Genomic DNA, 51,726 nt, shown 5'->3' on the forward strand with positions numbered 1-51,726 from the left:
AACGGCGGCGCGATCTCGGTCGGCCATCCCTACGGCATGTCGGGCGCGCGCCTCACCGGCCACGCCCTGATCGAAGGCCGCCGCCGCAAGGCGAAATATGCGGTCGTCACCATGTGCGTCGGCGGCGGCATGGGCGCGGCGGGACTGTTCGAGGTGTTGCAGTAGTTGCTGTCGTGTCCCGGCCCTGAGCGCAATCGCGCACAGGAGCCAGGACCCATGCTCCGCAGCAGGAGTGTGGAACGCAGACGATGATGGCCTTCGCGACAACGAAGGCCGGTGGTTATGGGGCCCGGCCTTCGCCGGGGCGACAAGAATTCACAGGAGGATCCGATGGATCTCGCATTCACTAGGGAAGAGCAGGCGTTTCGCGAGGAAGTGCGGTCATTCTTCCGCGACAACGTGCCGCCGGACACGCGGCGCAAGCTGGTCGAGGGCCGCCACCTCTCGAAGGACGAGATGGTGACGTGGTGGCGCATCCTCAACAAGAAGGGCTGGGGCGTCAGCCACTGGCCGAAGCAGTATGGCGGCACGGGATGGACCTCGGTGCAGCACTACATCTTCAACGAAGAGTTGCAGTCCTATCCGGCGCCGCAGCCGCTCGCCTTCGGCGTCAGCATGGTCGGCCCGGTGATCTACACCTTCGGCAACGAGGAGCAGAAGAAGCAGTATCTGCCGCGCATCGCCAACGTCGACGACTGGTGGTGCCAGGGCTTCTCGGAGCCGGGTTCGGGCTCGGACCTCGCCTCGCTCAAGACCAAGGCCGAGCGCAAGGGCGACAAGTGGATCATCAACGGCCAGAAGACCTGGACCACGCTGGCCCAGCACGCCGACATGATCTTCTGCCTCTGCCGCACCGATCCCTCCGCCAAGAAGCAGATGGGCATCTCCTTCATCGTCTTCCCGATGAAGTCGAAGGGCGTCACGGTGCGTCCGATCCAGACCATCGACGGCGGCCACGAGGTCAACGAGGTCTTCTTCGACGACGTCGAAGTGCCCTACGAGAACCTGATCGGCGAGGAAAACAAGGGCTGGGATTACGCGAAGTTCCTGCTCGGCAATGAGCGCACCGGCATCGCGCGCGTCGGCGTCTCAAAGGAGCGTCTGCGCCGCATCCGCGACCTCGCCGGCAAGGTCGAGTCCGGCGGCAAGCCGATCATCCAGGACGCCGCGTTCCGCGAGAAGCTGGCCGCCTGCGAGATCGAGCTGAAGGCGCTCGAGCTGACCCAGCTTCGCGTCGTCGCCGACGAGGGCAAGCACGGCAAGGGGAAGCCCAATCCGGCCTCCTCGGTGCTGAAGATCAAGGGCTCCGAGATCCAGCAGACCACCACCGAGCTGCTCATGGAAGTGATCGGCCCGTTCGCCGCGCCCTACGACGTGCACGGCGACGACGGCTCGAACGAAGCCATGGACTGGACCGCCCAGATCGCGCCGAGCTACTTCAACAATCGCAAGGTCTCGATCTACGGCGGCTCCAACGAGATCCAGCGCAACATCATCGCCAAGGCGGTGCTGGGACTGTGATCCCAGGTCGTCACAACGCATTCGCCGTCATGGCCGGGCTTGAACCGGCCATCCACGCCTGGCGGCACCCAGAACGTGGATGCCCGGCACAAGACCGGGCATGACGAAACCGATACCGGGAGAGTAGAGAACCATGGATTTTGATCTGTCCGAGGAGCAGCGGCTCCTCAAGGAAAGCATCGACGGCCTGCTGACCGATTCCTACGATTTCGAGCAGCGCAAGAAGTACATGAAGGAGAAGGGCGGCTGGAGCCAGGCCGTCTGGGGCAAGCTCGCCGAGCAGGGTCTTCTGGGCCTGCCCTTCGCGGAGGCCGATGGCGGCTTCGGCGGCGGCGGCGTCGAGACCATGATCGTGATGGAAGCGCTCGGCAAGGCGCTGGTGCTGGAACCCTATCTCGCGACGGTGGTGATCGGCGGCGGCTTCCTGCGCCACGGCGGCTCCGATGCGCAGAAGGCCGCGCATGTGCCGGGCATCATCGACGGCAGCAAGACGCTGGCTTTCGCCCAGGTCGAGAAGAATTCGCGCTACGATCTCTTCGACGTCTCGACGACCGCGAAGAAGAAGGGCGACGGCTGGGTCATCGACGGCGAGAAGTTCGTCGTGCTCAACGGCGAGAACGCCGACACGCTGGTCGTGACCGCCCGCACCAAGGGTGATCGCCGCGACAAGACCGGCATCGGCGTGTTCCTGGTGCCGTCGAACGCCAAGGGCGTCGGCCGCAAGGGCTATCCGACCCAGGACGGCCTGCACGCCGCCGACGTCACCTTCACCGGCGTCGAGGTCGGCAGCGATGCCGCGCTCGGAAATCCCGAGGACGGTCTCGCGCTGATCGAGCGTGTCGTGGACGAGGCCCGGGTCGCGCTCTGCGCCGAGGCGGTCGGCCTCATGGACGAGTCGCTCAAGACCACGGTCGAGTACATCAAGACGCGCAAGCAGTTCGGCGTCGCGATCGGCTCGTTCCAGTCGCTGCAGCATCGCGCCTCCGACATGTTCGTCGCCGCCGAGCAGGCGAGGTCGATGTCGATGTTCGCGACCATGGCCGGCGATTTCGAGAACGCCAAGGAGCGGGCGAACGCGATCGCCGCGGCCAAGGTGCAGATCGGCAAGTCGCTGAAGTTCGTCGGCCAGCAGTCGATCCAGCTCCACGGCGGCATCGGCATGACCATGGAGGCGAAGATCGGCCACTACTTCAAGCGCCTGACCATGATCGAGAACACCTTCGGCGACACCGATTACCACCAGCGCCGCGTGGCGGATGGCGGCGGGTTGATCTAGCGACACGAGGACTGTCATCCCCCGCGAAAGCGGGGGATCCAGTACGCCGCGGCTCTTCGCTTCCAGCCGCGCCGCTTCTGGAATACTGGATCGCCCGGTCAAGCCGGGCGATGACATCGAACAAGCGGACGCAGCGGAGCAACAACAATGAAAAACACCCCGTTCGATCTCACCGGCAAGGTCGCCGTCGTCACTGGCTCCAGCCGCGGCATCGGCCGCTCCTCCGCCGAACTCCTGGCGAAGCTCGGCGCCAAGGTCGTGGTCTCCTCGCGCAAGGCCGACGCCTGCAAGGAGGTCGCCGACGGGATCAACGCCGCCGGCGGGGATGCCATCGTCATTCCCTGCAACATCGCGCGCCGGAACGAGGTCGAGGCGCTGATCTCCGGCGCCACCAAACATTACGGCAAGATCGACATTCTCGTCTGCAACGCCGCCGTGAACCCGTATTACGGCCCGCTGCTCGACATCACCGACGAGGCGTTCGACAAGATCATGGGCTCGAACGTCAAGAGCAACATCTGGCTCTCGGCGCTGGCGATCCCGCAGATGGCCGAACGCGGCAACGGTTCGGTCGTCATCATCTCCTCGATCGGCGGCTTGCGCGGTTCGACCGTGATCGGCGCCTACGGCATCTCCAAGGCCGCCGACTTCGCGCTGTGCCGTTCGCTCGCCGGCGAGTGGGGCCCGAAGGGCGTCCGTGTCAACTGCATCGCGCCCGGTCTCGTCAAGACCGATTTCGCCCGCGCGCTGTGGGAGGATGAAGCCAATCTCAAGCGCCGCACCGCCACCACGCCGCTGCGCCGCATCGGCGAGCCCGACGAGATCGCAGGCGCCGTCGCCTACCTCGCCTCCGATGCCTCGAGCTTCATGACCGGACAGACCATCGTCATCGATGGCGGCGTCACCACGGCGGCGGTCTAGCCGGTCCTTCTCCTATGGCCGGTGCGCGTCGATGCGCGCGGCCATGGCGCTCTCGATGGCGCGGACGACGATCAGCGCCGACCGCTCGTCCAGATGCACGCCGTCGGCCCAGCGCAGCTCGCTCAGCGGCGGATCGATCGGCAGCCAGAGTGCGGGGTCCGGGAACGCCTCATGGGCGATCTCCTTGGTCGTCCGCACCCAGCTGGAGGCCTCGATCTCGGGCGCGAATGGAACGTGAATCAGGAAGACGCGCGTGCCCCGCCGCTGCAGCTGATCGATGAGCGCCCTGATGCGGGCCACATTCAAGCGCGCAGGCACGCTCGGGTCCCCCTCGCTCAGCTGTTCGAGCGCGCGATCCAGATGAGGCCTGTTGTTGAACGTGCTTGGCGGCCGGCTCAGCAGATTGTCCCGCTCGGCGCGCGCCTGGGCCGGATCGGGAGGCGCGTGATTCCAGTTTTCATAGGCCGCGATCGCCGTCCGCACCGGGCGCAGGAGCAGCGGCTCCGCGCGCGCCCCGCCGGAAAATCTCTCGATCAAGGAAGTGTCGCCGAGGCGCGACAGGACATTCGTCTCGATCAGGATGATCTTCGGCAGGCGCGGCTGGTTCGCGGCGATCTCGAGGCTCGTCAACGGCGAACCGGCCGCCACCGCGAGATTGCGGACGCGAGGCAGCGAGTAATATTGCTCCTTGAGGCGCCAGGTGACCGAGCTGCCGACCAGCACGATGTCCGGAATGGGCTCCCGCACATAGCGGTTGAGGGTGACGAGGCTGCCGTCTCGCGTCGTGACCGCGGGCTGCTGGAGCGTCGAGCCGAAGCGCGCCGTGGCGAGGCCGCATGCGAGCACCAGCACCGCCGCGACGGTTGCGCATCGGACCAGCCAAGAGATCGTTGAAGCCTGCTGCATCGTCAGAACTGGAAATAGATGAAAGCGCTGTCGGGCCCGGCTTCGAGACAGGCGAGTGCCGCGAGCGCGCCGTAGAGATACGGCTCCCATCGCCGCAACCGGCCCTCGACGAGGGCGCCGATGCCGATGTGCTGGATGATCACCGGCAGGGCGTAGAGCAGGGCGAGATTGTAGAACAGCTTGGGCGGGTTCGGCGCCTCCGTCGCCGTGAACATGCCGTTGAGATAGCCGAGCGCGTGCTCGAAGTTCGGCAGCTTGAAGAAGATCCAGAGCATCGTGACGCAGAAGAACACGACGCCCATCCTGATCACCCGCATCGCGGGGCCGGTATCGCCGAGAAGCTTCAGGAACGGCCGTTCGGCGACGAGCAGGAGCCCGTGGGCCATGCCCCACAGCGCATAGCTGAGGCTGGCGCCGTGCCACAGCCCGCCGAGCGTCATCACGATCATCAGGTTGAGGCAGGTTCGGGCGGGTCCATGCCGGTTGCCGCCGAGGGGAATGTACAGATAGGTCCTGAGCCAGCTCGACAGCGAAATGTGCCAGCGCGTCCAGAATTCCGAGAACGAGGCCGAGATGTAGGGCAGGTTGAAGTTCACGGGCAGGCGATAGCCGAACAGCAGCCCGAGCCCGAGCGCGATGGCGGAATAGCCGAAGAAATCGGCATAGATCTGGTAGCTGTAGAGAAACACCAGCAGCCAGCGGTCCTGCGTGCGCAGCGTCTCATGGAGCGGGAAGTCCATATAGGACGTCATCTCGTTGAGATTGTTCGCCACGTACAGCTTGAAGAAATAGCCGACCAGGATCCATTTCGCCGCCTCCACGAAGGCGATGTCGGCGATCCGCTTGGGAACGATCTGCGGCATGAATTGCGCCGCGCGCGTGATCGGCCCGGACACGAGCTGCGGGAAGAAGATGATGTAGAGGAACACGTCCCGCAGGCGTGCGGGGCGCTTCTCGCGCGTCAGGTCGACCAGCAGGCTGATGTTGTGGAATACGAAGAACGAGATGCCGATCGGCAGCGGCAGCCGCAGCAGGAAGTCGATCGGCGCCGCGTCCGTCAGGTGAGGCGCGGCGGCGTCGACGAACAGGAACTTGTACTTGAAGAACGCCAGCAGGCCGAGATTGAAGACGATGCCGGCCGGCATCCAGATGCGCCGGTTCTCGAACGCGAGCACCAGGCAGGCATAGGTGCCGAGCACCGCGACGAGCAGCAGCGGCAGCAGCTCCGGCTGGCCGTAGCCGTAGAAGAACACGCTCGCGAGGACCAGCAGCTGCACCTGGAAACGGCGCAGGGGAGGCAGGTAATAGGCGCCGAACACGACCGCGACGAAGACGCCGAACTGAAGAGAAGTGAAGGTCATGCCGCCCCATTTGCAGGTCCGGCGTGTACCATTTTCGTACTCGCCGTCCTAGCCTGTCGGTGCGCGTCGTCGCTTGTTCGCGAGGACGCGGTGCACTTGACCTTGCCGTGCTAATCCGCTCCCTTTGGCGCGACACAATGACGCCCCACCGGGAAACACCAAGGTAGCTTCCATGTCTTTCGTCCTCGCCATCGACCAGGGCACCACTTCCTCGCGCGCGATCGTGTTTCGCGGGGATATTTCCATCGCGGCGTCGGCGCAGCAGGAGTTTCCGCAGCATTTTCCCGCCTCGGGCTGGGTCGAGCACGAGCCGGAGGACATCTGGACCTCGACCGTGAAGGTCTGCCGGGCCGCGATCGAGAAGGCCGGCGTCACGGCAAAGGACATCGCCGCGATCGGCATCACCAACCAGCGCGAGACCACCGTGGTGTGGGACCGCGCCACCGGCCAGGCCGTGCACCGCGCCATCGTCTGGCAGGACCGCCGCACCGCCGACATCTGTGCCAGGCTGAAGGCCGACGGCCGCGAGCCGGTCATCTCCGAGAAGACCGGCCTGATCATCGATCCCTATTTCTCCGGCACCAAGGTCGCCTGGATCCTCGACCATGTGCCGGGCGCGCGCGCCCGGGCCGCGCGCGGCGAGCTGATGTTCGGCACCGTCGACTGCTACCTGCTCTGGCGTCTCACCGGCGGCAAGGTGCACGCCACCGATGCCACCAACGCCTCGCGCACGCTGCTTTTCAACATCCATACCGGCCAGTGGGACGACGAATTGCTGGAGATCATCGGCGTGCCGCGCTCGATGCTTCCCGAGGTGAAGGATTCGTCGGCGCGCTTCGGCGAAAGCGAGCCGGAATTGTTCGGCGGCGCGATCGCGATCTCCGGCATCGCCGGCGACCAGCAGGCCGCGACCATCGGCCAGGCCTGTTTCCGCCCGGGCATGATGAAGTCGACCTACGGCACCGGCTGTTTCGCCCTGCTCAACACCGGCACCACCCCCGTGGTGTCGAAGAACAAGCTGCTCACCACCATCGCCTATCAGCTCGACGGCAAGCGCACCTACGCGCTCGAAGGCTCGATCTTCGTCGCGGGCTCGGCGGTGCAGTGGCTGCGCGACGGTCTCGGCATCATCAAGCATGCGGCGGAGACCGGCCCGCTCGCCGACCAGTCCGACTCCATGCAGAGCGTCTACCTCGTGCCGGCCTTCGTCGGCATGGGCGCGCCCTACTGGAATCCACGCGTGCGCGGCGCGCTGTTCGGGCTCACCCGCAACACGGGGCCTGCCGAGCTCGCCCACGCCGCGCTCGAAAGCGTCTGCTACCAGACCTTCGATCTCTGGGCCGCGATGCGGGCCGACTGGCCGAGCTCCGAAATCGCGAGCGTCGTGCTGCGCGTCGACGGCGGCATGACCGCGTCCGACTGGACCATGCAGCGCCTCGCCGATCTCCTCGACGCGCCGGTCGACCGGCCCGTGATCCAGGAGACCACGGCGCTGGGCGCCGCCTATCTCGCGGGCCTTGCCGCCGGCGTCTATCCCGAACCCACGAAGTTCGCCGACAACTGGCGCCTGGAACACCGGTTCAAGCCGAACATGAGCGAGGCGACGCGGGAGCGGAAGCTCGCGGGCTGGGCGCGGGCGGTGAAGGGCGTGCTCGCGAGCGACGAGGGGGAGGCCTAATCGGATCCCTGGCCCGGATGGAGCGCAACGAAATCCGGGGCGACGGAGATCGAGGCAGCTCCCGCATCGCTCCGCTCGTGCGCGGGCAGACCGCGTTCGCCCCGAAACGTCCCGGATTGATCCAGGGGGGCAAGCCGGCTCCTTCCGCGGAGCCGGCCGGATGCGACAGGGCGGGGGAACTTGCCGGGGAAGGTCCCCACAGAAAATGTTTCGCTATGAAGCATGAACCTTGGCACGGATCATGCTGACTAATCATTGCCGGGGTTTTGCATCATCCCCCCGGGGCTGGAAGCCGCCGCCCGCGATACATTTAAGCGGGCGGCGTTTTTGCGTGCGGGAACTCCTTGCGACCGCCGACATTGCGTCTCGACGTTCAGCAGACACTGGGAGTCATGCATGGATGAAAAGTTCCGTCGCGAGACCGCACGCAGGATCATGAGAGAGGGTGCCGAATTGCGCCACCTGGCAGCACATGCGGAACTCGACACACTGACCCATCTGCTCAGCATGGTCATTCTGGAAGCCTCCAGCATGGCGGATACGCGCGACGGCGCAGGCTGAGCTTCCCTGCAATGTCCCGGTTTGCGCCAAGGCGTGTGCCAATTGGGACAGCACGCATAGGGCAGCGCTGCTGCCACGCCGCTCAGTTCGTCACGGCTTGTCCCAGCCGCTGTCGGCGCGCGTCTGCTCCTGAACCTCGAGCATCGCCCTCAGTGTATCGGAGCTAAGCTTGCCCGTCGCCGAGGGGACATGCTGCTCGGCGGCGTTGAGCGGCTGTTGTGACGGCCGGGCGGTCGCGCGGGCGAAGGTCGGCTGGGCAGAGGTGTTGTCTGTCTCGGTCTCGTCGGCCTCGTCTGCGGCGAAAAGGCCGTACGCGGATCCGATGGCGCGCCGCCGCCGGGTCTCCCGCGGCTTCGGGGGCGCTGGCGTATAGATGATCGGCGGCAGGGTATGGTGGCGCGACACGGCCCGTCTCCGCTGGCCTCGTCCCGCAATCAGCCGCTGATTCGAGGGCTTGCGCCACTTACAAATCCGTCATGCCGGGATTGGTCGAAAGCCCGCGCGACATGTTGCGGATTGCGACGATGAGCGGGCAGTGTCATCCGCGTGCCGGGGAGCATGACCGGCGCGATCCGCGATGATCGTCTGTTACAGGTGTTTTGCCCGACGGGTCAATCGTGTTTCGGAAAAATAGCAGGTCGTGGGAGCCGGACCTTCTACTGTGCATGGGTTGTTTTTCGGTTTTTTGCTGGAGACCTTCGTCGCCTCTCCCGCAGGCTCGCGGTCACCACCCCGGCGGTCAGGATGGTCCTCGCGCCGCCCGCTCCACCGTCGTCCCGGCAACGCCGGGGCCCATAGCCACGGAAGCAGTCAGGCGAACGCTGGCAGTCGGCCTCTCCATGACCACGCAGGCTGTCCGCCACCGCGAGACCTCGCGGTATGGGTCCCGGCCTTGCCGGGACGACAGCGGAGATGCGGGCCGGAGGCTAGCCTGCGCCTGCGCGCTTCTTCTGCCAGACCAGATGCACCGCGCAGTTGCAGCCCTGCGGATGCGAGGCGAGGTCCTTCGGCGTCTCGTCGTTGGCGGGGGTCGCCGCGAAGGCGTCGTTCGCGCCCTGCTGCGCCGGGATGTAGTTCAGGATCGGCGCGAGCCAGCGCTCGACCTCCGCGACCGTCATCTCCTTGCGCGCGGCGTAGTCCTCGACCTGGTCGCGCTCGATCTTGCCGACGCCGAAATAATAGCTCTCGGGGTTCGCCAGATAGAGTCCGGAGACGGACGAGCCGGGCCACATCGCGAAGCTTTCGGTCAGCTTCACGCCGGCGGTGTTCTCGGCGTCGAGCAGTTCGAACAGCGTCGCCTTCTCGGTGTGGTCGGGCTGCGCCGGATAACCCGGCGCGGGGCGGATGCCCTGGTACTTCTCCAGGATCATCTCGTCGTTGGTGAGAGCTTCATCGGGCGCGTAGGCCCAGAACTCGCGGCGCACGCGGGCATGCATGCGCTCGGCGAAGGCCTCCGCGAGGCGGTCGGCCAGCGCCTTGCACAGGATCGAGGAATAGTCGTCGTTGGCCATCTTGAAGCGATCGGCGACCGCGTCCTCGCCGATGCCGGCGGTGACGACGAAGCCGCCGACATAGTCGGGCACGCCGGTGTCCACCGGCGCGATGAAGTCGGACAGCGCGGCGTTGAAGCGCCCCTCGCGCTTTTCGAGCTGCTGGCGCAGCGTATGCAGCGTCGCGATCTTCTTCGTGCGGCGCTCATCGGCATAGAGCACGATGTCGTCGCCTTGCGCGTTCGCCGGCCAGAAGCCGACCGTCGCGCGGGCGCGGAACCATTTCTCCTTGACGATGGTGTCGAGCATCTTGCGCGCGTCGTCATAGAGCGAGCGTGCGACCTCGCCGACGACATTGTCGTCGAGGATGGCAGGGAAGCGGCCGGCCAGCTCCCAGGTCTGGAAGAACGGCGTCCAGTCGATATAGGGCACCAGCTCGGCGAGGTCGTATTCGTCGAAGCTCTTGATGCCGAGGAAGGTCGGCTTCACCGGCTTGTTCGCGTTGAAATCGACCGGGACGCGGTTGGCGCGTGCGACCGAGAGCTTGAGGCGCTTCTTGTCGGCCTGCGCGCGCAGATGGGCCGCGGAGATCTTGGCATATTCGGCGCGAACCTCGGCGGCATAGGCATCCCGCTTCTCCGGCGACAGCAGCGCGGAGGCGACGCCGACCGCGCGGCTGGCGTCGTTGACATGCACCACGGGGCCGGCCTGGTAGCTCGGGTCGATCTTGACGGCGGTGTGCACGCGGCTCGTGGTGGCGCCGCCGATCAAGAGCGGCAGCTTCAGGCCCTCGCGCTGCAATTCACCGGCGAAGAACGCCATCTCGTCGAGCGAGGGCGTGATCAGGCCCGAGAGGCCGACGATGTCGGCCTGCTCCGCCTTCACCGTCTCGACGATCTTGGCGGCCGGCACCATCACGCCGAGGTCGATGACCTCGAAATTGTTGCACTGGAGCACGATGCCGACGATGTTCTTGCCGATGTCGTGGACGTCGCCCTTCACGGTCGCGAGCACGATCTTGCCGGCGGAGGAATTCTTGCCGGAATCGACGCCGTTCGCGGCGTTGCGCGCCTTCTCCTCCTCCATGAACGGCATCAGCCAGGCGACCGCCTGCTTCATGACGCGGGCCGACTTGACCACCTGCGGCAGGAACATCTTGCCGTCGCCGAAGAGGTCGCCGACCACGTTCATGCCGGCCATCAGCGGTCCCTCGATCACGTCGAGCGGACGCGTCGAGGTCTTGCGGGCTTCCTCGGTGTCCGTGTCGATGAACTCGGTGATGCCGTGGACGAGTGCGTGGGACAGCCGCTTCTCGACAGGCCATTCGCGCCAGGCGAGATCGGCTTCCTTGGTCTGGGCCTTGCTGCCGCGGAACTTCTCCGCCAGCGCGAGCAGGCGCTCGGACGCGCCGGGATCGCGGTTGAGGACGACATCCTCGCACACCTGGCGCAGCTCGGGGTCGATGTCGTCGTAGACGACCATCTGTCCGGCGTTGACGATGCCCATGTCCATGCCGGCCTTGATGGCATGATAGAGGAACACCGAGTGCATGGCCTCGCGCACCGGCTCGTTGCCGCGGAACGAGAAGGACAGGTTGGAGACGCCGCCCGAGATGTGCGCGTGCGGCAGGTTCTGGCGGATCCAGCGCGTCGCCTCGATGAAGTCGACGCCGTAATTGTTGTGCTCCTCGATGCCGGTCGCGATCGCGAAGATGTTCGGATCGAAGATGATGTCTTCCGGCGGGAAGCCGACGCGGTCCACCAGGATGTCGTAGGCGCGCTTGCAGATCTCGGTCTTGCGCGCGAACGTGTCGGCTTGGCCGACCTCGTCGAACGCCATCACCACGACGGCCGCGCCGTGACGGCGGGCGATCTGCGCTTCGTGGATGAACTTCTCCTCGCCCTCCTTCATCGAGATCGAGTTGACGATCGGCTTGCCCTGCACGCATTTCAGGCCGGCCTCGATGACGGTGAATTTCGAGGAATCGACCATCACGGGCACGCGCGCGATGTCGGGCTCGGCGGCGACGAGATTGAGGAACGTCACCATGGCGGCCTCGGAATCGAGCAGGCCCTCGTCCATGTTGACGTCGATGATCTGCGCGCCGTTCTCGACCTGGTCCCGCGCGACCTGGAGGGCCGCCGTGTAGTCGCCGTTGGTGATCAGCTTGCGGAAGCGCGCCGAGCCGGTGACGTTGGTACGCTCGCCGACGTTGACGAAGGGAATGGCGGACGTCAGCTCGAACGGCTCGAGGCCCGAAAGCCGCAGTCGCGGCTCGATCTCCGGCACGGCACGCGGCTTGTGCGGGGCGACGGCGGCGGCAATCGCCGCGATATGGTCGGGCGTGGTGCCGCAGCAGCCGCCGACGATGTTGACGAGGCCGTCGCGGGCAAACTCGCCGATCAGGCGGGCCGTGTATTCGGGGCTCTCGTCGTACTGGCCGAACTCGTTGGGCAGGCCGGCATTGGGATAGGCGCAGACCAGCGTATCGGCGACGCGGCCGATGTCGGCGATGTGGGCGCGCATGTCTTCGGCGCCGAGCGCGCAGTTGAAGCCGATGGTGACGGGCTTGCTGTGCCGCACCGAATTCCAGAAAGCTTCCGGCATCTGGCCGGAGAGGAGGCGGCCGGACTTGTCGGTGATGGTGCCGGACACCATCACGGGCACATCGATGCCGCGTTGTTCCGTGATCTCGGCGATCGCGTAGAGCGCCGCCTTGGCGTTCAGGGTGTCGAAGATGGTTTCGACCAGCAGCAGGTCGACGCCGCCGTCGAGCAGGCCGTTGATCTGCTCGCCATAGGATTTGCGCAGATCGTCGAAGGTCACGGCGCGGTAGCCGGGATTGGCGACGTCGGGCGAGATCGAGGCGGTGCGGTTGGTCGGACCGATGGCGCCGGCCACGAAGCGCGGCTTGCCGTCCTCGGCCTCGACACGCCTCGCGGCGTTGCTGGCGAGGCGGGCGCCTTGCAGCGCCATCTCGTAGACGATGTCGGTGAGATCGTAGTCGGCCTGCGCGATCGAGGTGGTCGAGAACGTGTTGGTCGCGACGATATCGGCGCCGGCGCGCAGATAGTCGGCGTGGATGTCCTCGATCGCCTGGGGCTGGGTGAGGATCAGGAGATCGTTGTTGCCGCGCAGGTCGCGGTGAAAATCCTTGAAGCGTTCGCCGCGAAAGGCGGCTTCGTCGAACTGCAGCCCCTGGATCACCGTGCCCATGGCGCCGTCGAGCACCAGGATGCGCTCGCGCGCCGCGTCGAGGAGAGCCGTACGTTTTGGCGAGACGGGTGCAGTCATCTGATCTTACGCAGCCTTCTGGATGGTCTTGGCGCGAATGCCGAGCAGATGGCTGATCGCGAACACGAGATCGGCGCGGTTCATGGTGTAGAAATGGAAGGCGTCCACGCCGCGCTTCGCGAGCTTCTGCACCTGGCCGGCCGCGACGGTTGCGGCCACCAGCTTCCGCGTCTCGGCGTCGTCGTCGAGGTTCTCGAATTTCGAGGCGAACCAGTCCGGCACTGTCGTTCCCGCGCGGGTCACGAAATTGCGGGCCTGCTTGAAATTGTGCATGGGCATGATGCCGGGCACGATCGGAATCTCGATGCCGCGGCTACGCACGCGATCGAGGTAGCGGAAATAGAGGTCGTTGTCGAAGAAGACCTGGGTGATGGCGCGCGTCGCGCCGGCGTCGACCTTGGCCTTCAGCGTATCGATGTCGGCATCGAAGTCGCGCGACTCCGGGTGCTTCTCGGGATAGGCCGAGACCGAAACCTCGATGTCGGCGTGACGCTTCTTGATTCCGGCGATGAGTTCGGCCGAGGTTTGATAGCCGTCGGCACGGGTGGAGTAGGGCGTGCCGATGCCGCCGGGCGGGTCGCCGCGCAGGCCCACGATGTGGCGGACGCCCACCTGGTGATAGCGGTCGACGATCTCGTCGATCTCGCCGCGCGAGGCGCCGACGCAGGTGAGATGCGCGGCCGGCAGCAGCGAGGTCTCCCTCAGGATGCGGGCGATCGTGGAATGGGTGCGCTCGCGGGTCGAGCCACCGGCGCCGTAGGTCACCGAGACGAATTTCGGGTCAAGCGGGGCGAGGCGGTTGATCGTGTCCCAGAGATTGCGCTCCATCTCCTCGGTCTTGGGCGGAAAGAACTCGAAGGAAATGGCGGGCCGTTTCACCCCAAGGTGTCCGTCGGCCTGCGCAGGCGTCGTCAGATCGGTCATCGCACCCTCATTCCAAGTCCTGGCGGCCAGCGGTCGGTCCCGTCTGGAGGTGGCAAGATAAGGCAAAGCCGATTGGATCGACAGCCCACCAAGAATGGGAAATTGCCCACTATCGCTACTTCTATCGAAGCATATTGCTGAGTTCGCCTTTGAGTGGGAATTCGGCTTTAGAAATTATTCTATATATATCATATAATTAATTGTGTTCGATTGAAGTAAGGTCGCGTTAACAAGGGTGGGCTAGGAGATTTCATTGTTACAAAACTGTTTATTGTCCCAACTCCCATCCGGCGCGGTGAAGCTGGGCGCTCGGCACGGACACGCCAGACCTGCGCGGTTGGCCCATTGTGGCGGCCCAGCTCTCCACTAATTTAGCGGACCATGATTCCGCTCTCGGTCCTCGATCTCTCCGTCGTCACCACCGGCACGAAGCCGGCCGCGGCGCTGCGCAACAGCATCGATCTGGCTCGCCATGTCGATGGGCTCGGATATGTCCGCTACTGGCTCGCCGAGCATCACAATCTGGCGTCCGTCGCGAGCCCTGCACCCGACGTGATGATCGGGCAGATCGCGGCGGTCACTAAGCATATCCGCGTCGGCTCCGGCGGCGTGATGCTGCCCAATCACGCCCCGCTGGTCGTGGCCGAGCGCTTCAAGATGCTGGAAGCGTTGTTCCCGGGGCGTATCGACCTCGGCCTGGGCCGCGCCCCCGGCACCGACGGTGCCACGGCCTACGCACTTCGCAGCCGGCTCGACCGCCGCGAGGGTGACGATTTCCTGGAACGGCTGCACGAGCTGATCCTGTGGGAGACGCGCGAATTTCCCTCCGGGCATCCCTACAACAATGTCGTCGCGATGCCCGACGACACCAAGCTGCCGCCGATCTGGCTGCTCGGCTCCAGCGACTATTCATCGGAATTGGCCGCGCAGGTCGGCATGGGCTTCGCCTTCGCCCATCACTTCGCGTCCCACGATGCGATCGGCGCGATGGTGCATTACCGCAACCGTTTCCAGCCATCGGCCTGGCGCGCGAGCCCCTATGCGATCCTCGCTGTCGCCGTCATTGCCGCCGATACCGATGACGAGGCCGAACAGCTCGCTAGTTCGTTCGATCTCAACCGTCTGCGCCGCGACCGCGGCCAGTATCTGCCGCTGCCGAGCGTCGAGGAGGCGCTGGCCTATCCCTATACGGACTCCGAGCGCACCTCGATCCTCCGCAACCGTTCGCGCCTGTTCGTCGGCAGCCCCGCGACGGTGCAGAAAAGGCTGCAGCCGCTGATCGATGCGAGCAAGCCGGACGAACTGATGGTGATCACCGCGGTCTACGACCACGAGGCGCGGAAGAAGTCGTATTCGCTGCTGGCGGAGGCGTTCGGGCTTGCGAAAAGCGCGGCGGCATAGGGGCCGCATGCCCCGGAGGCCGTGACGCGCTGCTGGGCCGGCCCCGTTAGACCCCTGGAGTTGCGCAGCCTCCGTGTCCCGGGTCGCGCTCAGCGGGTCCGGGACACGGGATTAGTCCTGCTGCGTCTCGCTGAAGGTCGCCCGGAACGGGTGGCCCGGATACACGCCGACGATGCGGAATTCACGCGAGAAGAACTTCAGCTCCTCGATCGCGAAAGCGAGACCCTTGTCGTCGGGATGACCATCGACATCGGCATAGAACTGCGTGGCGAAGAAATTACCGTCGACCATATAGCTCTCGAGCTTGGTCATGTTGACGCCGTTGGTGGCGAAGCCGCCGAGCGCCTTGTAGAGCGCGGCGGGCAGGTTGCGCACCCGGAATACAAAAGTCGTGACCAGCGGGCCCGAGCCTTGGGCCGCCCATTTCGGCTCGCGCGCCAGCACCACGAAGCGCGTCGTATTGTGCGACTCGTCCTCGATGTCCTCGGCGAGGATGTCGAGGCCGTAGATCTGCGCGGCGAGACGCGAGGCGATCGCGGCGACGGTCTTGTCCTTGCGCTCGGAAATGTCGCGGGCGCTGCCGGCGGTGTCGGCGTGCACGATCGGCTTGATGCCGAGCTTGCGGATCACGCGCCTGCACTGGCCGAGCGCGTGCACGTGGCTCTCGACGCTCTTGATGTCGGACAGCTTGGTGTCCTTCACCGCCATCAACTGATGCCGGACCGGCAAGAACCATTCGCCGATGATGAAGAGGCCGGAGGCCGGCAGCAGGTGATGGATGTCGGCGACCCGGCCCGCGACCGAATTCTCGATCGGGATCATGCCCAGATCGGCCTCGCCCGACGAGATCGCCGAGAGAGCGTCCTCGAAGGTGGCGCAGGGCAGCGGCTCGGCGTCGGGAAACGCCTCCACGATGGCAATATGGGAATTGGCTCCGGGCTCGCCCTGGAATGCGATTTTCAGCTTGCTCATGTCTAGAAATGCTCCTGCGGCGCCTTGTAGCAGCCGCTCAGGATTTGGAAAGTATTCTGCGGGCGGTTTCGAGGTCCGCGGGGGTGTCGACCCCGCGCGGCACGCTGTCGACGATGGTGAAGTCGATCCGCATGCCGTCCTCCAGCGCCCGGAGCTGCTCGAGCTTCTCCTGCAGCTCCAGCGGCGAAGGCGGCAACGAGACGAACCGCTCCAGCGCGGCGCGGCGATAGGCATAGAGGCCGATGTGGTGGTAGCGCGGTCCGTCGCCGGTCGGCGCGGTGGCGCGGGTGAAATAAAGTGCGCGCATGCGCTTTCCACCGAGCGAGGTTCCCACAGCCTTCACGACGCTGGGGGCGAGGTCCTCTTCCTCGGTGTGGATCTGCGAGGCCAGGGTCGCGATGTCCACGGCGGGGTCGTCGAGCGGCGGCAGCACGTCGCGGATGTTGCCGGTCGTGATCGTCGGGAAGTCGCCCTGCAGATTGACCACAATCTCGGCCTTGCCGGCCGGATCGAGCTTCTGCATGGCCTCGTGGATGCGGTCCGAGCCGGACGGATGGTCCGGGCTGGTCATCACGGCCTCACCGCCATGGGCGATGACGGCGGCGGCGATCTCATCCGTGTCGGTCGCGACCGCGACCCGGCCGATGCCGGCGGCCTCGGCGCGCCTCAGCACGTGCACGATCATCGGAAGGCCCGCGATGTCGGCAAGCGGCTTGCCGGGCAGGCGGGTGGCGGCCATGCGGGCCGGGATCAGCACCAGGATGCGAGGGTCGGTCATCGGGTCAAGGGCCTGGAAACGGGGCGTTTTCCGCGCCGAGAAATGGGGTGGGGATGGGCCGAAAGGCGGGCCGTTTATACGGGTTGCCAGAGCACGGGCAAACCGATATCTCAATGGCAAAACTCGGGGGGATAGAAGGAATGTGTGATTCTCCCGAGGCTCGTCCTGGCGGCTGTTTGGGCCGCTTGATCCTTCTTGCGGTGTGGGGCCTGGCCGGAAATGGACTCGTTTGAACTCAACAAGATCATGGGTGCCGTGCTCGGTACCTGTCTCATTCTGCTGGTGACGAGCTTCGCCGCCCAGGCGCTGTTTTCGCCGAAGCTGCCGGAAAAGCCGGGCTTCGAGATCGCCGTGAAGGAAGAGGCCGGCGACAAGGGTGGCGCCGCCGCAGCCGCGCCGTCCGAACCGATCGAAAAGCTGCTCCAGACCGCTTCCATCGAGAAGGGTGCCACCGCCGCCAAGAAGTGCGGTGCCTGCCACACCTTCGAGAAGGGCGGCCCGAACCGCGTCGGCCCGAACCTCTATGGCATCGTCGGCGAGCCGAGGGGCGAGGGACGCGGCTTCAACTTCTCGGCTGCGATGAAGGGCAAGGGCGGGACCTGGACCTTCGACGACCTCAACAAGTTCATTGCCAACCCCAAGGGGTTCATCCCGGGCACCGCGATGGGCTTCGCCGGTATTCCGAAGGACTCCGAGCGCGCCGACGTCATCGCCTATCTGAACTCGCTGTCGGAGCATCCGCAGCCGTTGCCGACTGCATCGAAGTAAGCTCTTTCGACAATCGATCTTGGACGACGCGGCCAGGCTGAAAAGCCTGGCCGTTTCCGTATCCGGGCCTTGCGGCGTCGCTATCGGGGCGTTTCGCCGCAGCGAATGGCCGTTCCGGGCTTCCAAGATGAGGAAAAAGCAACATATTCGGTCGAAACCTCGCCTATATTGCGCACTTAAAGGGGTGACCCTCCTTCAAGACAGGGATGTTGATTTGGCCATTACCCGACGCGATCTCCTGCTCACCGGCACCGCTGCCGCTGCGCTTCCCGCCTTCGGTTCCGTAGCGGGCTTTCCCGTCGTCGATACGGCCGCTGCGCAGTCGGGGAGTGGTCCGGCTTCGAGTGAGTTGCCCTGGCGCCATGCTCTGTCGCTGTTCGGCGACATCAAATATCCCGCCGATTTCAAGCGCTTCGATTACGTCAATCCGGATGCGCCCAAGGGTGGCGTCGCGCGCCTGATCTCGCTCGGCACTTTCGACAATTTCAATCTCGCCGTCGCCGGCATCAAGGGCTCGCTCGCGCCGGCCGCGACGCTGATCTACGAAACCCTGATGACCCGCTCTCAGGACGAGGTCGCCACCGAATATGGCGAACTCGCCGAGTCCGCACAGCATCCGGACGACTTCTCCTGGGTGACCTATCGGCTGCGGAAGGAAGCGCGCTGGCACGACGGCAAGCCGGTGACGCCCGAGGACGTGGTCTTCTCACTGGAGACGCTGAAGAAGCTGAGCCCGATGTACGCCTCCTACTACCGCCATGTGACCAAGGTGGAGAAGATCGGCGAACGCGACGTCAAGTTCACCTTCGACGCGCCCGGCAATCGCGAATTGCCGACCATCGTGGGCGAGCTCACGGTGCTGCCGAAGCACTGGTGGGAGGGCACCGATGCACAGGGTCGCAAGCGCGACGTCAGCGCGACCACGCTGGAGCCGCCGCTCGGCTCCGGTCCCTACAAGATCAAGGAATTCGTGCCCGGACGCTCGATCAAGCTCGAACGGGTGAAGGATTACTGGGGCGCCAGCGTCCCGAGCCAGATCGGCACCAACAATTTCGACGAGCTGCGGTTCGAGTTCTTTCGCGACAACATCGTCGCGCTGGAGGCGTTCAAGGCGGACCAGGCCGACTGGATCGCGGAAAACTCAGCCAAGCAATGGGCAACGGCCTACGATTTCCCGGCGGTGACCGATAAGCGGGTCGTCAAGGAAGAATTTCCGATCAACGATTCCGGCCGCATGCAGGCCTTCGCCTTCAACATCCGCCGCGACCAGTTCAAGGATGTGCGGCTGCGCCGGGCCTTCAACTACGCCTTCGATTTCGAGGAGATGAACAAGCAGCTCTTCTACGGCCAGTACAGCCGCATCAAGAGCTACTTCGAGGGGACGGAGCTCGCCTCGTCCGGCTTGCCGGAGGGGCAGGAGCTGCAGATCCTGGAGACCGTGAAGGACAAGGTGCCTCCGGAGGTTTTCACGACGGTCTACCAGAATCCCGTCGGCGGCAGTCCGGAGGCCGTCCGCGCCAATCTGCGCGAGGCGGCCAAGCTGTTGAAGGAGGCCGGATTCGAGGTGCGCGATCACAAGCTGATCGGCGCCTCCGGCAAGCCGCTCTCGGTCGAAATCCTGGTGCAGGACCCGTCGTCGGAGCGCATCGCGCTGTTCTACAAGCCGTCGCTCGAGCGGATCGGTGTCAGCACCTCGATCCGTGTCGTCGACGACGCGCAATACCAGAACCGGCTGCGCAGCTTCGATTTCGACATGATCATCGATCAATGGGGCGAGTCGCTCTCGCCGGGCAATGAGCAGCGTGAGTTCTGGGGATCCCAGGCGGCGGAGACGCCGGGTGCGCGCAACACCATCGGCATCAAGAATCCCGCCGTCGATGCGCTGATCGAAAAGGTGATCTACGCGAAGGACCGCAGCGAGCTGGTCGCCGCGACGCACGCGCTGGATCGCGTGTTGCTGTGGAATTTCTATCTCGTGCCGCAATTCACCTACGGCTTCGCCCGCTACGCCCGCTGGGACCGCTTCAGCCATGCCGAGCCGCTGCCGAAATATGGCCGGTCCGGCCTGCCGACGCTGTGGTGGTATGACAGTGAGAAAGCAGCCCGCATCGGAAAACGCTCTTGAGGAAGCAATTGCGCATGGCGCAACTGTCACGCCGGCATGTGCTGGCCCTGGGTGTCGGCGGCATGCTCGGTACCGCCGCGTTCCGCGGCGCGTCGGCGTCCGAGGGAGCAGCCGAGGCCCACGGCATTTCGGCGTTCGGTGATCTCAAATACCCCGCCGACTTCCACCATTTCGACTATGTGAATCTGGATGCGCCGAAGGGCGGCACGTTTTCGCTGATTCCGTCGGTGCGCGCCTACAACCAGTCCTATCAGACCTTCAACTCGCTCAACGCCTACATCCTGAAGGGCGATGGCGCGCAGGGCATGGACATGACGTTTGCGGCGCTGATGGTGCGCGCCAATGACGAGCCGGATGCGATGTACGGGCTCGCCGCCAAGTCCGTGCAGGTATCGCCCGACAAGCTGGTCTATCGCTTCACGATGCGGTCTGAGGCGAAATTCCATGACGGTACGAAGCTCACCGCGCACGATGCCGTATTTTCGCTGACGGCGCTGAAGACCAAGGGCCATCCGCTGATCATCGTGCAGATGCGCGACATGGTGAGTGCCGAAGCGCTCGACGACACGACGCTGGTCGTCACCTTCGCCAAGGGGCGGGCGCGCGACGTGCCGCTCTATGTGGCGAGCCTGCCGATCTTCTCGAAGGCGTATTATGCGTCCCGTCCGTTCGACGAATCGTCCCTGGAGATTCCGTTGGGCTCGGGCCCCTACAAGGTCGGGAAGTTCGAGGTCAATCGCTACGTCGAATTCGAGCGGGTCAAGGACTGGTGGGCCGCCGATCTGCCGGTCTGCCGCGGCAGCTACAATTTCGACGTCGTGCGCTACGAATTCTACCGCGATCGCGACGTCGCCTTCGAAGGCTTCACCGGGAAGAACTATCTCTACCGCGAGGAGTTCACCGCGCGCATCTGGGCGACGCGTTATGATTTTCCGGCCGTGAAGGACGGCCGCGTCAAGCTCGAGGTCGTCCCCGACGACACGCCGTCCGGTGCGCAGGGATGGTTCATCAACACGCGGCGCGACAAGTTCAGGGATCCGCGCGTGCGCGAGGCGCTGATCGACGCGTTCGACTTCGAGTGGACCAACAAGAGCATCATGTACGGTGCCTATTCCCGTACGGTGTCACCGTTCCAGAACTCGGATCTCATGGCCGGCGAAGGGCCGCCTTCGGCGGAGGAGCTGAAGCTATTGGAGCCGTTCCGCGGCCAGGTCCCCGACGAGGTGTTCGGGGCGCCGTTCACGCCGCCGGTTTCGGACGGATCCGGGCAAGACCGCAGCCTGCTGCGCAAGGCCCAGCAATTGCTGAACGAAGCGGGCGTGCCGATCAAGGACGGCAAGCGGACGCTGCCGAACGGCGAGGTGTTCAGGATCGAGTTCCTGCTGGACGAGGCCTCCTTCCAGCCGCATCACGCGCCCTACGTCAAGAATCTGGCGACGCTCGGCATCGAGGCGAGCGTGCGCCTGGTCGACGCCGTGCAATTCCGGGCGCGCCAGGAGGATTTCGACTTCGACATGACGATCCAGCGCTTCAGCATGTCTGCCACACCGGGCGATGCGATGCGTGCGTTCTTCTCCTCGCAGGTCGCGGCGACCAAGGGCTCCTACAATCTCGCCGGCATCGCCAGCCCGGCGATCGACGCCATGATCGAGAAGATCATCGCGGCCGACAGCCGCGAGGAATTGACCATCGCCTGCCGTGCCTTCGATCGCCTGTTCCGCGTCGGCCGCTACTGGGTGCCGCAGTGGTATAACAAGACCCACCGGCTGGCCTATTGGGACCAGTTCGGTCATCCAGGGAAACTGCCGCGCTTCGCGAACGGCGTCGGAGCACCTGAGATCTGGTGGTCCGATGCCGCGAAAGCGTCCAAGCTCGAGCAGGCGAAATAGTCATGAGCGCCTATATCGCCCGCCGTATCCTCCTGATGATCCCGACGCTGCTCGGAATCCTGTTCGTCTCCTTCGTCGTAGTCCAGTTCGCGCCGGGCGGGCCGGTCGAACGCGTGATCGCGCAGCTCTCCGGCGCCGACACCGGCGGCAGCTCGCGCATTTCGGGCGGCGGCGACTTCGCCCAGCGCGCACCCGGACAACTCGGCGCCGGCGGTGACGCCATCAGCTCGAAATATCGCGGCGCGCAGGGCCTCGACCCCGACTTCATCAAGAAACTGGAAGTGCAGTTCGGCTTCGACAAGCCGGCACCGGAGCGCTTCGCGCTAATGGTGTGGAATTTCGCCCGCTTCGATTTCGGCAAGAGCTATTTTCGCGACGTCAGCGTGGTGCAGCTCATCAAGGAAAAGCTGCCTGTCTCGATCTCGCTCGGAATCTGGCTGACGCTGATCACCTATCTGATCTCGATCCCGCTCGGCATCCGCAAGGCGGTGAAGGACGGCTCGCGTTTCGACACCTGGACCTCGGCGGTGATCATCGTCGGCTTCGCGATCCCCGGCTTCCTGTTCGCGATCCTCCTGATCATCCTGTTCGCCGGCGGCTCCTTCTTCAACTGGTTCCCGTTGCGCGGGCTCACCTCCGACGGCTGGTCGCAATTCCCCTGGTACTGGAAGATCATCGACTATTTCTGGCACCTGGCGCTGCCGCTGATCTCGATGGGGCTGAGCGCGTTCGCGACCATGACGCTGCTGACGAAGAACTCGTTCCTGGACGAGATCCGCAAGCAATACGTCATGACGGCGCGGGCCAAGGGCTGCAGCGAGCGCCAGGTTCTCTACGGGCACATCTTCCGCAACGCGATGCTGATCGTGATCGCGGGCTTCCCCGGCGCCTTCATCCACGCCTTCTTCTCAGGGTCGCTGCTGATCGAGACCATCTTCTCGCTGGACGGGCTCGGCCTGCTCAGCTTCGAGAGCGTGCTCAATCGCGACTATCCCGTCGTCTTCGGCACGCTCTACATCTTTTCGCTCGTGGGCCTCGTGGTCAACCTGATCTCCGATCTGACCTATATGTGGATCGACCCACGGATCGATTTCGAGGCGCGGGAGGTCTGATGACGCTGACCGCTCCCACTCCGATCGAAACCACCGCGAAGACGCCGCTCGGCGAGGCCGTGCCGATCACGCGCAAGCCGTTCGTGCCCTCGCCGCTCAACAGGCGGCGCTGGGAGAATTTCAAGGCGAACCGGCGCGGCTACTGGTCGTTCTGGATCTTCATGGTCCTGTTCGTGGTGTCGCTGTTCGCCGAGCTGATCGCCAACGACCGCCCATTCCTGATCAAGTATGACGGCCATCTCTACTGGCCGGCCTTCGTCACCTATTCGGAGACGACGTTCGGCGGCGATTTCGAAACCGCGGCGGACTATCGCGACCCCTATCTGCAGAAGCTGATCAAGGACAAGGACGGCAGCATCGTCTGGCCGCTGATCCGCTACTCCTACGACACACACAATCTCGACCTGCCGACGCCCGCACCGTCGCCGCCGACCTGGATGCTGACGGAAGCGCAATGCAAGCCCGTGCTCGACAAGAAGGGCCTGAAGAGCTGCCGCGACCTCGAATACAATTGGCTGGGCACCGACGACCAGGGACGCGATGTGGTCGCGCGCCTGATCTACGGATTCCGGATCTCGGTTTTGTTCGGCCTCTGCCTCACCATCGTCTCCTCGATCGTCGGCGTCGCCGCCGGAGGCATTCAGGGATATTTCGGCGGCTGGATCGATCTCACCTTCCAGCGCTTCATCGAGATATGGACTGCGATCCCTTCGCTCTATCTGCTGCTGATCCTGTCGTCGGTGCTGGTGCCCGGCTTCTTCGTGCTGCTCGGCATCCTGCTGCTGTTCTCGTGGGTATCGCTGGTCGGTCTCGTGCGCGCCGAATTCCTGCGCGGCCGCAACTTCGAATACATCCAGGCGGCGCGTGCGCTCGGGGTGTCGAACTCCGTGATCATGTTCCGGCATCTGCTGCCGAACGCGATGGTCGCGACCATGACGTTCCTGCCCTTCATCGTGTCGTCCTCGGTGATGACGCTGACCGCGCTGGACTTCCTCGGTTTCGGCCTGCCGCCCGGCTCGCCCTCGCTCGGTGAGTTGCTGTCGCAAGCCAAGGCCAATGTGCAGGCGCCGTGGCTGGGCTTCACCGGCTTCTTCTCGGTGGCGATCATGCTCTCGCTCCTGATCTTCATCGGCGAAGCCGTGCGCGACGCCTTCGATCCGCGCAAGACGTTCAGGTAGACGATGGACGCGATCAACCAGCCTCTGCTCAGCGTGCGCGACCTTTCGGTGGCCTTCCATCAGGGCGGCGCCACGACGCTCGCGGTCGACAAGGTCTCGTTCCAGATCAAGCGCGGCGAATGCGTGGCGCTGGTCGGCGAATCCGGCTCCGGAAAATCCGTCAGCGCGCTGTCGATCCTCAAGCTGCTGCCCTATCCGAACGCCTCGCATCCCTCGGGAAGCATCCGCTTCAAGGGGCGGGAGTTGATCGACCAGTCCGAGCGGGAGATGCGCGAGATTCGCGGCAGCGATATCTCCATCATCTTCCAGGAGCCGATGACGTCGCTCAATCCGCTGCACACGATCGAGGCGCAGATCGGCGAGATCATCCAGCTCCACAATCCCACCAGCAACGCGCTGGCGCGCGAGCGGACGCTGGAATTGCTGACCCAGGTCGGCATTCCGGAGCCGGAGACGCGGCTGAAGAGCTATCCGCACCAGCTCTCCGGCGGGCAGCGCCAGCGGGTGATGATCGCGATGGCGCTCGCCAACGAGCCGGACCTCCTGATCGCGGACGAGCCGACCACGGCGCTCGACGTCACCGTGCAGGCGCAGATCCTGGCGCTGCTGGCCGAGATCCGTTCGCGGCTCGGGATGAGCCTTCTGTTCATCACCCACGACCTCGGCATCGTGCGGCGCATCGCCGATACCGTCTGCGTGATGAACGGCGGCAAGATCGTCGAACAGGGGCCGGTCGAGCAGGTCTTTCGAACCCCGAAGCACGCTTATACGCGCGACCTGCTCGCGGCCGAGCCGAAGCCGGATCCCGCGCCGCCGCAGCCGCACGCGCCGGTCGTGATATCCGCCGACGAGCTCAAGGTCTGGTTTCCGATCAAGCGCGGGTTGATGCGCAAGACGGTCGGCCACATCAAAGCGGTCGACGGCGTCAGCCTTGCCGTGCGCAAGGGCGAGACGCTCGGCGTCGTCGGCGAATCCGGCTCGGGCAAGACCACGCTGGGGCTGGCGCTGCTGCGGCTGATCTCGTCGAACGGGCGCATCGTGTTCCTGGGCAAGGACATCCAGGGGCTGCGCTTCAAGCAGATGCGTCCCTTCCGGCGCGACATGCAGATCGTGTTCCAGGATCCGTTCGGCTCGCTCAGCCCACGCATGTCGGTCGCCGACATCATCGGCGAAGGTCTCTCCGTACACCAGCCGAAATTGTCGCGCGAGGAGCGCGAGGCCCGCGTCGTCAAGGCGCTCGAGGACGTCGGCCTGAAGCCGGACACCCGCTATCGCTATCCGCACGAATTCTCCGGTGGCCAGCGCCAGCGCATCAGCATCGCGCGCGCGGTGGTGCTGGAGCCGGATTTCGTGGTGCTGGACGAGCCGACCAGCGCGCTGGACATGCTGTTCCAGGCGCAGATGGTCGATCTGCTGCGCGAGCTTCAGCGCAAGCGCGACCTCACCTACATGTTCATCTCGCACGATCTGCGGGTCGTCGCCTCGCTCGCCAGCCACCTCATCGTGATGCGCGGCGGCAAAGTGGTCGAGGAAGGCCAGGCCGCGGAGCTCTTCAAGACCCCGAAGAACGATTACACGCGCGCATTGTTCGCGGCGGCGTTCCGGCTGGAGACGGCAGGGAACGGGTCGGTGGCGACGTAGCCTTCGTCAGAGCCGCTTGATCGCGACGATCTCGCTGCCGGCCTGCTTGATCCGTGCGATCCCCGCTTCGGTCGGCTCGATCACCGTCGCCATGTGATGCGCGTTGGCGTGGACCATGGTGCCGTCGCCACGGGCGATGGCGACGTGGCCCTTCCAGAAGATCAGATCGCCGCGTTGCAGCTTGCTTCTCTCATGCGGTTCCAGCGCGCGGCCGAGACCGTCCCGCTGCATGTCGCTGTCGCGCGGACAGCCGATGCCGGCGGCCGTCAGCGACACCTGGACGAGGCCGGAGCAATCGATGCCGAGGCTGCTCTTGCCGCCCCAGAGATAGGGCGTGCCGACGAAGCGCTCGGCCACCGCGACGAAATCCGGCTCGCGATGATCGAGGGTCGCGAGATGCGCCTTCGGCAGGAGGGCCCCGTCACGCGTCACCGCGAAGCTATCGTCTTCACGCGTCACCGCGATCTTCGACCCCAGCACGAGGGCATCCGTGGGCGGCAGCTTGATCGACGGGCCGGGGAAGACGAAGGTGCGGAGCGCGCTCACCTTGTGCGTCGGGGATGCCGTCGATCTCGTCAGGGTCGCGTCGGGAAGCCAGCCGACATAGCCGTCGTCGGCGAGCTGGCCCCAGGACCAGCCTTCGCCGTTGCGATCGTAGATCGTGACGCGCTCGCCGCGCAGTGCCTGTGTCATCAGCATCGCGTTGGACGACGGCTGCTCGCGCAGCGGCGCGATCGCCTCCGTCACCTCGAATTCCTCGCCGGTGACGAAGCGGTCGGCCTGCACCTTGCCTTCGAGATATTTCGCGGCGAGGTCGCCTCGCGCCGGTGTCAGCCTTGGATCGTTTGTTGGATCATGCATAGCGCTCGCTCAGCAATGTGTAGAGGGCGCGCGCGGCCTGGCATTCGCCGCCTTCGGGGCGCGCCGGCTTGGCCGACGGTGTCCAGCCGTAGATGTCGACATGCAGCCAGCTCTTCGCCTGCTCAACGAAGCGTTGCAGGAACAGCGCGCAGGTGATCGAGCCGGCAAAGCCGCCGGAAGGCGCGTTGGTGATGGTGGCGGTCTTGGAATCCAGCCACGCGTCGTAGGCCGGCCATAGCGGCAGGCGCCACAACGGGTCGTTCTCCCTCGCCGCGCAACGTGCGACGTCGGCGGCCAGCGCTTCGTCATTGGTGTAGAACGGCGGAAGATCCGGCCCCAGCGCGACACGCGCGGCTCCGGTCAGCGTGCCCAGGTCGATCAACAGATCGGGCTTTTCCTCGTCGGCCAGCGCCAGCGCGTCGGCGAGCACGAGGCGGCCTTCCGCATCGGTGTTGCCGATCTCGACCGTGAGGCCCTTGCGCGAGGTGAAGATGTCCAGCGGCCGAAAGGCATTGCCGGCGACCGCATTCTCCACCGCCGGAATCAGAACGCGCAGCCGGATCTTCAGCTTCGCGTCCATCACCATCCGCGCGAGAGCCAGCACGTTGGCCGCGCCGCCCATGTCCTTCTTCATGATCAGCATGCCGCTCGACGGCTTCAGGTCGAGCCCGCCGGTGTCGAAGCAGACGCCCTTGCCGACCAGCGTCACCTTGGGATGGGCGGGATCGCCCCAGTTGATGTCGATCAGCCGCGGTGCGCGGTTGGAGGCCATGCCGACCGCGTGGACCAGCGGGAAATTCTTCGCCTTCAGGTCGTCCCCGACGATGCAGGAGAAGCTCGCATCGAATTCGGCGGCGAGCGCCTGTGCCGCCGCAGCCAGTTCCTCCGGGCCCATGTCGTTCGCCGGCGTGTTGATGAGATCGCGCGCGAACATGGCCGCATCCGCCACACGGTCGATCTCGATCGCGTCCACGCCATCCGGCGGAACCAACCGGACGTCGGGGCGGTCAGCCTTGCGGTAACGGACGAAGCGGTAGCTGCCGAGGGCGAAGGCGAGGGCGCCCAGCCGCGCATCGTGCGGAGCATTGGCAAAGCGATAGGTGCCCGGCGGCAATAAGCCGGGCAGCGCACCCGGCCGGAACGGATCACGTGATTTCGCGCCGTCATCCTCGAGGCCGAACAGGACCTTCGCGATCGTGCCGTCGGGCGCGGGCAGGGCGAGATAGCCGCCCGGCTTGCCTGCAAAGGCATTGGCGGTCGCGAATTGTCGCTGCGCGGGCGGCAATGCCTCGCGAACGGCTTCCCAGCTCGATCTGGTGACGAAGGTAATCGGAATGGCGGTGGAGGACGTCTCGAAGACGGAGGGCATTGGCGGGTCCGGTTCGTCAGATCAAACAGGTTGGCGCGGTGGCAAGCAGACTTCGCAGAGTTTTGCCGCGCCTGCAACGGCTTCGCGCTCACCGTTCGGCGAGCCGCTACTCGCGGCCGAGGCGCCATGCTAGGTTCCGGCAATGGTCGCCAACGACCTGGAAGGTGCCGACGATCAAGCGCACCGGGAGGAAATGCAATGGACGTTGTGTGGAGCGTGATCACATTCCTGGGCTACGCGATCGAGACGGTCTTCGCTTATGTCGAACATCACCACTGGGTCTTCGCGTTCCTCGCCGGCGGCTACGTCTTTTACCTCCACGACCGTTCCGTCCACGCGCGGTTCGACACGCTCGACAAGCGCTTGGACGAAATCCGCAAGCGCCTGGCCATGGAATATTGACCGGACCGGCGTGATCACGTTTGCGGCTGGTTTCGCATCGCGGTTGAGAACGGCCGTTCACGGACGCAAGGGACGGAGGGCTTTACTAACGCTGCGGTTGTGGCAATATTGCCAAACATTTTAGATTGTTCCGTGTGGTTCTGTACGATCGAACTCACGAAGGCGGCCGCGCGCAGTCGATTTATTGCTGTGTTGATTGCGGCTCGAATCTGTCCGTCGCTCGAACCTGCCCGTTGAATCCGTTCTTTACTGAACTTGTTCGTCACCTGAACCCGTTCGCCAAAGGCATTTTTCCTTATCGCTTGAGCAGCTCGGCATTCGCAATGAGCAGCGCAAAATGGATAGATCGTTCGTCATTGCGCAGATTTCCGACCTGCATCTGGACGGGTCAGGTCGGCTGCTTGGAACGATTGGAACCCTGAGCAGCGCGATCCGCGAAAAGATGGCGGATTTCGCGGACGTTCCCGATCGCATCCTGCTGATCACCGGCGATCTCGTGAACGATCCGACGCCGCGCGCCCTCGAGGAAGCGCTCGCGGTCGTCGCGTCCTTCCGACAGACAGGAGCGTTCACCGATATTCAGGCGATTGCCGGCAATCACGACGTCAAAAAGCCGAGCGACCGCTTCAGTCGCCACGATGCCTACGACTATCTGCATCTGCCGCGGACATCGAAGAGCGTCTATTACCGCCAGTCCGGCCTCGATCTGGTGCTGCTGGATTCCAACAGCGCCAGTCTCACGACGCTCGCCAACAGCACGATCGACGAAGCCGCCTACAACGCGATGGTCGCGGCTTCCGCCCGGCTGGGCGTCGAGCTCGCGGGCAGCTTCGGGTCTGTCGGACGCGCCGATCATGCCGAACCGGCGGAAGATCTGGTGCGCGTGCTGGCGCTGCATCATAACCCGCTGCCGCTGGCGACCGGCGAAGGAAAGCGGTTTCTCGGTATCCCTGACGAGCCGCTGATGTATCTGGCCGCGCCGGCGACTTTTCTCGAGGCGGCCACCTCGCTCAATGTGGATCTGGTCCTGCACGGTCACAGGCATGTCGAGGGGCTCGCGCGCTACTCGATCCCCGATCCGCGCGCGACCCGGAGCGAGGGTGGAGAGGCCTTTTGGCGCACGATCTACGTCCTCTCTTGTCCGTCCTCGACCGGTCAGGCCGGCGACGACGCCGGCTTCAACATCATCCATTTCGGCCCGTCGTCCCTTGCCGGCGGCGAGTACTGCTTCGCGGTCACCCGGTATTCGCGGACACGCAACGACGGGGACTTCAGTCCGCTCGACTCGAACCTGCCCGGCGGCATCATCAGGCTCCCGGCGGAACGGGATTTTTCCCGCGATCCCGCCTTCCAGTCGGTGATCGAGATCGCCTCGTGCACCACGTTGAAGCGGGATGAGGTGGCGATGCTGGCCCGCCGGCTGCTGAAGCGCCGCGCCTTCTATGCCGATGACGGGCAGAGCCTGGCGAATGCGCTGTACACTTACCTAGTCACCGCCCACGCCTGGGCCGATATCGATGCCAGGTTCGCAAAGTCGGAGCGCAAGCAGGATATCGAGGCGCTGGCCGCGGTTGGATCGCTGCTGAACCGATTGATCGACCAATCCGCCGCCGCGCTCGGAATAGATGGCGCCGCGCTGGGTGAGTTGCGCGCCAAACGTCTGGTCGATCGCCACCATCTGCTGCGCGAATTGCCGGAGGCGCCGGGCGCGGGCGTCGATGTTCAGGACCAGATCCGGCAACGGCTGCAATTGTTGAGGGATCTGAACGACCAACTGAAGGAGCTGGGCCCCGACCTGGGTCTTGGCGGGGAACTGCCGCCGGAAGTTCCGGCCTGAAGTGCACGGCGGCGTGCGTTAACCGGCCGTTAGGGTTAACAGTCTATTGCTGACGCGTTCGGCTCGATCAAGCGGCTCGAGAGTCAAAGCGTCATGCGTCAACGGTTCAATCTTGCCCGGCTTCTTGCATCCGCCTCGCTGGTCGCCGTGGTGGCCGCGGGCCTTGGCGGTTGCACGGCGATGTCCAAGCTCTCGGATGTGACCAGTTCGGTCGGGCCGCGTGCCGAAGCAGCCGCTCCGGCAGACCCTGCGCGCGCCGTCGAGGTCTATGGCGAACGCTATCGTGCCAATCCCAAGGATGCCGATGCCGCGTTGGGCTACGGTCAGGCGCTGCGCGCCAACGGTCAGCGTGCCCAGGCCGCGGCGGTGCTCGAGCAGGCGACCATCGCCCATCCCGGCAACAAGGCGCTGCTGGCCCAATACGGCCGCGCGCTCGCCGACAACGGTAATTTCCAGCAGGCCTTCGATGTGCTCTCGAAAGCGCATTCGCCGGACAATCCGGACTGGCGCCTGCTCTCGGTGCAGGGCACCGCGCTCGATCAGATGGGCCGTCACGATGAGGCCCGCGCGTACTACGCGAGCGCGCTGAAGATCGCACCGGGCGATCCCGGCGTGCTCTCCAATCTCGGCCTGTCCTACATGCTGTCGAGGGACCTGCCCAAGGCCGAGGAGGCGCTGCGGCAGGCCTATGCCTCGCCGCGTGCGAGCGCGCGGGTGCGTCAGAATCTCGGTCTGGTGGTCGGCCTCCAGGGGCGCTTTGCCGAGGCCGAGACCATCGTGAAGGCGGACCTGCCGCCGGACCAGGCCGCGGCCAACGTCGCCTATCTCAAGGAGATGTTGAACCGCAACGACGGCGGACGCAGCGCGTCGAAGCGGACGCCGGTCGCCGCTCTCAGTCAGCCTGAATAGATCAAGTCTCGACCTATGGACCGGCGCACACCGCGCGCGGTCCGCTCCGCGTCAGTGCAACTCTGCGACCTTGATGCCGGTCGGTCCGAGAATGACGACGAACAGCACCGGCAGGAAGAACAGGATCATCGGCACCGTCAGCTTCGGTGGCAGTGCCGCGGCCTTCTTCTCGGCTTCGTTCATGCGCATGTCCCGGTTTTCCTGCGCCATGACGCGCAAGGACTGGCCGAGCGGCGTGCCGTAGCGTTCGGCCTGCTGAAGCGCGAGACAGACGGATTTGACGCCCTCGAGACCGGTGCGGCGAGCCAGGTTCTCATAGGCCACCTTGCGATCCTGCAGATAGGACAGTTCGGCGGTCGTCAGCGTGAACTCCTCCGACAGCGCGATCGACTGGCCAACGATCTCGGTGGCGACCTTGCGGAACGCCATTTCGACTGACATGCCGGATTCGATACAGATCAGGAGAAGGTCGAGCGCATCCGGAAAGGCGCGCTTGATCGAGAGCTGGCGCTTGGAGATCGCATTCTTGAGGAACAGCATCGGCGCCTGGAGGCCGAGATAGGCGGCGCCGACGCAGATGCCGATCTTGATCGGCATCGACTGCTGCATATGGGCGATCAGGAACACGTACACGACCGAGCCGACGAACAGCACGAGCGGGGCGACCATGCGGGCAAACAGGAATGTGATGTAAGGCGCCTGCCCGCGGTAGCCCGCCATGATGAGCTTGTCGCGCGCGGCTTCCTGCGCCAGCCATTTGGTGAGGTTGAAGTCCTCGACGACCCTGGAGACGAGTTGCTTGGGGGTCTGGCGCAGCGAGACCTTCTCGCTCTTGTTGAGGCGGTCGCGCTCCCGTTGCCGGATGCGTTCGCGCTCGCTCGCCACCGCCTTCATGCGCTTGGCAAGACCCTCGCCGGCGAACAGGGGCATGACCAGCGTGTAGACCGTGGCGCTGGCAGCGATCGCCGCCAGCAGCATGGTCATGAAGCGCGGGTCATGCAGTTTCGAGACGAGGAATTCGATCATGAGGCACCGTCAGAAATCGAAGTTGATCATCTTCTTCATCACCATGATGCCGATCGACATCCAGACGACGCAGCCGACCAGCATCAGCTGGCCGGTGGGGTGAGTCCATAGAAGCGAGATGTATTGCGGGGTCGTGAGATAGACCAGGAACATGACGATCGGCGGCAGTGAGCCGATGATGCCGGCCGAAGCCTTGGCTTCCATCGACATCGCCTGGATCTTCTCCTTCATCTTCTTGCGGTCGCGCAGCACCTTCGAGAGGTTGCCGAGCGCTTCGGAGAGATTGCCGCCCGACTTCTGCTGGATCGACACCACGATGCCGAAGAAGTTGGCTTCCGGCAGGGGCATGCGCTCGTAGAGCCGCGTGCAGGCTTCGCCGAGCGGCATGCCGATCGCCTGCGTCTCGATGATCGACAGGAATTCGCTGCGCAGCGGTTCCGGCGCATCGGCCGCGACGACCCTGATCGATTCGAACAGCGGCAGGCCCGCCTTGATGCCGCGGACGATGACGTCGACCGCATCGGGCAGCGCGGCGAGGAACTTGGTTTCGCGACGCTTCTTCAGGAAGTTGAGCGCCCAGCGCGGCAGGCCGAAACCGCCGGCAAAGGCGAGACCCGCAGCTCCGAGCAGGCCGCCACCGACGAACAGGGCGACCACGAACAACACGCCGGCCACGACTGCGGATACGATCCAGAATTTCTGCGGCGTCCAGTCGAGCCCCGCCTGCGACAGGCGGACGTTGAGCGGAACGCTCTTCTCCTGCAGACGGCGGGCCTCGAGATCCTTGAGCGTGGTCTCGACCTGCTCGCGGCGCGAACGCTGGCTCTTCTCCGCCTGCCGGGCGGCGGGTGCCTCGGCACGGGCGATCGAGGCGCGGCGGCTCTCGGCCTGCCGTTCCCCGGAGAGAAGCGGATAGAGGAAGACCCAGGCGAGGCCGCCCGCGGCGGCGGTGGCGAGAAAGGCGAGGGCGATGGTCTGCATGTTCATGAGGGGCCTGGCCTGCTCACGCCTTTGCCGCGACTTCCGCCGCGTCGAGGGCGGCGGCAAGGCGTTTCTCGTCGCCGTAATAGCGGGCGCGCTCCCAGAACTTCGGCCGGCCGATGCCGGTCGAGCGGTGTCGCCCGATGATCTTGCCGTTGGCGTCCTCGCCGACCATGTCGTAGAGGAAGATGTCCTGGGTGATGATGGTGTCACCTTCCATGCCCATCACCTCGGTGATGTGGGTGATGCGGCGCGAACCGTCGCGCAGGCGCGCAGCCTGGACGATGACGTCGATCGAGGCGCAGATCATCTCGCGGATCGTGCGCGAGGGCAGCGAGAAGCCACCCATCGTGATCATGGATTCGCAGCGCGACAGGGCTTCGCGCGGGTTGTTGGCGTGCAGCGTGCCCATCGAGCCGTCGTGGCCGGTGTTCATGGCCTGCAGCAGGTCGAAAGCCTCGGGTCCGCGGACTTCGCCGACGATGATGCGTTCCGGGCGCATACGCAGGCAGTTGCGCACCAGCTCGCGCATGGTGACCTGGCCTTCGCCTTCGATGTTGGGCGGACGGGTTTCCAGCCGCACCACGTGAGGCTGTTGGAGCTGCAGCTCGGCGGCGTCCTCGCAGGTGATCACGCGCTCGTCGTGCTCGATGTAGTTGGTCAGGCAGTTCAGCAGCGTGGTCTTGCCCGAACCGGTGCCGCCCGAGATCAGCACGTTGCAGCGGACGCGGCCGATGATCTGCAAGATCTCCGCGCCTTCAGGCGAGATCGCGCCGAACTTGACGAGCTGATCGAGCGTCAGCTTGTCCTTCTTGAATTTTCGGATGGTGAGCGTCGGGCCGTCGATCGAGAGCGGCTGCACGATGGCGTTGACGCGCGAGCCGTCGGCGAGGCGCGCGTCGCAGATCGGCGAGGATTCGTCGACGCGCCGGCCGACCTGGCTGACGATGCGCTGGCAGATGTTGAGGAGCTGCTGGTTGTCGCGGAAGCGGATTCCGGTCCGCTGAATCTTGCCGCCGACTTCGATGTAGACGGTGTTGGCACCGTTGACCATGATGTCGGCGATGTCGTCGCGCGACAGCAGCGGTTCGAGCGGGCCGTAGCCGAGAACGTCGTTGCAGATGTCGTCGAGCAGTTCTTCCTGCTCGGCGATCGACATCACGATGTTCTTGATCGCGATGATCTCGTTGACGATGTCGCGAATTTCCTCGCGCGCCGATTCGGAATCGAGCTTGGCGAGCTGGGCGAGGTCGATGGCCTCGATCAGCGCGCCGAAGATGGTCGCCTTGACCTCGTAGTAATTGTCCGAGCGGCGCGTCTCCATGGCCGGCGCAGGCCGGGCCGGCGCGATCGGCGGCGAGGTGACGGTCGGTGGGGGCGGGGCGCGCGACACCGTCGGCGCCGGAGCCGGGGCAGGCTCTGGCGACACGGCGCTGGGCTTGGGAGCCCGAAAGTCGGTGTCTGTTCCGCTACGCTTACCGAACACTTAACAACTCCATGCGGCGGCTTATTTTCCCCGCAACTTCTCAATCAGGGGTGAAAGCAAAGACGACTTTTGTTTCTTCGTCTCACTTCGGCCGGTCAGGCGCTGGGCGATCTGAAGGAACATCTCGATCGACCGGTGATTGGCCGAAATCTCCGCGATCATCTGGCCATTGTTGGCCGCCGAGCCGAAAATCTGCGGTTCGAACGGGATCGAGACGACCGGCTGGCTCTCGATCGCCTTGGCGAATTCGGCCGCAGCAATCTCGGGGCGTTTCGGGATACCGACCTGGTTCAGGCAATAGAGCGGCGGACGGTCGTTGGGGCGCGAGGCCTTCAGCAGGTCGAACAGGTTCTTGGTGTTGCGCAGGTTGGCGAGGTCCGGCGCCGCCACGATCAGGATGTCGTCCGCCCCGATCAGGGCCCGCTTGGTCCAGCCCGACCATTGGTGGGGAATGTCCAGCACGATGCAGGGCATGGTCGCGCGCAGGGTGTCGAACACCGCATCGAAGGCGTCGGTGCCGAAATCGTAGACCCGGTCTAGCGTCGCTGGAGCGGCCAGCAGGCTCAGATGGTCCGTGCATTTCGACAGCAGGCGGTCGATGAAGGCGGTATCGACGCGGTCGGGCGAGAACACGGCATCGGCAATGCCCTGGGGCGGATCCTGATTGTAGTCCAGACCGGCGGTGCCGAAGGCGAGGTCGAGATCGGCGACGACCGCGTCCATCGCGAGGTCGCGCGCGATCGCCCAGGCGACGTTGTGGGAGATGGTGGAGGCGCCGACGCCGCCCTTTGCGCCGACCACTGCGATGATGCGGCCGACCGCCTTGGCTTCCGGCGCCGAGAACAGGTTGCAGATCGAGCGCACGACGTCGATCGCGCCGACCGGCGCGAGCACGTAGTCGCTGACGCCGCGGCGGACCAGCTCGCGGTAGAGCATGACGTCGTTGATGCGGCCGATCACGACCACGCGGGTGCCGGCGTCACAGACGGTGGCGAGCTGGTCGAGCCCGTTCAGGAGGTCGTTGCGGCCGTCGCTCTCGAGCACGATCACGTTCGGCGTGGGGGCCGAGCGATAGGCTTCGATCGCGGCCGCCATCCCGCCCATCTGGATCTTCAGATGGGCTTTGCCGAGCCGGCGATCCTCGCCGGCCGATTGCACGGCGGCGGCGGTCTCCACGCTTTCGCAGAAGGCCTGGACCGAGACGCGCGGAGCCGGCGCGATATGCTCCTCGATCGGCGGAAGAGAAGCCTCGGGCTGCGCTTCTGATGTCTGGCGAGCGTAACTGATCATTTGCCGGTGTCGCTGAGTTTGGCCCTGTCGGCCTCGGGGTAGGCGGTCGCCGACGTCGTGCCCTTGCGGTATTTCTCGTAAGCGGTGGTGCGCCGCATCGTATAGGAAGGCGTCTCAGGCCGCGGCTGCTCGAGGTCCGACGGATTGTCGACCATGGCCGCGAGGTTGCGCTGATAGGCGCAGCCGAAATTGTAGTAGGACTTGTTCTCGAACCAGCCCTTGTTCTTGATCGAGGGTCCGAGATCCTCCGGCCACAGTCCGCAGGGGCCCGCGACCGCGGCGATCCTGGAGTAGGTCAGACGGATCGGCGGCAGGAAGCGCTTGTCCTCCGGCTGGTAGGGTCGCTTGATGACGCCACGCGGCGGCACGCCGGCCGCGGCCAGCATCGCCTCGATTTCACGCATCGTATCCGCCACCGGCCGCGCATTGGGCGTGTCGGCCGGCACGTCGATGTGAATGGCGCCGGTACCCTCGCGCATCCAGGTCGAGGCCATGCCCATCACGTCGGCGCGCTGGGCGGCCGTCAGGCCGCCGCGGGCATGGCCGACGAACACGACGATCGAGCGGTTCTGCTCCTCGATCGCGATCGGGTGACGCTGCCTGTAGTCGTCGGGAATGGAGGCGGTCGCCACCTCGTCATGCTGGCAGCCGCCGAGTGCGAGGGCCATACCGACGAGCGCGCCACCGATATAGGCGGCGCGTTTGCGAGTCTGGGGTGGTCGTGTGGTCATAGCGAAGTCCCCGTTCCGCGTTAGTCGGTGATGAAGCCGTAGGTGCCGCGGTAGTTCCGGGCCGGTTCGGTCCGGCCGGGCACGCCGTAGATGCGGTTGATGTTGCCGATCAGCTCGGCCTGCGGGTCCGCGGGCGCGGCGAAGCCGTCGTCCGGACGCGACAGGTCCTTCTGCGCCACCGCGCGCACGACATAGGGCGTCACGATCACGACCAGTTCGGTCTGATTGTTGACGAAGTCGCGGCTGCGGAACAGCGTGCCGAGAACCGGAAGCTGCATCAGGCCCGGCAATCCGCTGATCGCCTGCTTGGTCTGTTCCTGGATCAGGCCGGCCATCGCCATCGCGCCGCCGGAGGGAATTTCCAGCGTGGTTTCCGCGCGGCGGGTCTTGATCGAGGGGACCGTCAAAGAGTTCACGGAGGTCGAGGTGACCGCCTGCGACAGCGTGATCGCGTTGTCGTTGGAGAGCTCGGAGACCTCGGTCATCACGCGCAGGCTGATCTTGCCCTCGGTCAAAACCACAGGCGTGAAGTTGAGCGAGATACCGAACTTCTTGAAGCTGATCTGGGTGGTACAGACATGGGTGGTGGGGTCGCACGCGTAGCCCGCGGGCACCGGGAATTCACCGCCGGCGATGAAGGTCGCCGACTCGCCCGAAATCGCTGTCAGGTTCGGCTCGGCCAGCGTGCGCACCACGCCCGCGGTCTCCATCGCGCGCAGGGTCGCCTGCACCGACGGCGTCGCGCCGAACTTGGTGGTCAGGTTGTTGCCGTCCACCAGGTTGCGGCCATAGGCCGTGAACGGGTTCGAATTGGTGAAGCTCACCACCGAAGTGCCGTAGTTGAGGTTGGCGGAGAGGTCGATGCCGAGCTGTTTGACGATGTTGCGCGCGATCTCGGCGACCGTCACCTTGAGCATGACTTGGTCGCGGCCGCGAACCACGATGGAGTTCAGCACCTTGTCGGCGCCGCCGGCGAGCCGCGAGGCGAGATCGTTGGCCTGCTGGGCCTCGATTGGATTCGCCGCCGTTCCGGTCAGCACGACGCCGTCGCCGAGGCCGTCGATCTGGATGTCGGAATTGGGCAGGATCTGCTTCAGCGCGGCGCGGGCGCCGTTGAGGTCGCGCTTGACCGCGATGTCATAGGCCGCGATCTGCTGACCGGCGGAATCGAAGAACACGATGTTGGTCTGGCCGACCGCGGCGCCGATGATGTAGGCGCGCTGCGCCGAGCGCACCACCGCATTGGCGATCTTGGGGTCGGCGACCAGCACATCCTTGATGTCGCGCGGCAGGTCGACGACGATCGACTTGCCGACGCCGAGCGACAGGACGCGCGCATTCATCTGGCCGTCAGCCGCGACCGGCGCCACGGGGCGGTAGTCGGCGGCGACCACCGGCGTCAGCACCGGGTTGAGCGTCAGCGCCGCCACTGCCGAAAACGACAGGGCGCGGACCACCGCGGTCCGCAGCTTCGCCGGATTGCTCCTGCATGTCATTTCGCAAGTCCCCATCGTCACTTCTGTGCCGCCATCTGGCTTGGAATGCCGTAGCGAATGATCGAAACGCTCTCGCCGCGGCGGCGCGCGGGCTCGTCCGGCGTGGTGTCCTTGGCGTTGGCGTCGACGATACTGCGCAGCGCCAGCGACAGGGTGCCGCTCTGGCGCGCACGAGCCAGCGTCTCGGTCTGCTCGGGCTTCAATTCGAGTGTCACCGTCTTGCCGACGACGGCGTTCTGGCCGTCCTTCTCCCTCGGCGCCTGGTCGATCGCCAGCACGCGGATGTTGGAGAGGATCACCTCGGCCTGGACGATGTCCGTGGCCGTGTTGCCGCGATCCGGATTCTTGTCGCGCCGGGTGAGCAGAACGTCGACACGGTCGTTGGGCAGGATGAAGCCGCCGGCGCCGGTCTCGGGCGAGATTTCGGTGGAAACGGCGCGCATGCCGCTCGGCAGGATCGCGGCCATGAAACCTGACCCTTCACCCTTGACCAGCTTCTGGTCGCGGATGGGTTCGCCCTGAATGAAGGGAGAGCGCGCGATCGAGCCGGTGACCTGGGTCGCGCCCTCGGGACGATCGCTGCGGCGGATGAAGGTGGCGCTGGCGGTCGCGGCCGGCCAAGTCTGCCACTGCACGTCTTCCGGCTTCAAGGTCTGGCCGAGGCCGATGTCAGACTTGGCCACCAGGACGTCGACGGTTGGAAGCTGCGCGACCGGAGCCGCAGGCGGCGGCGCCGAATTGTCCGAGCCGCTTGCCAGGTACGCGGCGATGCCGCCGGCGCAGATCGCGACCGTCAGGACGACAATGCGTGCCCTATTCATACGCTTCACTTTCCAACAAACGCCGCGACGCTGCCGCCGCCGTAATCGGCAGTTGACCAGCTATTCGTCAAAGCATGGTTAATGAGGCGTATCTAAATCGCCTTAACGCCGGGTTTACCGGTCGCGTTCAGCGCAATGCGAGGTGAGCGAGATCGATCGCTTTCACCCACTCGGTCTCCGGGTAGACCATCAGTGCGCTCAGCGCGAGCGCGATGCCGTAGGGAATGCCGGTCTCCTTGGCGTGCAGGCGTGCAAGCCAGGCCTGGCCAGCGAGACCGTAAGGCAGCGGCCATTGCCGGAACTGGAGCAGGAGCAGGGTCAGCGCTCCGCCGAACAGCGAGGCGTAGAGCAGGAAGTTCATCAGGGGCGCGAAGCCGAACCAGAGCGCGACGGAAGCCGCAACCTTGGCATCGCCGCCGCCGACCCAGCCCATCGCGAAGCAGGCAAAGGCGACGACCAGCACGAGCGCGCCTGCGCCGACATGGGTCAGCATGTCGTAGGGAACCATGCCGCCGGCAATGGCGAGCACGAAGAAGCCCGCGACCAGCACCAGCGAGACGCGGTTCGAGATGGTCATCGTGAAGAGATCGCTCGCGGCAGCGAACGCCATCAGGGCCGGGAACAGCAGAAGGCGCGCAAGGTCGAGGATCATGGGCTGCGTCTTTGAGGCCGTGGATCTGTGGCGGGATCGGAGCGTCGCCGCATGCTAGCCGGCAGTGCTAAACAAACCGACAACGTCGGCAGGGCCGGTCGGACCGGGCGCGCTCACCAGATGGCGGCAATGCGTGCGGCGAGCACGATCATCGCAAGCAGCAGCGCCATGCAGACCCAGTAGGCGGGAGCGTCGGCTCGCGCCGGTTCCACCTGGTTCGCCGCGACCGCGGCATCGGTTCTGTACTTACGCAACGCCACTGGAACCCGCCGTGCCCGAAAAGCAAAGGCCCCGGAGATCCGGGGCTTTTGCCGCTGTCGTCGGTCGCTTACTTCAGCGACGTGCTGATCGAGCCGAACTTGGTGTTCAGCGTGCTGCCGAGATTGTTGACGACGGTGATGATGGCCAGCGCGATGCCGGCGGCGATCAGACCGTATTCGATGGCAGTGGCGCCGGATTCATCCTTCGCGAAACGCGCAATCAGGTTCTTCATGAACAAACTCCCTCTGGGGTGAAATCGCCAAGATCGGCGCTGTCCTCGACGTCATGACCATGAGTGTCGAGCTCTTTCGGTTGAGTTAAATCGCTTAGGGAAAGCCCGGCGTTCCCCGATGCTTTTGCCCAGAGTGAATTTCATCTTAAGGCGATCATCGCAATTCGCTGCAGTTCCGAACACGCCGCCGACTTCACCCTCCCTTAAATTTCACGGAGTAGGCGTAGGGGAGACCGGAACTTCGAAAGAGAGACGATGATGTCGAGCCTGCCCATGCAAGTCGCCCTGATGCTCGGCGAGACCATCGAGAAGATCGTCCCCATCACCTTCGGGCTCGCCGTCGTCTTCACCGTGCTCGAGCATTTCTGGGCCTGCAATCCCGGCGAGCCGTGGTGGCGCAAGCGGGAGATCCTCACCGACATCTGCTATTGGTTCTTCGTCCCGGTGTTTGCCCGCACCATGCGGATCGGACTGTTGATCGTCGGCGCCGGCGTCGTCTTCAACATCCACGATGCGGACGACCTCATCGCCTTCTACGACAACGGCCACGGCCCGCTGTCGCAGCTGCCGCTGTGGGCGCAGGCCGTGCTGTTCCTGGTCATGTCCGATTTCATGCTGTACTGGCTGCACCGGCTGTTCCACGGCGGTGGATTCTGGAAGTACCACGCCATCCATCATTCCTCTGAAGAGCTGGGATGGATCTCCGCGGCGCGCTTTCACCCCGTCAATCTGGTGCTCGGCACCATCGGCGTCGACGTCTTGCTGCTGATGGCCGGCATTTCCCCGAACGTCATGATCTGGGTCGGCCCGTTCACCACCTTCCATTCGGCCTTCGTGCACGCCAACCTGAACTGGACCTTCGGGCCTTTCAGATACGTGCTGGCGACGCCGGTCTTCCATCGCTGGCACCACACTGCGCTCGAGCAGGGCGGTGACACCAATTTTGCCGGCACGTTTCCGATCTGGGACGTGCTGTTCGGTACCTTCCGCATGCCGGCCGGCGAACTGCCGCAGGAATACGGCAAGGACGAAGCCACCATGCCCAAGGAGATCGCGGGCCAGCTCGCCTACCCGTTCCGGCGCTAGCGCCGGCCCCGTGTCGCTCCGGGGACGTAAAATCGGCCGTCCGTTCAAACAATACGCGGCGAATTTGCGGAACGTTCACGAATTGAGGGCAGGTTAGCCAAGTCGGGCGCCGGCTCCGCTTTCTGAATCGTTTCTGCCGGTTTGTGACGTCCCGGGGGTAAGAGTATGCGTAAAGAATTGCTGCGCCGCCATGCGCGCGTCTGTCTTCTGGTTGCGGCCGCGGCGCTGGTTTCGCCGGCGGCGGGCCTTGCCGAGTCCACCGCAGATACCATCGCCGTCAATGTCGATCAGGCCAAGCTGGTCCGGTTGCCCGGCAAAGTCGCGACCATCGTGGTCGGCAATCCTCTGATCGCCGATGTCACGCTCCAGCCGGGCGGAATGATCGTCGTGACCGGCAAGGGTTACGGCGCCACCAACTTCATCGCGCTCGATCGCGGCGGCGAGATCCTGATCGACCGTCAGATCCAGGTCGAAGGTCCGAGCGACCGGCTCGTCACGGTCTATCGCGGGATCGAGCGAGAGTCCTACAGCTGCATGCCGATCTGCCAGCGCCGTGTGACCCTCGGCGACAGCGACAACTACTTCAACAACACGATGAGCCAGGCCGGTTCGTTGAGCAGCAACGCCAGCGGCAACGCCGGCACGGCCGCGAAGACCAATTAGCCGAATGGTCCGGCAGGATTGCCGCGCGGGACCGTCTGGTTCCGCGCAGGCGCTCTTGCGCGCAGAAGGAACTCCATCGATTTGCGCCACGGGCCTGCGTGGTTAAGGCGCCGTTAACGGTGCGGGCCGCCGGGTGCGGATCGCCTGAAACACTTAAACAATCAGTTTCCGCTATCGAACGGGGGCACATGATCGCCGCCGCTGGGGAATGTTACCCGATGCCATCGCCCGCACCTTCGAGGTTCACGCTGCGGACCGCGCTCCGCAGGTTTCGCGGCAGCCGACGCGGCTCCGCGGCGGTCGAGTTCGCGCTGGTCGCGCCGATCTTCTTCGCGCTGCTGTTCGCCATCATCGAGACGGCGATCATGTTCTTCGCGAGCCAGGTGCTCGAGACCATCACGCAGAATTCCGCGCGCGTCGTTCTGACCGGCCAGGCGCAATCGGGCTCGGTGACGGCCTGCCAGGTGTCGGGCGTGAGCGCGCCCTGCACGCAGGGAACGTTCAAGACCTATGTCTGCAGCCAGATCCCGGCGCTGTTCGACTGCAACAGCCTCTATGTCGACGTCCAGAGCTATTCCAGCTCCTTCGCATCGGTGACGCTCAACAGCCACATCACGTCGTCCGGCACGTTCGACACCAGCGGGATGCAATACAATCCCGGAACTGCCGGCCAGGTCGTCGTGGTCCGGCTGTTCTACCAGTGGCCGCTGTTCGTCACCGGGCTCGGCTACAACATCACGAACGTCACCGGCAGCAAGCGTCTTCTTGTCGGGACGGCCGCATTCCAGAACGAACCGTACTAGCAATCCGTTGGACCTGAGCAGAACGATGCAGGCAATTGCGAAAATCTTGCGGCGTAGCCGGACTCACCTCTGCGGGTTTGCCGCCGACAGCAGGGCGCTCGCTGCGACGGAATTCGCGGTGATCGTGCCGTTGATGCTCGTGATGTTCTTCGGCACCGTCGAGCTCTCGTCTGCGGTCGCGATCGATCGCAAGGTCACCCTGATCGCACGCACCCTGTCCGACCTGACCTCGCAGTCGTCGGGCACCGTGACCGATGCCAACCTGCAGAATACGTTCACGGCAAGCATCTCGATCATGACGCCCTACGACGCTTCTCTCGTGAACGCCACGATCACCGAGATCTATGTCGACGCCAACAAGGTCGCGACGGTGCAGTGGAGCAAGGCCGCGACCATCGCGAGCGGCGCGTCGCAGGCCACGCTGACGACCTCGGGCCGGAAAGCCGGCGACAAGGTCACGACGATGGTCCCGTCGGCGCTTCTGGTCGCCTCGACCTATCTCATCCTGAGCGAGGTCAACTATCTCTACACGCCGTCGGTCGGCTACGTGCTGAAGTCGGGAGTGACGCTCAGCGACTCCTCCTACACGCGGCCGCGCCAGGTGACCTGCGTCGCCTACAACAGCGTGCCTGCGTCGTGCTGAATCGCGCATTGCGATGATCGAAGCCGCACGTCGGCTGCAGTCATGAAAAAAGGCCGTGCGTCATGCACGGCCTTTTGCTTTGGCGGTCTGCTCGATCCGGGCCGAGGGCCCGGGTCGTTTAGCCGGCGGAGCGAAGGTTGTCCGCAGCCGACTTGCCGGAACGGCGATCGGCCACGATCTCGTAGGAGAGCTTCTGGCCTTCGCGCAGCGTGCCGAGACCGGCACGTTCCACGGCGCTGATGTGAACGAAGACGTCCTGGCCGCCATCGTCGGGCTGGATGAAGCCGAAGCCCTTGGTCGCGTTAAACCACTTCACGGTTCCCATGCTCACGGGGGTAGTCCCTTCTCAGATAACACAATGTCAGAGCCCGCTTGCGCAGGCAGGTTAGATCGAATTTTGGAAGGGTCGTCAGCGTGTCTGAACCGGCTGTACCGGTGGATGCTAATGTCGTCCGGCCGAAAATCGATTAATTCATTTTATTGGAAATGGGCCTTCGAAACAATCCTGACGTGCACGTTTTTTTGATCCGCCGTGAGGTCCACGGCGGATCAGCATACAGGCCGGAATTTTAGTTCCGCGGGTATGCGGGTTGGTCCGACTAGCGGCGGCGGAATTGACCGCCGCGCTGCGCACCACGCGGCGGGCCACCGGCCGTGCTCGGACGTTCGTCCTTGTGACGGAAAATCAGCCGGCCCTTCTCCAGGTCGTAGGGCGACATCTCCACCGTCACGCGGTCACCCGCCAGCGTCTTGATGCGGTTCTTCTTCATCTTGCCGGCGGTGTAGGCAACGATCTCATGCCCGGCGTCGAGCTGCACACGGTAGCGCGCGTCGGGGAGGATTTCGGTGACCAGTCCTTCGAACTGGATCAGCTCTTCCTTAGCCATGAATTTCTCCAGGTCGATGGTCGGCTAATTTGAATATGGGTTGCGGTTCGGTCGGCCGTTGGGGCGACTCTCGCGGCGCAAAAAGGCAACGCCTTGTATCCCATCAGGCTTGCCCGCGCCATGCGCTGGACGCTGTTCCGAACGATCAGTTGGTGAAGAATTCATCTTTGCACCGGGCCGACGACGGCGACGAGAACCTTTCGACGCCTTCTGGCCTTCACCAAACCGCCCTTCGGCGTGCCGGCCGTCGGCCTGACGTCCCTCGCCCTGGCGTCCGTCGCCATGCCGTGCGCCTTGCGGACGCTGGCCCGGCCGACCCGATCGATGCTGCGACGCAGCAGGAGACTTGGCGGGCTTGGTGTTGGTGGCCTCGCGGCCGGCGTCCGTGCGTTGATCCTCTCGCGGAAGCGCGACCCGGATCAGCCGCTCGATGTCGCGGAGATAGCTGAGCTCCTCGCCGCCTGCGACCAGCGAGATCGCGGTGCCGTCGGCGCCGGCGCGCGCGGTGCGGCCGATGCGATGGACGTAGGTCTCGGGCACGTTGGGCAGGTCGAAATTGATGACGTGGCTGATGCCGTCGACGTCGATGCCGCGCGCGGCGATGTCGGTGGCGACCAGGGTGCGGATCTCACCCGAGCGGAATTGGGCAAGCGTCCGTTCGCGGTGGTTCTGCGACTTGTTGCCGTGGATCGCGTTGGCGGCGATGCCGGCCCGCTCGAGCGTCTTCACTACCTTGTCGGCACCATGCTTGGTGCGGGTGAAAACCAGTGCGCGGTTGATGGTCTCGTCCTTCAGGAGCTTGGTCAGGAAGGCCGGCTTGGCGGAGAAGTCGACCTGGATGATGCGCTGGTTGATACGCTCCGCGGTCGAGGACACCGGGGTGACCGCAACGCGGGCCGGATCGCGCAGCATCGCGTCGGCGAGTTCTGCGATGTCCTTCGGCATGGTGGCCGAAAAGAACAGCGTCTGGCGCTTGATCGGCAGCTTGGCGACGATCTTGCGGATGTCGTTGATGAAGCCCATGTCGAGCATGCGGTCGGCCTCGTCGAGCACGAGGAATTCGACGCTGGAGAGCTTCAGTCCGTTGCTCTGCACGAGGTCGAGCAGGCGGCCGGGAGTGGCCACCAGGACATCGACGCCCTGCATCAGCGCGCGGACCTGGCGCCCCATCGGGACGCCGCCGATGGCGAGCGTCGACGACAGGCGGATGTGCCGGCCATAGGCGTTGAAGCTGTCGAGGATCTGCCCCGACAGTTCGCGGGTCGGCGAGAGCACCAGCACGCGAGCGGTCTTGGGCTGCGGCTTGATGCGGTTCTCGAGCAGACGATGCAGGATCGGCAGCGCGAAAGACGCGGTCTTGCCGGTGCCGGTCTGGGCGATGCCGACGACGTCGCGGCCGGTCAATGCCAGCGGGATCGTCTGCGCCTGGATGGGGGTTGGGGTGACGTAGTTCTCTTCGCGAAGAGCGCGCGCGATGGGTTCGGCGAGGCCGAAATCCTGAAACGAAGTCAAAAGATGGGTTCTTTCCATGTCAAAAGCGGGCGCCCGGCGCCGTCGGCGGGGCACGCGCAAAAGGGTGTCGAGAAGACACCTGCGTGTTTGGGGTGTCGGATGGCTTGATGGAGTGGGGCAAGCCAGAGGCCCGTAAGGGCTTAAGAACACGCGGCTCGCTACGACCTCTGATTCTCAGGAGGTCTCGCCCTTCATATGGAACATCGGCGGGGCGCTTTCAAGGCAAGATCCCCCTGGCTCGCCGTTGCGGTGCAAAAATAGTTATGCCGGAAATTTAGACACGGGCGCCATTTTGCTTAAAAAATAACCTGCATGCCGCATTGGCATACATTTCTTTAGCCCAAGTTTTGAGCAGCTAGATGGCGTCGAAATTCCTGTTCTTGTCGGATTGTACAGCAAAGACAATGCGTTAAGTCGTGCCCAATCCATGGCACGGTTCTTGCGATTCCCTTAAGCGCAGGCGGCCGTGGGGCCGTTTCGCAGCGTTTACACGTCTGCGTCAGGGAGATGACACCTCATGCTTAATTCCACTCACGATATAGCGGCTCCATTTAGCCGCCGCCGCGTGCTCGCGGCGACTGCCGGACTGATGCTCGGTCTGGCTTCATTGACCGGCGCAAAGGCCGCCGACGACACCATCAAGGTCGGCGTTCTCCATTCTCTCTCCGGCACCATGGCCATCAGCGAGACCACGCTGAAGGACACCATCCTCTTCCTGATCGACGAGCAGAACAAGAAGGGCGGCGTGCTCGGCAAGAAGCTCGAGGCCGTCGTCGTCGACCCCGCTTCGAACTGGCCGCTGTTCGCCGAGAAGGCGCGCGAGCTGATCACAAAGGACAAGGTCGCGGTCGTGTTCGGCTGCTGGACCTCGGTGTCGCGCAAGTCGGTGCTGCCGGTCTTCAAGGAGCTGAACAACATCCTGTTCTATCCGGTGCAGTACGAAGGCGAGGAGAGCGAGCGCAACGTGTTCTACACGGGTGCGGCGCCGAACCAGCAGGCGATCCCCGCCGTCGACTACCTGATGAAGGAAGAAAAGGTGAAGCGCTGGGTGCTGGCGGGCACCGACTACGTCTATCCGCGCACCACCAACAAGATCCTGGAAGCCTATCTGAAGTCCAAGGGCGTCGCCCAGGACGACATCATGATCAACTACACGCCGTTCGGTCACTCCGACTGGCAGACGATCGTGGCCGACATCAAGAAGTTCGGCTCGGCCGGCAAGAAGACCGCCGTGGTCTCGACCATCAACGGCGACGCCAACGTTCCCTTCTACAAGGAGCTCGGCAACCAGGGCATCAAGGCGAAGGACATCCCGGTGGTCGCGTTCTCGGTGGGTGAGGAAGAGCTCGCCGGCATCGACACCAAGCCGCTCGTCGGCCATCTCGCCGCCTGGAACTACTTCGAGTCCATCAAGACTCCCGCGAACGAGAAGTTCATCAAGGAGTGGCAGGCCTACACCAAGAATCCGAAGCGCGTGACCAACGATCCGATGGAAGCGCACTACATCGGGTTCAACATGTGGGTGAAGGCGGTCGAGAAGGCCAAGTCGACCGATCCGGACAAGGTGATCGATGCGCTTCCCGGCATCGAGGCGCCGAACCTGACCGGTGGCATGTCGAAGATGCTGCCGAACCACCACATCACCAAGCCGGTGTTCATCGGCGAGATCAAGGGCAACGGCCAGTTCGACGTGGTCTGGAAAACGCCGGGTCTCGTGGCTGGCGACGCCTGGTCGAAGGAGCTCGACGGCTCCAAGGACCTGGTCGGCGACTGGGTCGACAAGAAGTGCGGCAACTACAACGTCAAGACCAACAAGTGCCTCGGCTCCGGCTCCTGATCCGGACCTGACCGACGAATGCGCGACCGGAGAAGGCGGCGATCCCGCCGCCTTCTCCACTCATTTCTGCCGGGGTCGATCACAGTGCCAGCCAATTTGTCCGCCCGTCTTCGTTCGCTTGCGCTCTCGTTGCTCCTGATCGCGTTCGCGCTGCCGGCCTTCGCCGGCCCGTTCGAGGATGCGGTCGCCAAGTTCGCCAACGACGATTTTTCCGACACCGAGGAAGCCATCGGCGTGGTCGCCGGCAGCGGTAGTCCGCTGGCGTTTCCGATCATCAGCGCGCTCCAGGACGGCCGCCTGATGGCCGATCCGGACAGCAAGAAGGTCTATGTCACCGGCACCGACGGCAAGTCGATCGACGCCGTGACCGGTCAGCCCGTCGCCAGCGTTCCCGATAGCGCCAGCGCCGTCCGCCTCAACAACCGCCTGCGCCGCAGCGTCGACGCCGCGCTCGGCAGCCTGACATTGCAGTCGCCGGATCTGGCGACGCGCCTGCAGGCCGCGCAGTCCGTGTTCAAGTCGCATGAGGAGACCGCGCTCGATGCCGTCGAGGCTGCGCTCGCGAAGGAAACCAACAAATCGGTGAAAGCCGCGCTGGGTGACGCGCGCGCCGCGATCCTGCTTTTCAAGTCCGACGCCACCGAGGTGCAGAAGCTGGAGGCGGTCGCCACCATCAAGGCGCGCGGCGATCAGGACGCGCTCGCGCTTCTCACCGGCATGGGCGACCAGCCGGCATCGGTGACCAAGGCGGCCGCGAGCGCGATCGGCTCGATCCAGAGCTCGCTGGCGGTCTGGTCCATGGTGCAGAATGCCTGGTACGGCCTCTCGCTCGGATCGGTGCTGCTGCTTGCCGCGATCGGCCTCGCCATCACCTTCGGCGTGATGGGCGTCATCAACATGGCCCATGGCGAGATGGTGATGATCGGCGCCTACACCACCTTCGTGGTGCAGGAGGTGATCCGCACGCGCTTCCCCGGCCTGTTCGACTATTCGCTGCTGATCGCCGTGCCGCTCGCCTTTGTCGTGGCCGGCGCGATCGGCGTCCTGATCGAGCGCAGCATCATCCGCTTCCTCTACGGCCGACCGCTCGAAACCCTGCTTGCGACCTGGGGCCTCTCGCTCGTGCTGCAGCAGGCGGTGCGCACCATGTTCGGCCCGACCAACCGCGAGGTCGGCAATCCTTCCTGGATGAGCGGCGCGTTCGATCTCGGCCAGATCACCATCACCTACAACCGGCTCTGGATCCTCTGCTTCACGCTCGCCGTGTTCGCGATCCTGCTCGCGATGCTGCGCTACACGGCGCTCGGGCTGGAGATGCGCGCGGTGACGCAAAACCGCCGCATGGCGGCCTCGATGGGCATTGCGACCTCGCGCGTCGACGCGCTGACCTTCGGTCTCGGCTCCGGCATCGCCGGCATCGCCGGCGTCGCGCTGTCGCAGATCGACAATGTCAGTCCCAATCTCGGCCAGAGCTACATCATCGACAGCTTCATGGTCGTCGTGTTCGGCGGCGTCGGAAATCTCTGGGGCACGCTGGTCGGCGCCTTCACGCTCGGCATCGCCAACAAGTTCCTGGAGCCCGTCGCCGGCGCCGTGCTCGGCAAGATCGCCATTCTGGTGCTGATCATCCTGTTCATCCAGAAGCGGCCGCGCGGCCTGTTCGCGCTCAAGGGACGGGCGGTGGAAGCATGACGCCGCATATGCTGACGCGATCGCTGGACCGTGGTGCGGCGATCTTCCTGCTGGTCGTCGCCGGGCTGGGCGTGCTGATCCCGCTGTCAAACCTGTTGTTGCCGGCCGGTTCGTTCTTCCAGGTGCCGACCTACCTCGTCGCGCTCTGGGGCAAATATGTCTGCTACGCCATCCTGGCGCTGTCGATCGACCTGATCTGGGGCTATTGCGGCATTCTCTCGCTCGGCCACGGCGCGTTCTTCGCGCTCGGCGGCTACGCGATGGGGATGTACCTGATGCGGCAGATCGGCGCTCGCGGTGTCTACGGCAACCCGATCCTCCCCGATTTCATGGTGTTCCTGAACTATCCGAAGCTGCCATGGTACTGGTACGGCTTCGACATGTTCTGGTTCGCCGCGCTGATGGTGCTGGTAGTGCCGGGCCTGCTGGCGTTCTGCTTCGGCTGGCTCGCCTTCCGCTCGCGCGTCACCGGCGTCTATCTGTCGATCATCACGCAGGCGATGACCTATGCGCTGCTGCTCGCCTTCTTCCGCAATGATTTCGGCTTCGGCGGCAACAACGGCCTGACCGATTTCAAGGACATTCTCGGCTTCAACGTGCAGGCCGAAGGGACGCGGGCCGCCTTGTTCGCGCTGAGCTGTCTCGGGCTGATCGTCAGCTTCCTGATCTGCCGCGCCGTCGTCTCGTCCAAGCTCGGCAAGGTGCTGATCGCGATCCGCGATGCGGAATCGCGCAGCCGCTTCCTCGGCTACCGCGTCGAATCCTACAAGCTGTTCGTCTTCACGCTCTCGGCCTGCATGGCCGGGGTTGCAGGCGCGCTCTATGTGCCGCAGGTCGGCATCATCAATCCGTCGGAATTCGCGCCGGGCAATTCCATTGAGGCGGTGATCTGGGTCGCCGTCGGCGGGCGAGGTACGCTGATCGGGGCCGCGCTCGGCGCCGTCGTGGTCAACTACGCCAAGACGCTCTTCACCTCGGGCATGCTGGCACCGTACTGGCTGTTCATGCTGGGCGCGTTGTTTATCCTGGTGACGCTGCTGCTGCCCAAGGGCATCGTCGGCACCTTCAACTCGTGGTGGGAAGCGTCGAAGGAAAAACAGCCCGCCGAGGCCGTCGCGAGTGCCGCGGCCGAGGACGGCATCACCGAACCGAAGATGGCGGAGTAGGCGTCATGAACGTCATGGATACCCGCGCAACCTCCGCAATGCTCTATCTCGACGGCGTGCACGTCTCCTTCGACGGTTTTCATGCCATCAACAATCTGTCGCTGACGCTCGCGCCGGGCGAGATGCGCGCGATCATCGGCCCGAATGGTGCCGGCAAGACCACGATGATGGACATCATCACCGGCAAGACCAAGCCCGACGAGGGCGTGGTGCTGTTCGACGGCGTCACCGACCTGACGCGGCTGGACGAGACCCGCATCGCCGAGCTCGGCATCGGCCGCAAGTTCCAGAAGCCGACCGTGTTCGAGAGCCAGAGCGTGCAGGACAATCTGCTGCTCGCGCTCAATGTCGATCACAGCGTCAAGGGCACGCTGTTCTGGCGCGGCAGCCGGGCGGAGTCCGAGCGCATCGACAAGGTGCTGGAGACCATCCGCCTCACCGAGGCGCGCAACCGCCTGGCCGGCAGTCTCAGCCACGGCCAGAAGCAGTGGCTCGAGATCGGCATGCTGCTGGCCCAGGATCCGAAGCTCCTGCTGGTCGACGAGCCCGTCGCGGGAATGACGGATGTCGAGACCCACCTCACCGCCGAGTTGCTCAAGGAGATCAACAAGACCCACACCGTCATGGTGGTCGAGCACGACATGACTTTCGTGCGCGAGCTCGGCGTCAAGGTCACCTGCCTGCACGAAGGCACCGTGCTGGCGGAGGGGACCATCGACCAGGTCTCGTCCAACGAGCGGGTCATCGAAGTCTATCTGGGACGCTGAGCGATGCTTGAAGTCAAGGACATCAACCTGTTCTACGGCGCCGCCCAAGCGCTGCGCGGCGTCTCGATTGCGGCGGAGCCGGGCAAGGTGACATGTGTGCTCGGGCGCAACGGCGTCGGCAAGACCTCGCTGCTGCGCGCCATGGTCGGCCAATATCCGATCTCCTCCGGCGCGATCATGTTCGACGGCAGCGATATCTCCGCGCTGAGGCCGTATGAGCGGGCGCGCAAGGGCATCGGCTTCGTGCCGCAGGGCCGCGAGATATTTCCGCTGCTGACGGTCGAGGAAAACCTCAAGACCGGCTTCGGTCCGCTCAAGCGCGAGGACCGCAACATTCCGGACGACGTGTTTTCCCTGTTCCCGGTGCTGCAATCCATGCTCGGCCGGCGCGGAGGCGACCTCTCCGGCGGTCAGCAGCAGCAGCTCGCGATCGGTCGCGCGCTGGTGATGCGGCCAAAGCTGCTCCTGCTCGACGAGCCGACCGAGGGCATCCAGCCCTCGATCATCAAGGACATCGGCC

General features: G+C 64.8%; 46 protein-coding genes and 1 pseudogene. 25 read left to right on the top strand and 22 right to left on the bottom strand.

Annotated features, from left to right (window positions below; genetic code table 11):
• From QM712_RS26440 to QM712_RS26455, 4 genes and pseudogenes are all read left to right on the top strand, one after another.
• Nucleotides 1-165 (top strand): annotated as a pseudogene (locus QM712_RS26440) (acetyl-CoA C-acyltransferase); the annotation flags it as partial.
• Nucleotides 166-330: 165 nt separating this feature from the next.
• Nucleotides 331-1,521 carry a pimeloyl-CoA dehydrogenase large subunit gene (pimC, locus tag QM712_RS26445; RefSeq protein ID WP_415026094.1) on the top strand — a complete coding sequence of 397 codons (1,191 nt, stop codon included), beginning with the start codon at nucleotides 331-333 and terminating at the stop codon, nucleotides 1,519-1,521.
• 133 nt (nucleotides 1,522-1,654) lie between these two features.
• Complete coding sequence (gene pimD, locus QM712_RS26450) at nucleotides 1,655-2,797, top strand: pimeloyl-CoA dehydrogenase small subunit (protein WP_415026095.1); 1,143 nt, start codon at nucleotides 1,655-1,657, stop codon at nucleotides 2,795-2,797.
• Nucleotides 2,798-2,944: 147 nt separating this feature from the next.
• On the top strand, nucleotides 2,945-3,718 hold the full coding sequence (locus tag QM712_RS26455; protein WP_128960771.1) for an SDR family NAD(P)-dependent oxidoreductase: 774 nt from the start codon (nucleotides 2,945-2,947) through the stop codon (nucleotides 3,716-3,718).
• A gap of 12 nt (nucleotides 3,719-3,730) precedes the next feature.
• Here QM712_RS26455 and QM712_RS26460 read toward each other — a convergent pair whose 3' ends face one another.
• Both QM712_RS26460 and QM712_RS26465 read right to left on the bottom strand, forming a co-directional pair.
• Nucleotides 3,731-4,624 carry a hypothetical protein gene (locus QM712_RS26460; RefSeq protein WP_415026096.1) on the bottom strand — a complete coding sequence of 298 codons (894 nt, stop codon included), beginning with the start codon at nucleotides 4,622-4,624 and terminating at the stop codon, nucleotides 3,731-3,733.
• 2 nt (nucleotides 4,625-4,626) lie between these two features.
• Entirely contained in the window at nucleotides 4,627-5,985 is a 1,359-nt protein-coding gene (locus QM712_RS26465) for an MBOAT family O-acyltransferase (protein ID WP_415026097.1), read from the bottom strand.
• Nucleotides 5,986-6,157: 172 nt separating this feature from the next.
• Here QM712_RS26465 and glpK point away from each other — a divergent pair, with 172 nt between their 5' ends.
• Nucleotides 6,158-7,663 carry a glycerol kinase GlpK gene (glpK, locus tag QM712_RS26470; protein WP_415026098.1) on the top strand — a complete coding sequence of 502 codons (1,506 nt, stop codon included), beginning with the start codon at nucleotides 6,158-6,160 and terminating at the stop codon, nucleotides 7,661-7,663.
• Nucleotides 7,664-8,059: 396 nt separating this feature from the next.
• Nucleotides 8,060-8,224 carry a hypothetical protein gene (locus QM712_RS26475; RefSeq protein WP_415026099.1) on the top strand — a complete coding sequence of 55 codons (165 nt, stop codon included), beginning with the start codon at nucleotides 8,060-8,062 and terminating at the stop codon, nucleotides 8,222-8,224.
• Between the two features lie 90 nt (nucleotides 8,225-8,314).
• On the opposite strand, the gene QM712_RS26480 is transcribed toward QM712_RS26475, so the two are convergent.
• From QM712_RS26480 to metF, 3 genes are all read right to left on the bottom strand, one after another.
• Nucleotides 8,315-8,629 (bottom strand): hypothetical protein, encoded by a 315-nt coding sequence (locus tag QM712_RS26480; protein ID WP_415026100.1) that lies wholly within the window; start codon nucleotides 8,627-8,629, stop codon nucleotides 8,315-8,317.
• 521 nt (nucleotides 8,630-9,150) lie between these two features.
• A complete protein-coding gene (gene metH, locus QM712_RS26485) occupies nucleotides 9,151-13,008 on the bottom strand; it encodes a methionine synthase (protein WP_415026101.1) in 3,858 nt (1,285 codons plus the stop codon).
• Between the two features lie 6 nt (nucleotides 13,009-13,014).
• On the bottom strand, nucleotides 13,015-13,932 hold the full coding sequence (metF, locus tag QM712_RS26490; RefSeq protein ID WP_415026102.1) for a methylenetetrahydrofolate reductase [NAD(P)H]: 918 nt from the start codon (nucleotides 13,930-13,932) through the stop codon (nucleotides 13,015-13,017).
• Between the two features lie 381 nt (nucleotides 13,933-14,313).
• Between metF and QM712_RS26495 the strand changes: the two genes are divergently transcribed.
• Complete coding sequence (locus QM712_RS26495; protein ID WP_415026103.1) at nucleotides 14,314-15,333, top strand: LLM class flavin-dependent oxidoreductase; 1,020 nt, start codon at nucleotides 14,314-14,316, stop codon at nucleotides 15,331-15,333.
• 111 nt (nucleotides 15,334-15,444) lie between these two features.
• Here QM712_RS26495 and QM712_RS26500 read toward each other — a convergent pair whose 3' ends face one another.
• Together QM712_RS26500 and QM712_RS26505 are read right to left on the bottom strand one after the other, a co-directional pair.
• On the bottom strand, nucleotides 15,445-16,305 hold the full coding sequence (locus QM712_RS26500; protein WP_415026104.1) for a prephenate dehydratase: 861 nt from the start codon (nucleotides 16,303-16,305) through the stop codon (nucleotides 15,445-15,447).
• Nucleotides 16,306-16,342: 37 nt separating this feature from the next.
• A complete protein-coding gene (locus QM712_RS26505) occupies nucleotides 16,343-17,083 on the bottom strand; it encodes a 3-deoxy-manno-octulosonate cytidylyltransferase (protein WP_415026105.1) in 741 nt (246 codons plus the stop codon).
• A gap of 219 nt (nucleotides 17,084-17,302) precedes the next feature.
• Here QM712_RS26505 and QM712_RS26510 point away from each other — a divergent pair, with 219 nt between their 5' ends.
• The 6 genes from QM712_RS26510 (at nucleotide 17,303) to QM712_RS26535 (ending at nucleotide 25,796) form a co-directional block, all read left to right on the top strand.
• Complete coding sequence (locus QM712_RS26510) at nucleotides 17,303-17,851, top strand: c-type cytochrome (protein ID WP_415026106.1); 549 nt, start codon at nucleotides 17,303-17,305, stop codon at nucleotides 17,849-17,851.
• Nucleotides 17,852-18,065: 214 nt separating this feature from the next.
• Nucleotides 18,066-19,976 (top strand): extracellular solute-binding protein, encoded by a 1,911-nt coding sequence (locus QM712_RS26515; protein WP_415026107.1) that lies wholly within the window; start codon nucleotides 18,066-18,068, stop codon nucleotides 19,974-19,976.
• 14 nt (nucleotides 19,977-19,990) lie between these two features.
• Entirely contained in the window at nucleotides 19,991-21,865 is a 1,875-nt protein-coding gene (locus tag QM712_RS26520) for an extracellular solute-binding protein (protein ID WP_415026108.1), read from the top strand.
• A 2-nt stretch (nucleotides 21,866-21,867) separates the two neighbouring features.
• The gene (locus QM712_RS26525) at nucleotides 21,868-22,977 is read left to right on the top strand and encodes a microcin C ABC transporter permease YejB (protein WP_415026109.1); all 1,110 of its coding nucleotides are present in this window, start codon (nucleotides 21,868-21,870) and stop codon (nucleotides 22,975-22,977) included.
• Complete coding sequence (locus QM712_RS26530) at nucleotides 22,977-24,155, top strand: ABC transporter permease (protein ID WP_415026110.1); 1,179 nt, start codon at nucleotides 22,977-22,979, stop codon at nucleotides 24,153-24,155. The genes QM712_RS26525 and QM712_RS26530 overlap by 1 nt, the downstream gene beginning before the upstream one ends.
• 3 nt (nucleotides 24,156-24,158) lie before the next feature.
• On the top strand, nucleotides 24,159-25,796 hold the full coding sequence (locus tag QM712_RS26535) for an ABC transporter ATP-binding protein (RefSeq protein WP_415026111.1): 1,638 nt from the start codon (nucleotides 24,159-24,161) through the stop codon (nucleotides 25,794-25,796).
• A 6-nt stretch (nucleotides 25,797-25,802) separates the two neighbouring features.
• On the opposite strand, the gene QM712_RS26540 is transcribed toward QM712_RS26535, so the two are convergent.
• Both QM712_RS26540 and QM712_RS26545 read right to left on the bottom strand, forming a co-directional pair.
• On the bottom strand, nucleotides 25,803-26,657 hold the full coding sequence (locus tag QM712_RS26540; protein ID WP_415026112.1) for an NlpC/P60 family protein: 855 nt from the start codon (nucleotides 26,655-26,657) through the stop codon (nucleotides 25,803-25,805).
• Complete coding sequence (locus tag QM712_RS26545) at nucleotides 26,650-28,026, bottom strand: leucyl aminopeptidase family protein (protein ID WP_415026113.1); 1,377 nt, start codon at nucleotides 28,024-28,026, stop codon at nucleotides 26,650-26,652. Before QM712_RS26545 ends, QM712_RS26540 begins: the two co-directional genes overlap by 8 nt.
• Nucleotides 28,027-28,224: 198 nt before the next feature.
• On the opposite strand from QM712_RS26545, the gene QM712_RS26550 reads away from it, so the two are divergent.
• From QM712_RS26550 to QM712_RS26560, 3 genes are all read left to right on the top strand, one after another.
• Entirely contained in the window at nucleotides 28,225-28,428 is a 204-nt protein-coding gene (locus QM712_RS26550; protein WP_415026114.1) for a hypothetical protein, read from the top strand.
• A 337-nt stretch (nucleotides 28,429-28,765) separates the two neighbouring features.
• Nucleotides 28,766-30,265, top strand: a complete 1,500-nt coding sequence (locus QM712_RS26555) for a metallophosphoesterase family protein (protein WP_415026115.1) — start codon at nucleotides 28,766-28,768, stop codon at nucleotides 30,263-30,265.
• A gap of 93 nt (nucleotides 30,266-30,358) precedes the next feature.
• Nucleotides 30,359-31,174: a tetratricopeptide repeat protein gene (locus tag QM712_RS26560; protein WP_415026116.1), complete on the top strand. Its 816-nt coding sequence runs from the start codon at nucleotides 30,359-30,361 to the stop codon at nucleotides 31,172-31,174.
• Between the two features lie 51 nt (nucleotides 31,175-31,225).
• On the opposite strand, the gene QM712_RS26565 is transcribed toward QM712_RS26560, so the two are convergent.
• The 10 genes from QM712_RS26565 to QM712_RS26610 form a co-directional block, all read right to left on the bottom strand.
• On the bottom strand, nucleotides 31,226-32,200 hold the full coding sequence (locus tag QM712_RS26565) for a type II secretion system F family protein (protein ID WP_415026117.1): 975 nt from the start codon (nucleotides 32,198-32,200) through the stop codon (nucleotides 31,226-31,228).
• Nucleotides 32,201-32,209: 9 nt separating this feature from the next.
• Nucleotides 32,210-33,187 carry a type II secretion system F family protein gene (locus QM712_RS26570; protein WP_415026118.1) on the bottom strand — a complete coding sequence of 326 codons (978 nt, stop codon included), beginning with the start codon at nucleotides 33,185-33,187 and terminating at the stop codon, nucleotides 32,210-32,212.
• Between the two features lie 16 nt (nucleotides 33,188-33,203).
• Nucleotides 33,204-34,667, bottom strand: coding sequence for a CpaF family protein (locus QM712_RS26575; RefSeq protein ID WP_415026119.1), 1,464 nt, complete (start codon nucleotides 34,665-34,667; stop codon nucleotides 33,204-33,206).
• Between the two features lie 21 nt (nucleotides 34,668-34,688).
• Complete coding sequence (locus tag QM712_RS26580; protein ID WP_415026120.1) at nucleotides 34,689-35,957, bottom strand: AAA family ATPase; 1,269 nt, start codon at nucleotides 35,955-35,957, stop codon at nucleotides 34,689-34,691.
• The gene (locus tag QM712_RS26585; protein WP_415026121.1) at nucleotides 35,954-36,688 is read right to left on the bottom strand and encodes a CpaD family pilus assembly protein; all 735 of its coding nucleotides are present in this window, start codon (nucleotides 36,686-36,688) and stop codon (nucleotides 35,954-35,956) included. The genes QM712_RS26580 and QM712_RS26585 overlap by 4 nt, the downstream gene beginning before the upstream one ends.
• A 20-nt stretch (nucleotides 36,689-36,708) precedes the next feature.
• Nucleotides 36,709-38,184, bottom strand: a complete 1,476-nt coding sequence (locus QM712_RS26590; RefSeq protein ID WP_415026122.1) for a type II and III secretion system protein family protein — start codon at nucleotides 38,182-38,184, stop codon at nucleotides 36,709-36,711.
• Between the two features lie 17 nt (nucleotides 38,185-38,201).
• Nucleotides 38,202-39,005: a Flp pilus assembly protein CpaB gene (cpaB, locus tag QM712_RS26595; RefSeq protein WP_415026123.1), complete on the bottom strand. Its 804-nt coding sequence runs from the start codon at nucleotides 39,003-39,005 to the stop codon at nucleotides 38,202-38,204.
• 127 nt (nucleotides 39,006-39,132) lie between these two features.
• Nucleotides 39,133-39,657, bottom strand: a complete 525-nt coding sequence (locus QM712_RS26600) for an A24 family peptidase (protein WP_415026124.1) — start codon at nucleotides 39,655-39,657, stop codon at nucleotides 39,133-39,135.
• Between the two features lie 113 nt (nucleotides 39,658-39,770).
• Nucleotides 39,771-39,911: a hypothetical protein gene (locus QM712_RS26605; protein ID WP_415026136.1), complete on the bottom strand. Its 141-nt coding sequence runs from the start codon at nucleotides 39,909-39,911 to the stop codon at nucleotides 39,771-39,773.
• A 74-nt stretch (nucleotides 39,912-39,985) separates the two neighbouring features.
• Nucleotides 39,986-40,150: a Flp family type IVb pilin gene (locus tag QM712_RS26610; RefSeq protein ID WP_129274995.1), complete on the bottom strand. Its 165-nt coding sequence runs from the start codon at nucleotides 40,148-40,150 to the stop codon at nucleotides 39,986-39,988.
• A gap of 258 nt (nucleotides 40,151-40,408) precedes the next feature.
• Here QM712_RS26610 and QM712_RS26615 point away from each other — a divergent pair, with 258 nt between their 5' ends.
• From QM712_RS26615 to QM712_RS26630, 4 genes are all read left to right on the top strand, one after another.
• On the top strand, nucleotides 40,409-41,236 hold the full coding sequence (locus tag QM712_RS26615) for a sterol desaturase family protein (RefSeq protein WP_415026125.1): 828 nt from the start codon (nucleotides 40,409-40,411) through the stop codon (nucleotides 41,234-41,236).
• A 165-nt stretch (nucleotides 41,237-41,401) separates the two neighbouring features.
• Entirely contained in the window at nucleotides 41,402-41,899 is a 498-nt protein-coding gene (locus tag QM712_RS26620) for a pilus assembly protein N-terminal domain-containing protein (protein ID WP_415026126.1), read from the top strand.
• Nucleotides 41,900-42,117: 218 nt separating this feature from the next.
• On the top strand, nucleotides 42,118-42,702 hold the full coding sequence (locus tag QM712_RS26625; RefSeq protein WP_415026127.1) for a TadE/TadG family type IV pilus assembly protein: 585 nt from the start codon (nucleotides 42,118-42,120) through the stop codon (nucleotides 42,700-42,702).
• Nucleotides 42,703-42,727: 25 nt separating this feature from the next.
• Nucleotides 42,728-43,345 (top strand): TadE/TadG family type IV pilus assembly protein, encoded by a 618-nt coding sequence (locus QM712_RS26630; RefSeq protein ID WP_415026128.1) that lies wholly within the window; start codon nucleotides 42,728-42,730, stop codon nucleotides 43,343-43,345.
• A 118-nt stretch (nucleotides 43,346-43,463) separates the two neighbouring features.
• Here QM712_RS26630 and QM712_RS26635 read toward each other — a convergent pair whose 3' ends face one another.
• From QM712_RS26635 to QM712_RS26645, 3 genes are all read right to left on the bottom strand, one after another.
• A complete protein-coding gene (locus QM712_RS26635) occupies nucleotides 43,464-43,676 on the bottom strand; it encodes a cold-shock protein (RefSeq protein ID WP_008131892.1) in 213 nt (70 codons plus the stop codon).
• Between the two features lie 268 nt (nucleotides 43,677-43,944).
• The gene (gene infA / locus QM712_RS26640; RefSeq protein ID WP_415026129.1) at nucleotides 43,945-44,232 is read right to left on the bottom strand and encodes a translation initiation factor IF-1; all 288 of its coding nucleotides are present in this window, start codon (nucleotides 44,230-44,232) and stop codon (nucleotides 43,945-43,947) included.
• Between the two features lie 24 nt (nucleotides 44,233-44,256).
• Nucleotides 44,257-45,762 carry a DEAD/DEAH box helicase gene (locus QM712_RS26645; protein WP_415026130.1) on the bottom strand — a complete coding sequence of 502 codons (1,506 nt, stop codon included), beginning with the start codon at nucleotides 45,760-45,762 and terminating at the stop codon, nucleotides 44,257-44,259.
• A 571-nt stretch (nucleotides 45,763-46,333) separates the two neighbouring features.
• Here QM712_RS26645 and urtA point away from each other — a divergent pair.
• The 5 genes from urtA to QM712_RS26670 form a co-directional block, all read left to right on the top strand.
• The gene (gene urtA / locus QM712_RS26650; protein ID WP_415026135.1) at nucleotides 46,334-47,581 is read left to right on the top strand and encodes an urea ABC transporter substrate-binding protein; all 1,248 of its coding nucleotides are present in this window, start codon (nucleotides 46,334-46,336) and stop codon (nucleotides 47,579-47,581) included.
• An 84-nt stretch (nucleotides 47,582-47,665) separates the two neighbouring features.
• The gene (urtB, locus tag QM712_RS26655; protein WP_415026131.1) at nucleotides 47,666-49,273 is read left to right on the top strand and encodes an urea ABC transporter permease subunit UrtB; all 1,608 of its coding nucleotides are present in this window, start codon (nucleotides 47,666-47,668) and stop codon (nucleotides 49,271-49,273) included.
• The gene (gene urtC / locus QM712_RS26660; protein ID WP_415026132.1) at nucleotides 49,270-50,439 is read left to right on the top strand and encodes an urea ABC transporter permease subunit UrtC; all 1,170 of its coding nucleotides are present in this window, start codon (nucleotides 49,270-49,272) and stop codon (nucleotides 50,437-50,439) included. Before urtB ends, urtC begins: the two co-directional genes overlap by 4 nt.
• Nucleotides 50,440-50,444: 5 nt before the next feature.
• On the top strand, nucleotides 50,445-51,206 hold the full coding sequence (gene urtD, locus QM712_RS26665; protein WP_415026133.1) for an urea ABC transporter ATP-binding protein UrtD: 762 nt from the start codon (nucleotides 50,445-50,447) through the stop codon (nucleotides 51,204-51,206).
• Nucleotides 51,207-51,209: 3 nt separating this feature from the next.
• Nucleotides 51,210-51,726, top strand: a 517-nt coding sequence (locus tag QM712_RS26670; RefSeq protein ID WP_415026134.1) for an ATP-binding cassette domain-containing protein, incomplete at its 3' end; no start/stop codon positions are given.

The sequence above is a fragment of the Bradyrhizobium sp. genome (assembly GCF_047605465.1).
In the GTDB taxonomy this organism is placed as follows: Bacteria; Pseudomonadota; Alphaproteobacteria; order Rhizobiales; family Xanthobacteraceae; genus Bradyrhizobium.

Excerpts from the sequence above, each read along its gene's own strand:
- pimC (WP_415026094.1), top strand. The coding sequence starts at position 331 with ATGGATCTCGCATTCACTAGGGAAGAGCAGGCGTTTCGCGAGGAAGTG.
- pimD (WP_415026095.1), top strand. The coding sequence starts at position 1,655 with ATGGATTTTGATCTGTCCGAGGAGCAGCGGCTCCTCAAGGAAAGCATC.
- QM712_RS26455 (WP_128960771.1), top strand. The coding sequence starts at position 2,945 with ATGAAAAACACCCCGTTCGATCTCACCGGCAAGGTCGCCGTCGTCACT.
- QM712_RS26460 (WP_415026096.1), bottom strand. The coding sequence starts at position 4,624 with ATGCAGCAGGCTTCAACGATCTCTTGGCTGGTCCGATGCGCAACCGTC.
- QM712_RS26465 (WP_415026097.1), bottom strand. The coding sequence starts at position 5,985 with ATGACCTTCACTTCTCTTCAGTTCGGCGTCTTCGTCGCGGTCGTGTTC.
- glpK (WP_415026098.1), top strand. The coding sequence starts at position 6,158 with ATGTCTTTCGTCCTCGCCATCGACCAGGGCACCACTTCCTCGCGCGCG.
- QM712_RS26475 (WP_415026099.1), top strand. The coding sequence starts at position 8,060 with ATGGATGAAAAGTTCCGTCGCGAGACCGCACGCAGGATCATGAGAGAG.
- metH (WP_415026101.1), bottom strand. The coding sequence starts at position 13,008 with ATGACTGCACCCGTCTCGCCAAAACGTACGGCTCTCCTCGACGCGGCG.
- metF (WP_415026102.1), bottom strand. The coding sequence starts at position 13,932 with ATGACCGATCTGACGACGCCTGCGCAGGCCGACGGACACCTTGGGGTG.
- QM712_RS26495 (WP_415026103.1), top strand. The coding sequence starts at position 14,314 with ATGATTCCGCTCTCGGTCCTCGATCTCTCCGTCGTCACCACCGGCACG.
- QM712_RS26500 (WP_415026104.1), bottom strand. The coding sequence starts at position 16,305 with ATGAGCAAGCTGAAAATCGCATTCCAGGGCGAGCCCGGAGCCAATTCC.
- QM712_RS26505 (WP_415026105.1), bottom strand. The coding sequence starts at position 17,083 with ATGACCGACCCTCGCATCCTGGTGCTGATCCCGGCCCGCATGGCCGCC.
- QM712_RS26510 (WP_415026106.1), top strand. The coding sequence starts at position 17,303 with ATGGACTCGTTTGAACTCAACAAGATCATGGGTGCCGTGCTCGGTACC.
- QM712_RS26520 (WP_415026108.1), top strand. The coding sequence starts at position 19,991 with ATGGCGCAACTGTCACGCCGGCATGTGCTGGCCCTGGGTGTCGGCGGC.
- QM712_RS26525 (WP_415026109.1), top strand. The coding sequence starts at position 21,868 with ATGAGCGCCTATATCGCCCGCCGTATCCTCCTGATGATCCCGACGCTG.
- QM712_RS26530 (WP_415026110.1), top strand. The coding sequence starts at position 22,977 with ATGACGCTGACCGCTCCCACTCCGATCGAAACCACCGCGAAGACGCCG.
- QM712_RS26535 (WP_415026111.1), top strand. The coding sequence starts at position 24,159 with ATGGACGCGATCAACCAGCCTCTGCTCAGCGTGCGCGACCTTTCGGTG.
- QM712_RS26540 (WP_415026112.1), bottom strand. The coding sequence starts at position 26,657 with ATGCATGATCCAACAAACGATCCAAGGCTGACACCGGCGCGAGGCGAC.
- QM712_RS26545 (WP_415026113.1), bottom strand. The coding sequence starts at position 28,026 with ATGCCCTCCGTCTTCGAGACGTCCTCCACCGCCATTCCGATTACCTTC.
- QM712_RS26550 (WP_415026114.1), top strand. The coding sequence starts at position 28,225 with ATGGACGTTGTGTGGAGCGTGATCACATTCCTGGGCTACGCGATCGAG.
- QM712_RS26555 (WP_415026115.1), top strand. The coding sequence starts at position 28,766 with ATGGATAGATCGTTCGTCATTGCGCAGATTTCCGACCTGCATCTGGAC.
- QM712_RS26560 (WP_415026116.1), top strand. The coding sequence starts at position 30,359 with ATGCGTCAACGGTTCAATCTTGCCCGGCTTCTTGCATCCGCCTCGCTG.
- QM712_RS26565 (WP_415026117.1), bottom strand. The coding sequence starts at position 32,200 with ATGATCGAATTCCTCGTCTCGAAACTGCATGACCCGCGCTTCATGACC.
- QM712_RS26570 (WP_415026118.1), bottom strand. The coding sequence starts at position 33,187 with ATGAACATGCAGACCATCGCCCTCGCCTTTCTCGCCACCGCCGCCGCG.
- QM712_RS26580 (WP_415026120.1), bottom strand. The coding sequence starts at position 35,957 with ATGATCAGTTACGCTCGCCAGACATCAGAAGCGCAGCCCGAGGCTTCT.
- QM712_RS26585 (WP_415026121.1), bottom strand. The coding sequence starts at position 36,688 with ATGACCACACGACCACCCCAGACTCGCAAACGCGCCGCCTATATCGGT.
- QM712_RS26590 (WP_415026122.1), bottom strand. The coding sequence starts at position 38,184 with ATGACATGCAGGAGCAATCCGGCGAAGCTGCGGACCGCGGTGGTCCGC.
- cpaB (WP_415026123.1), bottom strand. The coding sequence starts at position 39,005 with ATGAATAGGGCACGCATTGTCGTCCTGACGGTCGCGATCTGCGCCGGC.
- QM712_RS26600 (WP_415026124.1), bottom strand. The coding sequence starts at position 39,657 with ATGATCCTCGACCTTGCGCGCCTTCTGCTGTTCCCGGCCCTGATGGCG.
- QM712_RS26610 (WP_129274995.1), bottom strand. The coding sequence starts at position 40,150 with ATGAAGAACCTGATTGCGCGTTTCGCGAAGGATGAATCCGGCGCCACT.
- QM712_RS26615 (WP_415026125.1), top strand. The coding sequence starts at position 40,409 with ATGTCGAGCCTGCCCATGCAAGTCGCCCTGATGCTCGGCGAGACCATC.
- QM712_RS26620 (WP_415026126.1), top strand. The coding sequence starts at position 41,402 with ATGCGTAAAGAATTGCTGCGCCGCCATGCGCGCGTCTGTCTTCTGGTT.
- QM712_RS26625 (WP_415026127.1), top strand. The coding sequence starts at position 42,118 with ATGCCATCGCCCGCACCTTCGAGGTTCACGCTGCGGACCGCGCTCCGC.
- QM712_RS26630 (WP_415026128.1), top strand. The coding sequence starts at position 42,728 with ATGCAGGCAATTGCGAAAATCTTGCGGCGTAGCCGGACTCACCTCTGC.
- infA (WP_415026129.1), bottom strand. The coding sequence starts at position 44,232 with ATGGCTAAGGAAGAGCTGATCCAGTTCGAAGGACTGGTCACCGAAATC.
- QM712_RS26645 (WP_415026130.1), bottom strand. The coding sequence starts at position 45,762 with ATGGAAAGAACCCATCTTTTGACTTCGTTTCAGGATTTCGGCCTCGCC.
- urtA (WP_415026135.1), top strand. The coding sequence starts at position 46,334 with ATGCTCGGTCTGGCTTCATTGACCGGCGCAAAGGCCGCCGACGACACC.
- urtC (WP_415026132.1), top strand. The coding sequence starts at position 49,270 with ATGACGCCGCATATGCTGACGCGATCGCTGGACCGTGGTGCGGCGATC.
- urtD (WP_415026133.1), top strand. The coding sequence starts at position 50,445 with ATGAACGTCATGGATACCCGCGCAACCTCCGCAATGCTCTATCTCGAC.